We start from the raw sequence: 56253 nt of genomic DNA, 5'->3' as shown, positions 1-56253 counted from the left end.
AAGCAAGCTGTTGAGCATGTACAGGTCCGAAAAGGTGGTCCGTGTAAAGCGAACGGGGTTGCGCAGGCGGGACGTGTTAAGAACGCGTTGCCGCCGGCAAGTTCCCCAAGAATCCATCCGACCGGCAGATCCGTCGCGACCGGCGTCCCGTTATGGGTCGCCGAAACGAAATCGGGAGCGCCGTGCGCCCCCGATCGGATCGAGCCTGGTCTTTGGCCACACCCATTCTAGCGTGGGGGGCGAGCTGAACGGTATCAAGGGGGATGTGCGCCGTTCGAATGTGGGACTTTGCCCAATTCCACGGTTTCGCAGTTAACCCCTTGGCGCTCCCGGCCCGTCGCGGCGCGGCGCGGCGGGCGTTCGACGGGCCTGCGAGCCAGTGGCCCGCAGGCAGGCCCCACTCAGCCCCGCAACGGCGACTGCTGGTTGAGGAACTTGACCGGATTGACCACCCGGCCGCTTTCCCAGACCTCGAAATGCACGTGCGCGCCGGTGGAGCGGCCGCTGGAGCCGGCCTTGGCGATCTCCTGGCCCGCGCGGACCAGCTCGCCGACCTTCATCAGCAGGCGCGAGTTGTGCGCGTAACGGGTCACGTAGCCGTTGCCGTGATCGATCTCGACCACGTTGCCGTAGCCCGAGCGCACGCCGGAATAGCTGACCACGCCGTCGGCCACGGCCAGCACCGGGTCGCCGACGTCGGCTTCGAAGTCGATGCCCTTGTGGAACGCGGCGCCGCCGTTGAACGGATCGGCGCGGCCGCCGAAGCCGGAGGTGATGTAGCTGTTGGCGATCGGCGCGCGCGAGGGCACCGCGTTCATGTCGATCTGACGGTTGAACAGCAGCGCTTCGAGCACCGAGAGCTGTTCGCCGGAGGCCTTGAACTGGCTCGCCAGCTGGTCCATGCCGGCGTTGAGCTCGGGCTTGGCCATGTCGCGGACCGGGCCGGCGCCACCGACGCCGACCGGCTTGTTGAAATCGAACTCGCCGTCCTGCAGCTGACCGATGCGGGTCAGGCGCTCGCCCAGGGCGTTGAGGCGGTTGGCCTCGGCCTGCAGCTCGCCCATGCGCGCGGCCAGGGCGTTGATCTCGCGCTGCGCGTCGCGGCGGGTGGCGGCGATCTGGCCCTGCTGTTGCGCCAGTTCGGCGCGTAGCATGCGGTTGTCGGCGATGCCGGCGCCGGCACCGACGCATACGCCGGTACCGAGCAGCAGCGCCATGACGAGCGCGGGACGGCGGGAGCCGATCCGGCCGCACTGCTGGAAGAAACCGTCCAGCCTGGCGCGCGTGTTGTTTACGATGGATTGATAGGTCATGTGTCCGATGTCTGATTACAAGCCCAAAAGGCCGCCGTCGCGCGGCCCTTCCACGCCCCGCATCGCAATGGATGCGCTGGCGGGAGCGGACCCCGCTGTCGGCAACCCGGGCGGTTCCATCGTCCGTCGCGCCTTGTGGCTCGACGAACTGGACCGTCGGTTACGCCCCTACCTTCCGCCTTCGATCGCCGCGCATGCGCGGCTGGCCAACTTCGAACGCGGCAGGCTCGTGTACGTCGTCGATGCTCCGGTGTGGCGGGCCAAACTGCGGCTCGCGGCTCCGGAACTGCTCGACGCAGCCCGATCCATCGGGCTGGATGCGGCCGAACTCGTCGTCAAGACGACGGTCCCGAACCCGGTGGCAGCACCGGTACGGAAGGCCAAACCCATGTCGGCCGCGACGCAAACAGCGCTGCAGGCCGCGCTGGCGTCGTTGAACAAGCCCGATCCTTCGGGTCCCAACGATGCCAGCTGACGCTCGGGCGGTTCGCGCTTCAGGAGGGCGAACCGGCGGGGGTCCGAGTGCCGGGTCGGGGAATCCTACTGGCCGAGCCCCCTGGGTTTGTTAAGCGTTCGGTAGCGTTCCAGAAAAGTTTCGTTAAAAAAAAGTTAAGGCGTCACGCTGCATTCACGAGTGTGATCCAGTTAACGTTCCTGACTTTTCTGGGCCGGCGTCACAGGATGCCGGGGGTTCCGCATTCAGCCGGAGGCGTCCGGCGCGGAAGGCGCACCCGCTGAGCCGGGGTGCTGGGCGATAGGCAAGCGCGCTCGCGGCGCCGGTTCGAAGCGGCCGCCGCGGTATCGGTCAGGCGGTCACCGGCTCGCCGTAAGCGACCGGCGTCGGCTCGGCGTCGCTGTAGCTCACCAGCTCCCAGGCCGAACGCTCGGCCAGCAGCGCGCGCACCAGCTTGTTGTTGAGCGCGTGGCCGGACTTGTGGCCCTCGTAGGCGCCGATGATGGCGTGGCCGGCCAGATACAGGTCGCCGACGGCGTCTAGGATCTTGTGGCGCACGAACTCATCGGCGTAGCGCAGACCGTCGTCGTTGAGCACGCGGAATTCGTCGAGCACGATCGCGTTGTCCATCGAGCCGCCCAGGCCGAGGTTGCGTTCGCGCATGTATTCCAGATCGCGCATGAAACCGAAGGTGCGGGCGCGGCTGACTTCGCGGATGTAGTTCTCGGTGGAGAACTGCACCTCGGCGCGCGATTGCGAGGCCGGGATCGCCGGGTGGTCGAAGACCACGGTGAAACCCAGGCGGAAGCCTTCGAACGGCTCGAAACGCGCGACCTTGTCGCCTTCGCGCACTTCCACCGGATGCTTGATCCGGATGAAACGCTTGGGCGCGTCCTGCTCGGCGATGCCGGCGGACTGCAGCAGGAATACGAACGGACCGGCCGAGCCGTCCATGATCGGCACTTCCGGCGCGGACAGTTCGACATAGCAATTGTCGATGCCCAGGCCGGCCATCGCCGAGAGCAGATGCTCGACCGTCATGACCTTGCCGGCGCCGTAGGTCAGGCCGGTGCACAAGGTGGTCTCGGTGACCAGATCGGCGCGCGCGGGCATTTCCACCACCGGGTCCAGATCGACGCGGCGGAACACGATGCCGGTATCCACCGGGGCCGGACGCAGGGTGAGAAAAACCTTCTCGCCGCTGTGCAGGCCCACGCCGGTGGCGCGGATCACATTCTTGAGGGTGCGCTGACGCAGCATGGTCGTGGGGACTTCCGCGAAATTCTTGTTGGGACTGAAGCTGGCTGTCCGGCCGGGCGGCCGCGTGGGCCTGCGGGGACGGAATAGCTAATGGGGACACACACGAAACCGCGCAAGATTAGCACGCGGATAGCTGAACCTGAACGAAAAGGACACAGTGTCCCGCTGTTGTCAACAGCCCTGTTCAAACTGACCGGTCGGCCCGCCCTCGCGGGGTCGGGCCGACCGGCCCAAACGCTCCGGCGCATTGGCGCCGGGGCAAGGTGCCCTGGGGACCGGGGACGAGTCCGGTCCGGGGGGGGGGGGAGCAGGAGTGAGCGTGGAGAAGTGAGGAGTGAGCGAAAGCCGTTCGCTCTTCTCGCTCCTCTGCGCTCGCTTCTGGTCCTCAGTCCGCCTGGCGGCGCAGGAACGCCGGGATGTCCAGGTAGCTGTTGTCGCTGCCGAAGTCCGCCACGGCGGGACCGGTCGGTTCCTGACGCGAAGTGTTGCCGCGCAGGCTGCCGCCGAAGCTCGGCATCGGCGCGTGGCCGACGTCGTCCATGGCGCCGAATTCCGGCTGGCCGGTGGTCGCGTTGCGCACCAGTTGGATCGGCGCGCGCTGCGATTCGCGGTCGTAACCCTGGCCGCGCACCGACTGCTTGGCGGCGACGCGGTTGAGGCCGGTGGCGACCACGGTGACCTTGACCTCGTCCTGCATGTCCGGGTCGAGCACGGTGCCGATGACCACGGTCGCGTCTTCGGAAGCGAAGTTCTCGATGGTGCGGCCGACTTCGTCGAACTCGGCCATGGTGAAGTCCGGACCGGCGGTGATGTTGACCAGGATGCCGTTGGCGCCGGCCAGGTTGACGTCGTCGAGCAGCGGGTTCTGGATCGCCGACTCGGCCGCGGCCTGAGCGCGATCGTCGCCGCGCGCGGCGCCGGTGCCCATCATCGCCAGACCCATTTCGCTCATCACCGTGCGCACGTCGGCGAAGTCGACGTTGATCAGACCCGGACGCACGATCAGATCGGCGATGCCCTGGACCGCGCCGAGCAGCACGTCGTTAGCCGCGCGGAAGGCCTGGATCATGGTCGCGTTGCGGCCGAGCACGGTGATCAGCTTCTCGTTGGGGATGGTGATCAGCGAATCGCAGTGGTGCGACAGCTCCTCGATGCCCTTGAGCGCGACCTGCATGCGGCGGCGGCCCTCGAACGGGAACGGCTTGGTGACCACGGCGACGGTCAGGATGCCCATCTCCTTGGCCAACTGCGCGACCACCGGCGCAGCGCCGGTGCCGGTGCCGCCGCCCATGCCGGCGGTGATGAAGACCATGTCGGCGCCGGTCAGCGCGTCCATGATGCGCTCGCGATCTTCCAGCGCCGCCTGACGGCCGACTTCCGGATTCGCGCCCGCGCCCAGGCCCTTGGTGACATTGCTGCCGAGCTGCAGTTGCAGCTTGGCGCCGCAGTTCTTGATCGCCTGCGCGTCGGTGTTGGCGGTGATGAATTCCACGCCGTCGACGTTGCCGCTGACCATGTGCGCCACGGCGTTGCCGCCGCCGCCGCCCACGCCGACGACCTTGATCACCGCGTTCGGGGCCATTTTTTCAACCAATTCGAAATGTGCCATGTTCTCGTCCTCTTAGTTTTATGTGTTGCTAGTTATCGGCTGGGGGATGTATGCCAGTACGCTCGCCACTTGCCCGCTTGCCGGCCATGGCGCCCTCGCCTCGGCCGTGAGACTGCGATACCGCGGCGTCAGAACTCGCCGCGATACCAGTTCTTGATCTTGTTGAAGAAGCTGCCGGCGCGGCCGGTGGAGATCACCGGACGGCGCGGGTTTTCGATCTGGCTGCCCATCAGCAGCAGACCCACGCCGGTGGCGTGGACCGGGTTGCCGACCACTTCGCCCAAGCCGGTGACGTGCTGGGGAATGCCCACGCGCACCGGCATCTGCAGCATTTCCTCGGCCAGTTCGACCACGCCTTCCATCTTGGCCGCGCCGCCGGTCAGGACCATGCCGGCGCGGACGTGATGCTCAAAGCCCGAGCGGCGAAGCTCGGCCTGGATCATTTCGAAGATTTCCTCGTAGCGCGCCTGCACCGCCTGCGCCAGCGAGTGGCGCGGCATCCGCCGCGGCGGACGGTCGCCGACGCTGGGCACCTGGATCGATTCTTCGGCGGTCGCCATCTGCGCCAGCGCGCAGGCGTAACGCACTTTGATCTGCTCGGCTTCGGGCGTCGGCGTGCGCAGCATGTGCGCGATGTCCTCGGTGACCTTGTCGCCGGCGATCGGCAACGAGGCGCTGTGGGCGATCGCGCCCTGCACGAACACCGCGATGTCGGTGGTGCCGGCGCCGATGTCGACCAGCACCACGCCGAGCTCGCGCTCGTCGTTGGTCAGCACTGCGTTGCTGGAGGCCAGCACGCCCAGGATCAGGTCGTCGACCTGCAAGCCGCAGCGCTGCACGCACTTGCTGATGTTGGCCGCGGCCGATTGCGCGCACACCACCAGGTGCGCGTGCACTTCCAGGCGCACGCCGGTCATGCCGACCGGGTTGCGGATGCCTTCCTGCGAATCGTCGAGCACGTAGTCGCGCGGAATCGCGTGCAGGATCTTCTGGTCGGCCGGGATCGCCACCGCCTTGGCCGCTTCCAGCACCCGGTCCAGATCGCCGTAGGTCACCTCGCCGTCGCGGATCGGGGCGATGCCTTGCGAGTTGCGGCACTGGATGTGGTTGCCGGAGATCGAGGCGTAGACCGAGCGGATCTCGCAACCGGCCATCAGCTCGGCTTCCTCGATCGCGCGCTGGATCGACTGCACCGTGGACTCGATGTCGATGACCACGCCGCGCTTGAGCCCGCGCGACTCGTGCGAGCCGATGCCGATCACTTCGATGGGATTGCCAGGCGAATACTCGCCCACCAGCGCCACCACTTTGGAGGTGCCGACGTCGAGGCCTACGATCAGCGACTTGTCGCCTTTGCGATTCATGACTGTCCTTGCTGCTGCTTCGGTGCCGCCGCCGGCGCCTGCACGGGCGCCCACGACAGCGAAAAACCATTGGTGTAACGAAGATCCGCGCGCGCCAACACCTGCACGCGCTGCGCCATCAACTGCGGCAACAGCTTGACGAAACGGCTCAAGCGGCTGCGTTCCTGGCTGCGGCCGACCACGATCTGGGCGCCGTTGCCCAGGCCCAGGGTCCAGCTGCCGCGCTGATCGACTTCGATCTGCTTGACGTCCAGGCCGATCGGCGCGAACAACTCGCGCGACTCGTTGTACAGCGCGACCACATCGGCCACCCGCGCGTCGGGACCGGCGAAATGCGGCAGGTTGTCCGGCACCTGGATGTTGCTGATCGGGAACAGCCGGCCTTGTTCGGACAGCAGCTGATCCTTGCCCCAGCGCGCGAACGGCTTGTGTTCGATCACGCTGACTTCCAGCACGTCGGGCCAGCGCTTGCGCACTTCGGCGTGCTCGACCCACGGCAGCCTGGCCACCGCGTCCTGCGCCTTGGGCAGGTCGACCGCGAAGAAGCCGCGCTGCGCGTACGGCAGCAGGGTCTTGCGCAACGCGGTCGCATCGACCCGCTCGAACTCACCGGTCACGCGCAGGCGCTTGAGCGGCCATTGGTTCGCGCCGATCCAGCCGTTGAGCACGGCCACCACCGGCAGCGCGACCAAGGCCAGCGCCAGCAACCAACCGATCAGTCGCAGCAGGGCGTTCACGCCGCCGCACCTCCTTGCACGACCGTGGCTTCGAGCACGCGCCAGCACAGCTCGTCGTACTCGATGCCGAGTTGACGCGCGCCCTTGGGCACCAGCGAGTGGCTGGTCATGCCCGGCGCGGTGTTGACCTCGATCAGGTACAACTGGCCGTCGTTGCGGTCGCGCATGAAATCGACCCGGCCCCAGCCCTTGCAACCGGCGGCGACGAAGGCTTCCATCGCCAGCCGGCGGATTTCGTCTTCGGCCGCGCCTTCCAGGCCCGGGCACAGGTATTGGGTGTCTTCGGCGATGTACTTGGCGTGATAGTCGTACCACTCGCCCTTGGGCACGATCCGGATCGACGGCAGCGCGGTGTAGCCCTCGCCGTTGATCAGCACGGCCACGGTGAGCTCGTCGCCGATCACCATCTGCTCCATCAGCATCTCGCCGGGGTAACGCGCGGCCAGCGCGACCGCTTCGTCGATGTCGGCGTCCTTGAGCACGCGCGACACGCCGACGCTGGAGCCTTCGCTGGACGGCTTGATGATCACCGGCAAGCCGATTTCCTGGGCCGCGGCGTGCACGTCGTCGCCCTTGGCGATGCGCTTGTACTTCGGCGTCGGCAGGCCGGCGCCGAGCCAGACCTGCTTGGTCCGGATCTTGTCCATCGCCAAGGCCGAACCGAGCACGTCCGAACCGGTGTACGGCACGCCGAGCGCTTCCAGCAGGCCTTGCAGCACGCCGTCTTCGCCGCTGCCGCCGTGCAGGATGTTGAACACCCGATCCACCGCGCCGGCGCGAATGCGTTCGATCAACGCCGCGATGCCGTCGACCGCGAACGCGTCCACGCCGCGCGAACGCAGCGCGTCGAGCACGCCGGCGCCGGAATTCAGCGAGACCTCGCGCTCCGAGCTGGTGCCGCCCATCAGAACGGCGACGCGGCCGAACACGGCCGGATCGGTGACGCGGAGCGGTGCGAACTGCGGACTCACTTCGATTCTCCCTGGAAACCCTGAGTGGCGAGCTGCTGCGCAGCGGCGCCGATATCGCCGGCGCCCATCAGCAACAGCAGGTCGCCGTCGTTCAACACGTCCGGCAGGACGCCGGCCAGATCGCCCGCGCCGCTGACCACCACCGGGTCGATGCGGCCGCGCGCGCGGATCGCGCGCGCCAGCGACTTGGCGTCGGCGCCGGCGATCGGCGCTTCGCCGGCCGGATAGACCTCGGTCAGCACCAACGCGTCCACCGACGACAACACCGCGGCGAAGTCGTCGAACAGATCGCGGGTGCGGCTGTAGCGATGCGGTTGGAACGCGACCACCAGACGCTTGTCCGGCCAACCGCCGCGGGCGGCGGCGAACACCGCTTCGAGCTCCTTCGGGTGATGGCCGTAATCGTCGACCAACTGCACCGTCGCGCCCTTCTCGGTCTTGACCTGGGCGAGCAGGTTGAAGCGCCGGCCGATGCCCTCGAACTTCTCCAGCGCGCGCGCGATCGCAGCGGGCTGCACGCCCAACTGCCACGCCACCGAGGCGGCGGCCAGCGCGTTGAGCACGTTATGGCGGCCCGGCAGCGCCAGGGTCACCGCGGTGCGGGTCGCATCGGGCAGGCACAGGGTGAAATGCATCGCGCCGCCGGTCTGGCTGACGTCTTCGGCGCGCACGTCGGCGGTTTCGTCGAAGCCGTAGGTCATCACATGCCGCGGCGTTTCGGCCGCGAGCTTGGCGACGTTGGCGTCGTCGATGCACAGCACCGCCAGGCCGTAGAACGGCAGCCGGTGCAGGAATTCCTCGAACGCGGCCTGGACCTTGGCGAAATCGCCGCCGTAGTTTTCCAGGTGATCGGCGTCGATGTTGGTGACGATGGCGATCTGCGGATTCAGGCGCAGGAAGCTGCCGTCGCTTTCGTCGGCCTCGGCCACCAGCCATTGGCCGCCGCCCAGACCGGCGTTGGCGCCGGCCGCGAGCAACTTGCCGCCGATCACGAAGGTCGGGTCGATGCCGCCTTCGGCCAGCACGCTGGCGGTCAGCGAGGTGGTGGTGGTCTTGCCGTGGGTGCCGGCCACCGCGATGCCGCGGCGGAAGCGCATCAGCTCGGCCAGCATTTCCGCGCGCGGCACCACCGGAATGCGCTGCGCGCGCGCTTCCATCAGCTCGGGGTTGTCGCGCTTGATCGCGCTGGACACCACCACGCAATCGGCGCCGAGCACGTTGGCCGCGGCGTGGCCGCGGTGGACGTTGGCGCCCATCGCGGCCAGACGGCGGGTCACCGCGTTGTCGGCCATGTCCGAACCGGACACCTGATAGCCCAGCGTGCACATGACCTCGGCGATGCCGCTCATGCCGGTGCCGCCGATGCCGACGAAGTGCACGCGCGGGAACGCCTTGGCCAGGTCGCCGGTGTGCTGCAGGCGGCGGCGCAATGCCGTGCTCATGCCGGCTCCTTCATGTTCGACTGCTCCAATACGATCTGGGCGACGCGGTCGGCCGCGTCGGGTTTGGCGATGGCGCGCGCGGCTTCGCCCATCTGCAGCAGCACGCCGCGCTCGGCCAGGATTTCGATGGTCGCCGACAGACGCGCGCCGAGGTCTTCGCCGGCCTGCGGCAGCAGCTGCGCCGCGCCGCGATCGACCAGATAGCGCGCGTTCTTGGTTTGGTGGTCGTCGACCGCCTGCGGGAACGGCACCAGCACGCTGCCCACGCCGGCCGCGCACAGCTCGGCCAGGGTCAGCGCGCCGGCGCGGCAGACCACCAGGTCGGCCCAACCGTAAGCGGCCGACATATCGGCGATGAAAGGCTCGACCGAAGCGATGACGTTGGCTTTCTTGTAAGCCTCCTGCGCGTCGGCCAACAGCTTCTCGCCGCACTGATGCCGCACTTCGCACGGCACCCGCCCACGCAAACCGGCGATGGCTTCCGGCACCGCGCTGTTGAGCGCGCGCGCGCCCTGGCTGCCGCCCAGCACCAGCAGACGCAGCGGCCCGCTGCGGTCGGCGAAGCGCTGCGCGGGCGCGGCGATCGCGGCGATTTCCGCACGCACCGGGTTGCCCACCACTTCTTCGGCCACGTTGGTGAAGGTGTCCGGGAACCCGGTCAGCACGCGGCGGGCGAAACGCGACAGCACCCGGTTGGTCATGCCCGGCGCGCGGTTTTGTTCGTGCACGATCAGCGGCACGCCGGCCAGACGCGCGGCGATGCCGCCCGGACCGGCCGCGTAGCCGCCGAAGCTGATCACCGCACGCGGCTGGCGCTGGCGCAACACGCGCTGGGCCGCGCGCACCGAGGCGATCACCCGGAACGGCGCGCGGATCAACGTGGCCACGCCCTTGCCGCGCACGCCGCTGATCGCGATGGTGTCGATGTCGATACCGTGTTGCGGCACCAGCCGGGTTTCCATGCCGCCGGCCGCGCCCAGCCAGGTGACCGGCACGCCGCGCTCGCGCAGCGCCTTGGCCACGGCCAGGCCCGGGAAGATATGCCCGCCGGTGCCGCCGGCCAGGATCATCACCGGACGCTGGCTGGAACGAAGATCGTTCATGCCGACCTCCCCAGCGAAGGCTCGACCCGCTCGCGCAAGCGGCTGGTGCCGCGCGCGCTGGCGCTGGCCGCGGACGGAATCGGATTGCTGGTGGCCGGCGCGCCGCCCGGCGCCTGCGCCGCTTCGCCGCGCAGACGCGCGACCTGGCGCTGAGCGCGGTCGAGTTCGTACGACACCCGCAGCAACACGCCGAGCGCGGCGCAGCTCATCAGCACGCTGGAGCCGCCGTAGGAAATCATCGGCAAGGTCAGGCCCTTGGTCGGCAACAGGCCCAGGTTCACGCCGATCGAGACGAAGCTCTGCAAGCCCATCCACAGGGCGATGCCGAACGCCACGTAGCCGGAGAAATGCCGGCGCATCTCCACGCACTTCAGGCCGATCCACAGCGCCCGCCCGGACAGCAGCATGTACATGCCGACCACCGCGCACACGCCGACAAAGCCGAATTCTTCCGCGATCACCGCCATGATGAAGTCGGTGTGCGCTTCGGGCAGGTACGACAGCTTCTGCACCGAGGCGCCCAGGCCGACGCCGATCCATTCGCCGCGACCGACCGCCATCAAGGCGTTGGTCAGCTGATAACCGGTGCCGAACGGATCGACCCAGGGATTGAGGAAGGAGGTCAGACGCACGACGCGGTAAGGCTCGGCGATGGCGATGATCGCCAGCACCGGCAGACCGATCAGCACCGGCCCGAACATCCGCGGCATGTTCACCCCGCCCAGCACCAGCATGCCGGCGGTGATCGCCAGCAGCAGCGAGGACGAACCGAAGTCCGGCTGCATCAACAACAGCCCGACCAGCACGATGGCCACGCCGATCGGCTTGAGCATCGCGCCCCAGGTCGCGGAAATGTCTTCGCTGAAGCGCTTGAGGTAGCTCGCCAGCCAGATGATGTAGAGCAGTTTGACCGCTTCGACCGCCTGGAAACTGGCCGGGCCGAGGTTGATCCAGCGCTTGGCGCCGTTGACCTGTTTGCCGATCACCGGCACGAACACCATCAGCAGCAACACCACGCACACCAGCAGCAACCACTGGTTGTGCTGTTCGATGGTCTTGAGCTCGGTGCGCATCAGCCAGAAGCCGAGCGCCAGACCGATGCTGAGGAAGATCAGGTGGCGGGTCAGGAAGTAGAACGGGTCCACCGCGTGGGTCGCGGCCACGCCCAGCGAGGCCGAGCCGACCATGATCACGCCGGTGCACGCCAATGCCGCGGACACGAGCAACAGCCACGGGTCGTAGCGACCGTGGATGGCGTCGAGCCGGGTTGCCTGGCGTGCGGAGTTTTCCATCAGCGGACCTTGAGCGTGGCCAGACCGACCAGAACCAGCACGACCGAGATGATCCAGAAGCGCACGATCACCCGCGGCTCGGGCCAGCCCTTGAGTTCGAAGTGGTGATGGATCGGCGCCATCCGGAACACGCGCTTGCCGGTCAGCTTGAACGACGCGACCTGGATCATCACCGACAGGGTTTCGATCACGAACACGCCGCCCATGATCACCAGCACCAGCTCCTGGCGCACGATGATGGCGATGGTGCCGAGCACCGCGCCCAGCGCCAGCGCGCCGATGTCGCCCATGAACACCATCGCCGGATAGGTGTTGAACCACAGAAAGCCCAGGCCGGCGCCGGCGATCGCCGCGCAGATGATCACCAGTTCGCCCGCGCCCGGCACCTGCGGGATCTGCAGGTACTTGGAGAATTCGGCGTGACCGGAAGCGTAGGCGAACACGCCCAGCGCGCAGGCCACCAGCACGGTCGGCATGATCGCCAGACCGTCGAGGCCGTCGGTCAGGTTCACCGCGTTGGAGAAACCCACGATCCAGAAGTACGCGACCACGATCAAGCCGGCGCCGAGCGGAATGGCGATGGCCTTGATCAGCGGCACATAGAAGGTAGTGCTGGCGACCACCGCCGGATCGGCGGTGAAGTACAGGAAGGCGCCGGCGGCCAGACCGAAGATCGACTGCAGCAGGTACTTCCAGCGCGACTTCAGCCCGTTGGGGTCGCGGCGCACGATCTTGATCCAGTCGTCGTACCAACCGATCGCGCCGAAGCACAGCATCACGCCCAGCACCAGCCACACGTACCTGTTGCGCAGGTCGCCCCACAGCAGCACCGAGGCCAGCACCGTCATCAGGATCAGCGCGCCGCCCATGGTCGGCGTGCCGGCCTTGGAGAAGTGGGTCTGCGGGCCGTCCTGACGGATCGGCTGGCCGCCCTTGTACTGGGCCAGCTTGCGGATCACCGCCGGGCCCCACCACAGCGACAGCGCAAGCGCGGTCAGCGCGCTCAAGATGCCGCGGAAGGTCAGATAGCCGAACAGACCGAACAGGCTCTGCAACTGTTCAAGCCAACGAGTCAGTTCAAGCAACATGCGTGGTCCCCTTCCCCTGTGCGGGTGTGTGCGCGGACAGCAACGCCGTCACGATCTTGTCCATCGCACTGCTGTGCGATCCCTTCACCAACACGCGCACGCCTTCGCGCAGCTCGGCGCTCAGCGCCTGGGCCAGCGAGGCGTGGCTGTCGAACACTTGCGCGCCGTCGCCGAAGGCGTTCGCCGCCGCGGTCGGCAGTTCGCCCAGAGCGAACAGCCGGCGCAGGCCGGCGGCCTTGGCCCGGCGGCCGATGTCGGCGTGCATGGCGATTTCTTCGTCGCCGATTTCGCGCATGGCGCCGAGCACCAGCCAGTTTTCGCCCGCCATCTCGGCCAGCGTGTCGATCGCCGCCGCGGTCGAGCCGGGGTTGGCGTTGTAGCTGTCGTCGATCAGCACCGCGCCGTTGTCCAGGCGGTGGGTGATCAGACGGCCGTCGACCGGCTGGGCGGCGTTGAGGCCGGCGGCGATGGTTTCCAGCGCCACGCCCGCGCCCAGCGCCAGCGACGCCGCGGCGAGCGCGTTGCGCACGTTGTGGCGGCCGACCAGCTTGAGCGCGATCTCGGCCTCGCCCGACGCAGTCGCCAGCACGAACCTAGAACCCTCGGTGCCGACGCGGACGTTCTTCGCCGTCACTTCCGCGCTGGCGTCGATGCCGTAGCGGATGACGGTCCGGCCCGAAGCGCGGTTTTCGAAGTACGGCGCGAACGCATCGTCGGCATTGATCGCGGCCACGCCGTACGACGGCAGCGCGTCGTAGATCGCCGCCTTGGTGTCGGCGATGCCGAGCAGACTGCCCATGCGTTCCAGATGCGCCGGCGCGATGTTGTTGACCACCGAGACTTGCGGGCGCGCGATGCGCACCAGGTAATCGATGTCGCCCGGCTTGCCGGCGCCCATCTCGTACACCGCGAACACGGCGTCTTCCGGCGCGTCCAGCACCGCCAGCGGCAGGCCGATTTCGTTGTTGCGGTTGCCCGGGGTGGAATAGGTGCGGCCCGGCGCGGCCTGTTCCAGGATCGCGGTGGCCAAGGCCTTGACGCTGGTCTTGCCGTTGCTGCCGGTGATCGCGATCACCCGGGTGTCGCGGGCGGACTGCACCGTGGTCGCGATGTCGGCCAGCGCGCGCTCGGTATCGGCGACGATCACCTGGGCGATCGGCGCATCGATCTGGCGCGACACCAGCGCCGCGGCGACCGCGGTATGGGCCAGGCCGGCGACATGGTCGTGGCCGTCGAAACGCTCGCCCTTGAGCGCGACGAACAACGCCGCGCCGCCGACCGGCAGCGCGCGGGTGTCGGTGGCGACCACGTCGATCGCGGCGTCCTCGCCGTGCAGGCGGCCGCCGGTCATGCTCGCGATCTGCGACAGCATCAGGCGCTTCATGCTTTCGCCTCCAATGCCGCCTGCGCGATCAGGGTGTCGTCGAACGGATGCCGCACGCCGTGGATTTCCTGATAAGGCTCGTGGCCCTTGCCGGCCACCAGCACGATGTCGTCGGGACCGGCTTCGGCGATCGCCTGTTCGATCGCCGCGCGGCGGTCGCGCTGCACGATCGCCCGCTGCGGCGCGCGCAAGCCTTCCAGAATGTCGGCGACGATGACGTCGCCGTCTTCGCCGCGCGGGTTGTCGTCGGTGACCACCACCAGGTCGGCGCCGTGTTCGGCGATCGCCGCCATCTGCGGACGCTTGCCGCGGTCGCGCTCGCCGCCGCAGCCGAACACGCAGATCAGCCGCGCGTTGGCATGCGCGCGCAGCGAGGCCAGGGCCTGCTCCAGCGCGTCGGGGGTGTGCGCGTAGTCGATCACCACCAGCGGCGATACGCCGTCGCCGCCGAGGCGGTTCATGCGGCCGTGGATGGGTTCGAGCTGCGACAGGGTCTGGGCGATCTGCGCCGGCTCCTCGCCGAGCGCGTACAGCGCGCCGGCCACCGCCAGCAGGTTGTCGACGTTGAAACGACCGAGCAGCTTGGAAGCGACCTTGTGCGGCTTGCCGGCCACGACCAGATCGAACCCGATGCCGCGGCTGTCGAAGCTCAGCGCCTGCGCGCGCACCACCGCGCCGTCGCGGCCGCGCGAGCTCAGCCCGATCGCGCGCACGCTCTTGGGCAGCTGCGCGATCAGTTCGCGGCCGAATTCGTCGTCGAGGTTGATCGCCGCCGCCTTCAGCCCGTCCCAGCCGAACAACCGCGCCTTGGCCGCGCCGTAGCTGGCCATGTCGCCGTGGTAATCCAGATGGTCGCGGGTGAGGTTGGTGAACACGCCGACATCGAAATGCACGCCGGCCACCCGGCCCTGATCGAGCGCGTGCGAGCTGACTTCCATCGCGATCGCCTGCGCGCCCGCGTCGTGCATGTCGGCCAGCAATTCATGCAGTTGCAGCACCAGCGGCGTGGTGAAACCGGTCGGAACGATTTCGCCGTACAAACCGGCGCCGAGCGTGCCGACCGTGCCGCAGCGGATGCCGCGCGCGGCCCAGGCCTGCGCGATCAGCTGCACGGTCGAGGTCTTGCCGTTGGTGCCGGTGACGCCGACCACGGTCATCGCCGCGGTGGCGCGGCCGTGGAAAGCATCGCCCATCTCGCCCAGGCGCGAACGCAGCCCCGGCACGGCGATGGCGTCGGCCGGTGCGGGCAAATCTTCCGGAGCCGGCGGCTCGAACAGGATCGCGGCCGCGCCCTGCGCGCGCGCCTGTTCGACGAACTTGAGCCCGTGCGCGCCGAACCCGGCGATCGCCACGAACGCGTTGCCCGGACGCACCGCACGGCTGTCCATCACCAGTCCCGAGATGCGCAGATCGCCGGGGATGCCGGCGATGTCGGGCAGCAGTTCGGCCAAGGGCATCAGGCGGCTCATCGGGCGCCTCCCTGGGCCAGGGTGCTGGCGGCGATCGGTGGCGGCGATGCGGCGGTGCGCGCGGCCGCGGGCACGACCGGCCCGCTCGGCTTGCCGCCGTTCTGCTTGAGCCGCTTGGCTTCGGCGGCGGCCTGCACCGCCAGCCAGGTTTCGATGTCGTCCGGGGCCACGTCCATCAAGCGCAGCGCGCCGTCCATGACGTTGCGGAACACCGGGCCGGACACCGAACCGCCGTAGTAACCCTTCTTGCTCGGATCGGGTTCGCTGACCACCACCACCATCGAAAAGCGCGGCTTCTGCACCGGCACCACGCCGGCGAACAGCGACACGTACTTCTTCGAGTAGCCGCCGGTGCCGCTGAACTTGCGCGTGGTGCCGGTCTTGCCGGCGACGTGATAGCCCAGGATCGCCGCCTGCTTGGCGGTGCCGCCCGGCTCGGTCACGGTCTGCATCATGCGCATGATTTCGCCGGCCACGGCCGGGTCGAGCACCTGGTGCCCTTCGTTGCGCTGGCCTTTGACGAAGGTCGGCTGGATCAACTTGCCGCCGTTGGCCATCGCCGCATACGCCATCGCGATCTGCATCGGCGTGGCCGACAGACCGTAGCCGTAGGACATGGTGGCCTTGGTGGTGCCGCTCCAACGCTGCGGCGAAGCCACCAGACCCGACGACTCGCCCGGGAAGCCGCTGCCCGGCTTGCTGCCGTAGCCGAAATTGCGGATGAACTGATAGTAGTAGTCGTTCTTCAACGGCAGCGCGAGCTTGGCCGCGCCGATGTTGGAGCTCTTGGTGATCACGCCGGTGACCGTCAACACGCCGTTGTTGTGGGTGTCGGTGATCCGGTAACGGCCATTGGGCATCCAGCCCGGCGAGGTGTTCACCAGGGTGTTCGGGGTGACCGTGCCGGCGTTGAGCGCGGCGGCCACGGTGATCGGCTTCATCGTCGAACCCGGCTCGACCACGTCGGTGATGGCGCGGTTGCGATGGGTGTCGCGGTTGCCGGCGCCGAGCAGATTGGGGTTGTAGGTGGGCAGGTTGGCCATCGCCAGCACTTCGCCGGTTTCGATGTCCAACACCACCGCCGAGGCGCTGCTGGCGCCGGTGTCGACCAGGGCGCGGCGCAGTTCGCGATAGGTCAGGTACTGGATGCGGCGGTCCAGGGTCAGGGTGATGTCCTTGCCCGGTTCGGCCGAATGCACCAGATCGACGTTTTCGACGATGCGGCCGGCGCCGTCGCGGATCACCCGCTTGGTTCCGGGCTTGCCGCGCAGCTCGTGGTCGAACGCCAGTTCCAGGCCTTCCTGGCCGCGGTCGTCGATGTTGGTGAAGCCCAACACGTGCGCCATCGCCTCGCCCTGCGGGTAGAAGCGGCGGAACTCACGCTGCGAGAACACGCCCGGCACCTTGTGGGCCAGGATCTTGCGCGCCTCGTCCGGATTGATCCGGCGCTTGAGGTACATGAATTCCTTGCCCGAACGCTGCGAGAGCTTGCGCGCCAGTTCGTCCGGCGCCACGCCCAGGGCCTTGGCCAGATCCGGCAGGCGCTCGGGATTCTTGGCCAGTTCCTTGGGGTTGCCCCAGATCGATTCGACCGGCGTGGACACCGCCAGCGGCTCGCCGTTGCGGTCGGTGATCATGCCGCGCGAGGTCGGGATCGGAATCTCGCGCAGCGAGCGCGCATCGCCCTGCTGGCGATAGAAATCGTTGCTGATGACCTGCAGGTCCAGCGCCCGGCCGATCAGCGCCAGCGAGCACAGGCCCAGCGCGCCGCCGACCAGGATCAGGCGGTTGCGCAGATTGAACTGAGCGCCGCGGCCGCGCGGCTTGTTGCCCGAGCGCGCGCGTTCCTCGCGAAAACGCGCGAAACCCTCGCCGAGGTTCTCGACCAGACGGTCCAGGCCGCCGCCGCGGTTGCCGCGTTCACCCAGCACCCGATCCAGCGGACCGCTGCGGCCGGCGCGCTTGTTCTTGCGCCCGCTCATGGACGGATCACCACGGTTTCGGCGCCTTCGGGGAACTTCATCCCGATGCGCTCGCGCGCGACCTGGTCGATGCGGTTGCTCTCCGCCCAGGTCGCCTGTTCCAGCTGCAGCCGGCCGAACTCGATATTGAGCTCGTCGCGCTCGCGCTGGAGTTTATTGAGCTGCACGAACAACTGGCGGTGCTCGTGGCGCGCGAACACCACCAACAACGCGGACACCACGTTAGCGACGATCAGCAGCGCGAGCAGCAGACGCATCATGCGGCCACCCCCAGCTTCTCGGCCACTCGCAACACCGCGCTGCGCGCGCGCGGGTTGTCGGCGGTTTCCTCGAACTCGGCCTTCTGCGCGCCGCCGATGGCGAGCAGGTTGGCGGTGAATTCGACCTCCACCGGCATCCGCCGGTTGGCCGGCGGCGCCTTGCTGTGGCGCAGGATGAATTGCTTGACGATGCGGTCTTCCAGCGAATGGAAGCTGATCACCGCCAGCCGGCCGCCGGGCTTGAGCCGCGCCAGCGCGGCGTCCAGGCCCAGCTCCAGATCGGCCAGTTCGCGGTTGATGAAGATGCGGATGGCCTGGAAGCTGCGGGTGGCCGGATGGATTTTCTGGTCGCCGCGCGGCATCACCTGGGCGATCAGGTCGGCGAGTTGGGCGGTGCGGGTCAACGGGCGCCCGTCGCGGGGCGCCTTGAGCGCGCGCGCGATCTTGCGGCTTTGCCGTTCCTCGCCATACGTCCACAACACGTCCGCGATCTCCTTCTCGCTCGCCGTCGCTAACCACTGCGCCGCGCTGACCCCGCTGTCGGGATCCATGCGCATGTCCAACGGGCCGTCCTTGCCGAAGCTGAAGCCGCGCTCGGCGACATCCAGCTGCGGCGAAGACACGCCCAGATCCAACAACACGCCGTCCAGTCCGCCGGCGGCTGCTTGCCACTGGCCCATGTCGGCGAAGCTGCCGCGATAGATGGATACGCGCGGATCGCCGCCGAACTCGCGTTCGGCCACGGCGATCGCCTCGGGATCCTTGTCCATCACCAACAGCCGTCCTCCGGCCTGCAATTGCGAGAGCACGCCGCGGGCGTGCCCGCCGCGTCCGAACGTACCGTCCAGATAGGCGCCGTTCCCGTGCACCCGCAGGCCTTCGAGCACCTGCCGGTACATCACGGGAAGGTGGCCGGATCGCGCGTGCGTGCGTTCCATGCCACCGTCCGTCATAGCTGCAGGTCGAGCAGCTCGTCGCTCAGATCGTCGTCGGAAATCGTCTGACGGATCTGCGCGTGATGCGCCTGCTCGCTCCAAAGTTCGAATTTGTCGCCCATGCCCAGCAACACGGCTTTCTTCTCGATGCCGACCGCGGCGCGGTGGCTGGCCGGCACGGTGATGCGGCCGTTGCCGTCGAGCTCGACGAACGCCGCCGCGCCGACCAGCTTGAGCTGCATGTTGCGATTGACCTGCTTGACCTTGGGCAGCTTGTTGACCTGGTCGCGGACGCGTTCCCAGATCGACAGCGGGTACAGGTACAGCGAGCCGGACTCGAACGGGTTGTAGGTGATGACCAGGCGGTTGTCGCACTCGCGCGCGACCAGGTCGCGGTAAGCGGTAGGTACCGCCAGCCGTCCCTTGTCGTCGATCGTGATGGCGGTTTCGCCTTGGAACATTGCGCACCTTTGCGGCTCCCGTCTCTACCGGACGGGTCACCTCAGTTCGTTCGCCCGACTTGGGCGGAGCCTCCGAAAACCACTAAAACCCAGGTTTTCCCTCGGATGTCCACCTTAGCAGGGCCCACAGGGTTGTCAACAACTTTCCGGGGCAAATTTCGCTAGGCGCATCAATGGCTTGCAACGAACTTCAGAGTCTTATTCAAGACTTATCCACTAGCCTTTGTTTCGTCTCATATTTTGAGACTCTGAACGTCACAAAGTGACCCGAGGGCGAACTGGATCACAGTTAGTCCGGCCATGCTGCGCAGCAGCATGGGATCAGGATCGACGCAGATGATCGATTTTACCGACGCGATCTCCGGCAGCTATCGCTTTGGACACATCGCGTCCACTGGGCCGGTGCCTGGTGGAGTCCGACATGCGGTTCACACGGCAAGGCCTAGCGTGGCCCCACCTTTCTCCTGGAACCGCCCATGCCCGCCCCCGTCCTGCGCGCCGGCCGACTCGCCCTGCCCCTGGCCCTGATCGCCGCCCTCGCCGCCGGCTGCACCCGCGAGGACACCGCCAGGGCGCCGCTGACCGCCGCGGCCGCCGACGCGACCATCCTCAAACGCCTGCAGGCCGAACAGGCCCAGCAGGACCGCCACCTGCAGACCTTCGACGAACTCGATTTCGTCCATTACAGCGGCCAGCAGTGGGACGATTTCCATAAGAGCCACGCCCAGAACATCGTCGTCCACTACCCCGACGGACGCACCACCACCGGGCTGGACGCGCATATCGCCGAACTCAAGCCGCAGTTCGTGTTCGCGCCGGATACCAAGATCAAGGTGCACCCGATCAAGATCGCCCAGGGCAACCTGACCGCGGTCAGCGGCGTGCTGGAGGGCACCTTCAGCCAGCCGATGCCGCTGGGCGACGGCAAGACCCTGGCCCCGACCCAGAAGCCGTTCAAGCTCGACATGGTCACCATCGGGCGGTGGGAGAACGGGGTGATGGTTGAGGAGTGGTTGTATTGGGACAACCAGGCTTTCATGAAGCAGATTGGGGCGGTGCAGTGACGTTGCGCCGTCGGAAGCTGGTGGCGGGTTTGTGCTCCCAATAAGTCGCGCAGGCAAAAGCCGCTCGAATCTCGCGATCGGGCTCGAAGCAAAGCAAGGTCAAAATGGATTCCGGCTTTCGCCGGAATGACGGCGACGGGGTTCCGGCTTTCGCCGGAATGACGGTGGTGGGGTTCGGCGCGATCTGGCTTGGCCCTCACCCAACCCTCTCCCGCAAGCGGGAGAGGGCTAAGGCGAAAGCGGAAGCCTCCAACCAAACCGCGCACCTTCGATACGAGAGCCCCCTTTAGTAAAGGGGGCGCCCCGAAGGGGCGGGGTTTTGGGTGTAAACGAGTTGGGGCCCAAAGTTTGCATCGCAAACTTTGGGGCTTCTTAGGCGAATGCCTAAGAAGCACGAAGCGGGCCTATAAGCCGGGTTCTGTCGTGGACAGTCATTCCTCTAGGCGCAACGTCACCGTTACGCTCAAGCAACCTACCCGGAGACATCGCGGGCCGCGACATTGTCTCCCTATTTGGTCTTGCTCCCGGTGGGGTTTGCCGTGCCGGTCCGTTGCCGGACTCGCGGTGCGCTCTTACCGCACCGTTTCACCCTTACCACGCATTCCCGAAGGAACCGTTCGGCGGTCTGCTCTCTGTTGCACTTTCCGTCGGCTCGCGCCGCCCAGGCGTTACCTGGCACCGTGCCCTGTGGAGCCCGGACTTTCCTCGGCACCGGATCTTGCGATCCGATGACGCGACTGCCTGGCCTGCTCCGCGCCGGCATTGTCGCACGCGCGGCGCGCAAACGGCCGCGGCACGGTTAAATTGGACCCAAACGCGCGCCGACACGGCAAGGAGCCGGCGACCATGCACAGCGACGACCCCGAAGACCAGTACCCGCTGTACCCGCGCGGCATGCTCCGCCGCGCCGGCCTGCTCGAGGCCGAAAGCCTCTCCGCGCGCCTGCCCGACTGGACCGAGGAAGATTTGCAGCGCGCGTTCTGGCCGGCCTTCGGCTCGATCCATCGGACCGAGGCCGACGTCGATATCGAACGCCACCTGGGCATCGACGGCGGCGAGCGCGTCGTGCGGGTCAACGGCCAGCCGATCTTCGTCTCCGAAGACCGCTGGATGTTCGAGGTGGTGGCCGGTCCCGAACTGCTGGATCAACTGGTCGCGGCGATGCAGCCGCTACGCGCGCAAGCATCCCAGGGCTGACCCCGCCGCGATCATTCGCCGCTGCCGTACAAGGCCTTGCGCGGCGCCCCGCTCAACTCCGCCGCCAGTTTCGCCGCGGTCGAGGGCGGCAAATGTTCGCTGAGCTTGGCGTAGATGCGCTTGCCTTCGATCACCCGGGCGTCGGCATCCTCGCCGGCGCCTTCGACGATCACCACGAACTCGCCCTTGCGCTGATTCGGATCGGCCTTGACCTGCGCGGCCAGCTCGGCCAGCGAACCGTCGAGCACGGTTTCGAACAGCTTGGTCAGCTCGCGCGCGATCACCGCGCCGCGCTGTTCGCCGAACGCGGCGATCATGTCGTCGAGGGTTTCTTCGATCCGGTGCGCCGACTCGTAGAACAACAAGGTCCGCGGCTCAGCCGCCAGCCCGGTCAGCCGCTCGCGCCGCGCCGAAGTCTTGGCCGGCAAAAACCCTTCGAAACTGAACCGGTCCGAGGCCACCCCGGCGACACTGAGCGCAGCGATCGCGGCGCAAGCGCCCGGCACCGGCGAGACCCGGATGCCGGCGGCGCGCGCGGCGCGCACCAACCGATAACCGGGATCGCTGACCAAGGGCGTGCCCGCATCGGACACCAAGGCCAGCGACTCCCCGCCCTGCAGCCGCGCCACCAATTGCGCCGCCTGCTGTTCCTCGTTGTGCTGATGCAGCGCCAACAGCGGCCGCTCCGAGCCGAAATGGGCCAGCAACTGGCGAGTGTGGCGGGTGTCCTCGGCGCAGATCGCCGCGACCGTGCGCAGGGTCTCCAGTGCGCGCGGGCTGAGGTCGCCGAGGTTGCCGATCGGGGTGGCGACGATATGTAAGGTGCCGGGAGTCTGCATGCTGCTCTACTGAATGAAGGGGCCGCTACGGCGCGGTGGATGAGGCCTGTCGACCGAGACCGGCCGGAACCGCGCATACAGCGCCCGCCCCCACCTCCTGTCGCCGGAGCCGCTGCTGAAGCGGCGGCGCCGGGATTGACTCACCGCCACTCATGGCCGGGTAGAATCCTAACCGGTCCCATAGGAACGCCGCTGCGCGGCGAATGCAAGCCGATGACTTCTAAGCAAAACCGGCCGGCAAGGCTCGCAACGACATGGCTCGCTACTGCAGGGATGCTCAGCGTTTTGGTCGCCACCGCCGTCCTCGGCGGCTGCACCGGCGTACAGACCCGTCCGGTCGCGGCGACCAGCACGTCCAACCCGATCGTCGCCCAGGCCAGCCATCTGGCCCGCACCCACGCCGAGCTGACCGGCGCCGAACGCAGCGCCAACGAGCAGCAGATCGAGCGCCTGCTGGCCCAGCTCGACGACGCCACCCTCAGCCACGAAGCCAACGCCTTGGTCGCCGGCGACCCGCTGTACAACTTCGTCGGCCGCGCGCTGATGAAGCGCGGTCTGCCGCTGCCGCGTCCGTTCGACCGCAGCTCGGACTGGCGCTTCAACGCCGGCCAGCGCCCGCCGGCCGAAGCCGACGGTTATCGCCCGCCGATGAAGCTGGCGGTGCTGCTGCCGTCCACCGGCGCGACCGCGGTCGCCGCGGCCTCGGTGCGCGACGGTTTGAACGCCGCTTACTACGGCGAAACCCGGCGCCGTCCGGACATGTTCTTCTACGACACCGCCGGCACCGCCGGCGGCGCGGTGGCCGCGTACGACAAGGCGGTCGCCGACGGCAACGATTTCGTGATCGGCCCGCTCGGCCGCGATGAAGTCAGCGCGGTGTTCGCCAAGGGCGCCCTGCCGGTGCCGGTGCTCGCGCTCAATCGCGGCAATGTCGCCCCGCCCAACGGCAACGTCAGCTTCTCGCTGACCCCGGAAGACGAAGGCCTGGCCGCGGCCGATTACCTGCTCGATCGCAAAGCCAAGCGCGTGCTCGCCATCGACGGCGGCGACGACAGCCAGCGCCGCGCGATCGCCGCGCTCAAGGAACGCCTGGCCGCGCGCGGCGCGGTGCTGACCGACAGCATCGGCGAAGGCACCGCCGATCTCGGCCCGTTCGTGGCCAAGGAAGGCGGCGTCGACGCGGTGTTCCTGGCGGTCAAGGGCAGCTCGGCGCGCACCCTGATTCCCAAGCTCGCGCTGGCCGGCCTGTCCGACAAGCCGCGGGTGGCGACTTCGCAATTGCTCTCGGGCACCGGCAAGCCGGAACAGGATCGTGTCCTCGACGGCATCGCCTTCCCGTCCGAATCCTGGACCAGCGGCGGCATCCGCGGCCTGTCGCCGGCGGTCGGCGTCGCCCAGCAGTTGCCGACCGCGCGCGGTCCCGGCGCGCGCCTGTTCGCCTTCGGTTACGACGCCTGGCAGCTCAGCGCGTACCTGGAGCGTCTGGCCACGCGTCCGGACGCCTACATCGCCGGCGCCACCGGCGTGCTGCGCATCGACGGCGGCGGCACCGTGCTGCGCACGCCGGCGTGGTCGACCTTCAGCAGCGGCGTCGCGGTGCCGCTGGCGGATGCCTCGCGCAATTGATCCCCGCACGGCCGCGCCGGACCGGCGCGGCCGCGGCGCCGCGGTCGAAGCCGCCGCGCGCGCCTATCTGCTCGAACGCGGCCTGCGCGCGGTCGCCGCTAACGCCCACTACCGTTTCGGCGAACTCGATCTGGTGATGCTCGACGGCGCCACCGTGGCGTTCGTGGAAGTGCGTTACCGCCGCGACGACCGTTTCGGCGGTGGCGCGGCGTCGGTGGATGCGCGCAAGCGGCGCAAGCTGGTGATGGCCGCGCAGGCGTTTTTGCTTGCCCATCCGGTTTATGCCGACAGCCCGTGCCGCTTCGACGTGATCGAAGCCGATGGCGATCCGGCGCGGCCGGACTTGAACTGGCTGCGCGATGCGTTTCGCGCCGACGATATCTGACAAGCCGCCTGTAGGAGCTGCGCGAACTGCGACCGCGGAACTGGCTTGCGTCGTCGCTGTGGATTCGCGGTCGCAGCTTGCGCAGCTCCTACAGGGGGAAATCGGGGGAGCGTCGGGGCGGGTGGGAGTGAGCGGTCTTGGCCGTGCGGCGATACCATGAGCCCACTATGCGCACCGTCATGACCCACGCCGTGGTTCCGCTCGCCCTGGGTTGGGCGCTCGGTTCGCGCACGATTCCGCCGCGGCTGTTGTTGGCCGGCGCGCTGGCGGCGGTATTGCCGGACGCCGACGTGGTCGCGTTCAAGCTCGGCATCGCCTACGCCGACGATTTCGGCCACCGCGGCGCCAGCCATTCCTTCGCCTTCGCCGGCTTGCTCGCGGTGTTCGGCGCGCTGATCTCGCATTGGTTCCGCGCGCCGCCGTGGCGCGTGGCGCTGTGGCTGTTCCTGTGCGCGGCCTCGCATCCGCTGCTGGACGCGTTGACCGACGGCGGGCTCGGAGTGGCGCTGTACTGGCCGTGGTCGGATGCGCGCATCTTCGCGCCGTGGCGGCCGATCGAAGTCTCGCCGATCGGCGCGCGGTTCTTCAGCGCGCGCGGCTTGGAGGTGCTGTGGTCGGAAGCGCGCTGGATCGTCGCGCCGGCGCTGGCCTTGGGCGCGCTCGGCGCAGGCATACGCGCATCGATGCGGCGTTCGGAACCGGCACGATGAGCGCTGTCGCCGCTACCGGATTGCCGCCCGCATTGCACGAAGAACTCGCGCAACTGCTCGGCGACTCATGGCTGACCGATCCCGGCGAACGCCTGTCCTACGCTTACGACAACTCGCGCCGGCAGGCGCTGCCCGACGCGGTCGCGCTGCCGCGCACGCGCGAGCAAGCGCAGGCCCTGGTGCGCGCATGCCGGCGCCATCGCGTGCCGCTGGTCGCGCGCGGCCGCGGCACCAACACCACCGGCGCGTCGGTGCCGATCGCCGGCGGTGTGGTGGTCTCGTTCGAACGCATGAACCGCATCGTCGAAATCCGCCCGGGCGACCGTTGCGCGGTCGTCGAACCGGGCGTGCTCAACGGCGATCTGCAACAGGCCTTGAAGCCGCACGGGCTGTTCTGGCCGCCCGATCCCACCAGCGCCGCGTTCAGCACCGTCGGCGGCAATCTGGCCTGCAACGCCGGCGGCCCGCGCGCGGTGAAATACGGCGCCAGCCGCGACAACGTGCTGGCGCTGACCGCGATCACCGGCACGGGCGAGCTCATCGTCTGCGGCACCGCCACCACCAAGGGCTCGACCGGTTACGACCTGCACCGCTTGCTGGTCGGCAGCGAAGGCACTTTGGCTTTGATCGTTGAAGCCAGTCTGCGGCTGACGCCGTCGGCGCCGGCGCGCGCCGCGCTGCGCGCGACCTATCGCGATGTGTCGGCCGCGGCGCAGGCGGTGGCGCGGTTGATGGCGCAAGCGGTCACGCCATCGATGCTGGAATTCATGGACGGCCACGCCGTGCGCCTGGCCCGCGATGTCGGCGGCGCGGATCTGCCGCACGATGCCGGCGCGTTGTTGATGATCGAAGCCGACGGCGATGCGCACACCTTGGCGCATGCGATCGAGGCCTTGAAGCGCGCGGCTTCCGGCGACGGCTTGATCTCGCTGGACGATGCCGCCGACGAAGCCGCGCGGGAAAAACTCTGGGCCGCGCGCAAGGCGCTGTCGCCGTCGCTGCGCACATTGGCGCCGGGCAAGATCAACGAAGACGTGGTGGTGCCGGTTTCGCGCATCCCGGAATTGGTCGACGGCGTGCAGGCGCTGTCGCGCGAATTCGGCCTGCCGATCGTGTGCTTCGGCCACGCCGGCAACGGCAACCTGCACGTCAACCTGCTGTATGAGCCGGCCGACGCGTCGCAGAGCGAACGCGCGCACAACGCGATGGGGCGGGTGTTCGAGCTGGCGCTGGCGTTGGGCGGCACCTTGTCGGGCGAGCACGGCATCGGCTTGGCCAAGCGCGATTTCATGCCGCAGGCGGTCGGTGCGCAGACGTTGGCGGTGATGCGGCAGCTCAAGCGGGTGTTCGATCCGGATGGGATTCTTAATCCGGGGAAGTTGTTGCCGGACGAATAGCTTCGCCGGCAAGCGGCTTGAGTCGGGCCCAAGAGAGCAAGATCAAAATGGATTCCGGCTTTCGCCGGAATGACGGATCGGGAGTTGCGCGGTTTTGTTGGTGGCGCTGGAGGCGAGCGGCTTACAACATCCGCACGCCCGGCAAGCCGCGGAAGTGCGCCGACACCTCGCCCGCGCTGAGTTCGGCATGCCCCGGCCGTCCCGGCAGGCCGATCGGGCCGGAGCCGCCAGAATCGCCATAACGCCCGTCGCGTCCGGAATGCGCGCCGCCGCCACCGTCGCCCTGGCTGCCACCGCTGCCGCCGCTGCCGCCCGGACCGGGCGCGCCGCCGGAGACGTCGAAACGCAGCAGTTGCGCCAACTCGGGATAGCGGCGGTCGTAGATCAATTCGATCTCGCCGCCGTCGCCGCCGACTCCGCCCGGCCCGCCGTAACCGCCATCGCCGCCGTCGCCGCCATGACCGCCGTAACCGGGGCGATCCTTGTCGCCTTCGCCGCGTCCGCCGTCGCCACCGCTGCCGCCGCTGCCGCCGGATCCGCCGACGCCACCGATGCCGCCGGCCGCGACCAAGGTCAGCGGCCGATCCGCCGGCGCCAGCACGAAGTCCTGAAAATCGCCGAACACGCGCACCGCAAGCAGCTTCGGATACTGGCTGGTGCTGACGTAAGTCGCATACATCTGCAAACGCGGCCCGCCGAAACCGGGACCGCCCGGCGCGCCGTCGCCGCCGCGGCGGCCGTGATCGCCGCTTTCGCCGTCGAAGCCGCTGCGCCCGTCGCTGCCGCGGTAACCGCTGCTGCCGTCGCCGCCGCGTTGTCCCGGCCCGCCCGCGGTGCCTACGCTGAGGATGCAGCGGTAGTCGGCCGGGTAATGCCGCGACTGGACCAACTGCGCGCGCGGATGCAGCAACTGCGTGCCGATCGCGAAACCGCTGTCGACCGTCGCCAGCACATCGGGATTGGGCCGGAACCAGCCCAGCTCGTCGAACCCGCCCTGCGCGCTGGTGAAAGCGAAGTTGCGGAAATCCAGCATGCCGTTGCGGCGCGTGCCGTTGCCGCCGCTCCAGGTTTCGTACACGCCCGGCGCCGGTTGCCGCGGCAACTGCGCGGTGACCGTCACGTGCATCTGCACCGGCTGACGCGGGCAGATCGTGGTCACGCCCGGGCCGATGTCGGTCTGCATCGCGCTGACCGTGGCCTCTTGCAGATGCACGGTGTTGATGCCGGCGATCGAGCGCACCGCGCCGCAGCCGCTTAGGCTCAGCGCGAGGGCGGCGAGGCCGATCCCGGTCCAGACGCGCGAGGGCCGCGGAGAGAGGGACATCGACGCGGCAGCGCGCATGGGAAACCGGGGCAGGAGGAAGTGGCGCTCAGACTCGCATCGCCGCAATGAAAGCGGTCTGAACTTTTTTATGTCTTTGCCCCAACTGATGGCATAGCCGCGCATCGGTCCGAAGCGGCGGTTCAGGCGGCCGGGTTCCGCGCGACGGCGCGCGTGCCGGACCGAACCGATGCGCTCAGCCGAAGTGCTGATAACCCTTGCGCGACGGCGTCCACGCCGAGCCGTCGGCCAGGCGCACCCGCACCGCCGGCGCGCCGTGCGCGTGCAGCGCCTGGACCTGTCCGATCACCACCGCCGGGGTTTGCGCCCGGCTCAAGGCGTGCTCGATCGTGGCGCGCTGCCGCGCCGGCGCGGTAAAGCACAGTTCGTAATCGTCGCCGCCGCTCAATTGCAAAGTCCGGCGCGAATCGCCCGCGCAGGCCGCGGCCAACGCCACCGAGACCGGCAACGCGTCCGCATCGATCTGCGCGGCGACGCCGGAGGCCGCGCAGATATGCCCAAGATCGGCGAGCAAACCGTCGGACACGTCGATGCCGGCGCGCGCCAAACCGCGCAGGCTGCGTCCGGCCGCGACCCGCGGGGTCGGACGGTGCAGGCGTTCGAACAAGCGCGCGGCGTCGCTGGACGGATCGCCGCCGATGCGGTTCACGGGATGGTCGCTGTACGGCGCCACCCCGGCCAAGGCCAAGGCCGCGGCGGCATCGCCGAGCGTGCCGGTGACCCAGATGTCGTCGTCGACCTGGGCCGCGTCGCGACGCAAGGCCCAGCCGGGTTCGACGAACCCCATCGCAGTCACGCACACCGACAACGGGCCGCGGGTGGTGTCGCCGCCGACCAGGGCCACGCCGTGTTGCGCGGCCAATTCGAGAAAACCATCGAGAAAGCCGTCGACGAAGCCCGGCAAGCTCGCGCGGTCTTGCGCCGGCAACGACAGCGACAAGGTGCACCAGGCCGGTTCGGCGCCCATCGCGGCCAGATCCGACAGGTTCACCGCCAGCGCCTTCCAGCCGATATCGGCCGCGCCGGCGTCGTCGCCGAAGTGCACGCCCAGGTTGAGGGTGTCGGTGGCGACCACCAGTTGCCGGCCGGCCGGCGCCTGCAGCAGCGCGGCATCGTCGCCGATGCCCAGCACCACGTCCTCGCGCGTCGCCGCGCGTGCGCGGATGCGGGCGATCAGGTCGAATTCGGCGTGCATGGCGGGGGGGCAGGAGTGAGCGCAGAGGAGTGAGGAGTGAGTAAGAGCGGTGGAGCGGCAAGCTGGTTGCTTTTACTCGCTCCTCACTCCTCTGCGCTCACTCCTCTGATCCAGCGCCTTACTTCCGCTTGGCCGCTGCCGCGAACTCGACCGCGCGCCATTGCGCGGCGGCGTGATCGAGCACGCCGTTGACGTAGGTGTGGCCGTGCTCGGCGCCGAAACGCTTGACCGACTCGATCGCCTCGTTGATGACCACGCGGTACGGCACGTCGGGGCGATGGCGCAGCTCGTAAGCGGCGATGCGCAGCGCCGCGCGTTCGATCGCGTCGACTTGTTCGATCTCGCGGTCCAGGAACGGGGTCAGCGCCTGGTCGATATCGTCCTGATGCCGGTCCACGCCGCGCACCAAGTCTTCGAAATAGGTCAGATCGGCGACTTCCTTGGCCTGTTCGTGGGCGAACTGGGCGATCACCTCGTCGGCCTTGGTGCCCGACATCTGCCACGCGTACACCGCTTGCAGCGCACGGCGGCGGGCGCGCGAGCGCGCTACCGGGTCGATCCCATCCGGACGGCGGCGATTGTTCATTGCAGTTGCTCCAGCAGGTGACTCATTTCCAATGCGGCCAGCGCCGCTTCCTCGCCCTTGTTGCCGTGGCTGCCGCCGGCGCGGTTTTCCGCGTCCTCGTGGCGTTCCACCGCGAGCACGCCGTTGGCGATCGGCAGGCCGTGATCCAGCGATACCCGCATCAGGCCGTCGGAGCAGCCGTCGGCGACTTGTTCGTAATGGCGGGTGTCGCCGCGCACCACGCACCCCAGCGCGACCACCGCGGCGTGCTTGCCGGCCACGGCCAGGTGGCGGGCGATCACCGGCAGTTCCCAGGCGCCGGGAACCCGGATCACGTCGATGGCGTCCTCGGCGACGCCGTGTTCGGCGAAGGTCTTGCGCGCGCCGGCCACCAGGGTGTCGGTGATGCGCGGGTTCCAGCGGCTGGCGATGATGGCGTAGCGCGCGCCCTGGGGGCTGCGCAGGTCGCCTTCGAAATGGGGCATGTCGGGGTCCGCTGTACTGAGGGGGCTGGGCGAAAGGGGGCTAGTTTAACGGGTGCAGGCTGCGGGTGCCGTTCGGGTGGGCCGCGGGCCGGCCTGGAAGCGTTGCTTGGCCGGCTGTTTTGGTTCGCCATGCCGGCGCTGCCCCATGGCCGTCATTCCCGCGAAGGCGGGCTCCGCTTTACTTCGGCGGAGCCGAACATCCAGGGCCTTTCGTGCGAGAACGTTTGAAGTCGCTGGATTCCCGCGTTCGCGGGAATGACGACCTGGAGAGATGACGCTGAAGGCTCTGGATTCCCGCCTTCGCGGGAATGACGTTCTGGCGGGATGGCGCTGAAGACTGTTGGCTCTGGATTCCCGCCTTCGCGGGAATGACGGTAATGGGATGACGCGGCAAGACATGTCCGTTTGCTTGCTGGACGACCGAACCCGGCCGGCGACTATCGCCGTCGGGTTCGGCCCTGCGGACTGAGCGGCACTCAACCCAGCGTGGCGATATCCACGTACTCGACCACTTCCAGCCCGAACCCGGCCAGGCCGATCTGCTTGCGCGGGGTGCCCAGCACCCGCAGCTTGCCCAGGCCTAGGTCGGCCAGGATCTGGCCGCCGGCGCCGTTGCGCCGCCATTCGGCCAAGGCGTGGCCGCGCGAGGACGCTCCGCTCGGCGCGAGGCTGTCGTGCGCGTCGACCTGGGCCTCGTGCGCGGCGGGCTGCTCGCGCACCCGCGCCAGCAGCGTATCGGCGTCGGCGTGATCGGCCAGCAGCACCAGCGCGCCGCGGCCTTCGCGCGCGATCGCCGCGAGCACGTCGCCGACCGCCGGGCCGAAGTCGGCGCGGCGCCAATGCAGGGCGTCGGCCAACGGGTTCTGCACGTGCACCCGCACCAGGGTCGGCGCCTGCGCGTCGGCCTGGCCGCGGACCAGGGCGAAATGCACCGAATGGGTCAGCCGGTCGCGGTAGCTCAGCAACTGGAACGGGCCGTGCTCGGTTTCGATCTCGCGCGCGTCGACCCGTTCGACGGTGTGCTCGGTCGCCAGCCGGTAACGGATCAGTTCCTCGATCGAGCCGATCTTCAGACCGTGCTCGGCCGCGAACGCTTCCAACTGCGGGCGCCGCGCCATGCTGCCGTCGGCGTTGAGCACCTCGACCAAGACCCCGGCCGGCTCCAGGCCCGCCAGCATCGCCAGATCGCTCGCCGCCTCGGTATGGCCGGCGCGGCCGAGCACGCCGCCGGGCTGCGACATCAGCGGGAAGATGTGGCCGGGCTGGGCCAGATCGGTGGGCTTGGCGTCGGGCCGCACCGCGGTGCGCACGGTGTGGGCGCGATCGTAGGCGGAGATGCCGGTGGTGACGCCTTCGGCCGCTTCGATGCTGACGGTGAAGTTGGTGTGGTACGAGGAGGTGTTGTCGCGCACCATCGGCCCCAGGCCGAGCTGCAGGCAACGCTCGCGCATCAGCGACAGGCACACCAGGCCGCGCGCGTGGGTGACCATGAAGTTGATGTCGGCCGGGCGCACCAGTTCGGCGGCCATGATCAGATCGCCTTCGTTCTCGCGATCTTCGTCGTCGACGATCACCACCATGCGGCCGGCGCGGATTTCCTCGAGCAGTTCGGGGACGCTGGCGAAATTCATGCCGCGCCTCCGGTCTGGCGCTCGCCGAGCAGGCGTTCGACGTAACGGGCGACCAGGTCGATCTCCAGATTGACCGGAGAACCCACGCCGGTGGCGCTGAACGCGGTGTTCTCCACGGTGTGCGGAATCAGCGCGACCTCGAAACCTTCGCTGTCGGCCTCGTTGACCGTCAGGCTGACGCCGTCGACGCAGATCGAGCCCTTCTTGGCGATGTAGCGCAGCAGCGGCTGCGGCGCGCGGAAGCGCCAGCGCTGCGCGCGCGCATCCTGATGCACCGACACCACCGCGCCGACGCCGTCGACGTGGCCGCTGACCATGTGCCCGCCGAGGCGGTCGCTGGGCCGCATCGCCCGCTCCAGATTGACCTTGGCGTTCGGCTGGAGCGCGCCGAGGGTGGTCAGCGACAGGGTTTCGGTGGAGACGTCGGCGCAGAACCAATCGGCGCCGAACTCGATCACGGTCAGGCAGGCGCCGTTGACCGCGATGCTTTCGCCCAGCTTGGGCTCGGAGAAATCCAGGCTGCCGATGGCGATGCGCAGACGCACGTCGCCGCCGATGTCCTGCTTGTCGGCCAGCGTGCCGACGCCTTCGATGATGCCGGTGAACATCAGCGCACCTCCACGCGGAGGACGCTCGGGCGCAGGCCCGCGGCGGTGTTGCGATCGAACTGGGTCATGAAACGTTTCCCGCAAAATAGTGAGCGAAAAACGCCTCAAGGCATGGAAGACAACGCACGACGCGCGGCCGGGGCCGCGGGATCGTCTCGCCCGCGCGGATGCGCGGGCTCGTGCGTAGCCGTCTTCTTTCATCCGGACTGTGACCGTCGGCTCCGGCATCGGACCGGATCTGCTGACCCCCCGGGGCTGGCGCGGCCGTGTGTCCGGCCGGCATCCCGGGGCGCTCGCGGGCTCGCGCGTTGCCGCGCCTACCGCCGGTGGGGAGTTTCGCCCCGCCCTGAAGACGTTACCTGTGGTGTGCCGGCGAACCGGCGCGGGAAGTTTAGCACCCGGGGGTGGAGGGGCTGGTTCCGAACTGGGCGGGTTGGGGGCGATGGTGCGTTCTGCTGGGGGGGGGCGGGCGGGGATTGGGGGCTTTGGGCTTTGGGCTTTGGGCTTTGGGCTTTGGGCTTTGGGCTTTGGGCCCAGGCGCCGGGCGCCAAACGCCGGAAACGACGTACTTACCTACCGTCATTCCCGCGAACGCGGGAATCCAGGGCCTTTCGTGCGAGAACGCTTGAAGTCGCTGGATTCCCGCGTTCGCGGGAATGACGGACTGGAAAGATGACGCTGAAGTCTCTGGATTCCCGCCTTCGCGGGAATGACGAGCAAAAAGCGGCGACAAGGCTCCGCTCCTTACTCTCTGCTTCTTATTCCCCGCACCCTATTCCCAAACCCCAATCAACCATCCGCAGGCGGCTTGCGCCGCAAATGCAAATGCAACGGCCACTGGATCGCACGCACGTCCTCGGCCATGCCCCAGGCGCGCGATAAGGACGCGCGGTTGACCGCGACCGGGTCTTCGCTGGTGGCGATCTTGCAGCGCTCAGTCGCCGACAGACTGTTCAGATACCCAAGAAACCGCCCCAGGCCCCACTCCGCTTCCAGCCACAGCGGCGCGGTCGGCAGCGCCGCGAACGGCCATTGATAGCCGGCATAGCCGTCGCGGATTTCGCCGTTCTCGCGCTGCCAGTAGCCGTCGATCTGGGCGCGGAACCCGGCCACGGCCTCGCTCATGCCCTCCGGCGCCAGAAAATCGCCATAAGCCCACACCGCCAACACCCCGCCCGGCGCGAGCACGCGTTCGCACTCGGCGAAGAAGCGCTCGCGCTCGAACCAATGCAGGGCCTGCGCCACCGCCACCAGTTGCACGCTGCCATCGGCCAGTTCGCTGCGCTCGCCCGGCGCGATGGACAAACTCACCCTGCCCTCGCCGCGCAACGCCGCGTCGCGCGCCCAGTGCTGCTCGATCTGCTGAACGCTGGGATCGCTGGCGTGCACGTAGGCGAAATGCGCGGCCAGTCCGCGCGTGGCCTGGCCGCTGCCGCAACCGGGTTCCCAGACCTGCGCATCCGCCGGGACGTAGCGGGCGATCTGCTCGAACAAGGCGTCCGGGTACTCGGGGCGCGCGGCGGCGTAGGCGCCGGCGATCGCGGAGAAGTGGTCCTTGAACGCGTTCTGGTTCATGGGGTGCCTCGGCGGTCGGTGGGGAGCGTCAAGATCAAAATGGATTCCGGCTTTCGCCGGAATGACGGGCGGGGGCTTTGGCTGGAATGACGGGTGAGGGCTTTGGCCGGAATGACGGTTGCGAGCCTTCGTTGGAATGACGGTTGAGGCGCCGCTCGGCTTTGTCGGCGGGAGTTACTTGTTCCTCGCTACGTTCACGCCTCGCCCCGGGGCCGCAGCAACACCCGCGTGTCCCCGCCGAGCCGGCGCAGGTCGACCAGATCCAGATGCAGTTTGCTGGTCATCGCTTCGATGCCCAGACCATCGAACATCGGCCGCGCGTTCTCGCCGAGCAACACCGGCGCGACGTACAGCAGCACTTCGTCGACCAGTTGCTGATTCAGGAACGCGCCCGCCAAAGTCGCGCCGGCTTCGAGCTGGATCTCGTTGACCCCGCGCTCGGCCAGCAAGGCCAGCACCGCGCGCAGATCGATCCGGCCGTCGAGCATCGGCACCGCGGCGCGTTGAGCGGCGAAGTCGCGCGGCGGCTTGGCGTCGGGCGCGTGCAGGTACAAGGTCGGCGCATCGCCCTCGCGCACGCGGCCGCGCGCCACCGTGGCCAGGCCGGGGTCCAGCACCACCCGCAACGGCGCGACGAACTCGGTGTCGTCGCCCAGGCGCACGGTCAAGGAAGGATCGTCGGCCAGCACCGTGCCCGCGCCGGTCACGATCGCGCCGCTGCGCGCGCGCCAATGCTGCACGTCCAGACGCGAAGCCTCGCCGCTGATCCATTTGGATTCGCCGTTGGCCAGCGCGCTGCGTCCGTCCAGGCTGGTCGCCAGCTTGACCCGCACCCACGGCCGGCCGCGCTCGATCCGCGACAGAAAGCCGCGATTGAGCGCGCGCGCCTGCGCTTGCATCAGTCCGCTCTCGACCGCGATGCCGGCCGCGAGCAGCTTGGCGAAACCGGCGCCGTCGACTTGTGCGAACGGGTCGCGCATCGCCGCGACCACGCGCGCGACGCCGGCCTGGATCAAGGCATCGCTGCACGGCCCGGTGCGGCCGGTGTGCGCGCACGGCTCCAAGGTCACGTACGCGGTCGCGCCGCGCGCGCGTTCGCCGGCCGCGCGCAAGGCATGCACCTCGGCATGCGGCTCGCCCGCGCGCACGTGCCAGCCTTCGCCGACGACGTCATCGCCGTGGGCGATCACGCAACCCACCATCGGGTTGGGCTTGGTGGTGTAGGCGCCCTTCTCGGCCAAGCGCAAGGCGTTGGCCATGTGGGCGTGATCGGTGGCGTTGAAATTCGTGGTCATGGCGCGCGCTCAGTGAAGTGACTCGCCGCCAGTTTGGCATCGGCGAGCGTCGTGCGAGCCGCGGCAGCCGCTGGACCCCACGCGCAGTCGCTCAGCGACGGCGCGAACAAGCCGAATCGGCAGGATCGCCGCGCTCGGTTCATCGCAATCCCCGACGGCGCTCAATGACGAACATAACGGCCGCCGAAATCCGACGACTTCAAGTCGCCATGGTCGAGCTTCAAGGTCATGTCCCCCAACGCCGACGGCTTCAGCCCCACCGTGTCCATGCTCACCACGAACATACGGCCTTTGCTCTCATCGACCTCGATGGTTTCGGCGGGTCGATCGGCATGCGCCCGATCGATGCTGAAGGCCACTCGCTGCAACCGCGTACCCGCGCGATACGGCGCGTACGGCGTTTGCCCGGCGATGATCTCGCGGCGCTCGGTCTGGCCATCGGAGTAGACGAAATCCACCCGCAACGGCGGCGGCGGGTAGTCGGAATTGGAATAGACCATGATGATCCCGTAACCGGGCCGCTCCACGTCCGCGGGCTTCTCGCGCAAGCAGCGATCGCGGTTGAAGGCGGGTTCACGCAAGCGCGGCATCTCGCGTCCGAGCGTCGCGTACAACTGGCCCACGTCCTTGTTCCGCTCCAGATAGTCGAGCACCGCGCTATCGGCAGTGGCCGCCATCGTGCCGGCGAAACTCGGCTCCGCGCGCGCCGCGGCGCCGGCTTGCGCCGCGCCCACCATGCGCGCCGCGATCGCCGTGCCGATGGCGATTTCGGCCTCCGCGCGTGCGCGTTCCAACTCGACCGTCGCCGCCGGCAAGGCCGCTTCGGCATCGGCTTTGCGCGCAGCGTTCCTGTCGGCCTGAGCCACGACCCAAGCGGCCGCGTTGCTGGCGCCGGCCTGGACCAGGCCTTCGTCGTAAGTCTTCACGAACGCACACGCCGCATGGATGAGCTCGGTGCGATGAGCCGCCTCGGATTCCTTCAACGCTTTCTTCGCGCCCTTCTGCCAGGGCATGGTGTTGTCGAGAGCGAACAGCGGCTTGCCGGCACGGCTCGGCTCGCTGGTCAGGGCCACGCCATCGGCGCTGGCGGTCCAGCGGCCGCTGGCGGCCTGCTTGCGCCCGGCATGAAGAAAGTCCAGCTCGAAACTACCGTCGGCTCGCAAGCGCAATTCCGATTGCGCCTGCGAATCTTGCAGGACGTAACGGCCCGCCAGCGACGCATCGGCCTTATCTGCGGCGGCATTGCCCGCGTGCGCCCACGCCGGCGACAGCGCCGCCACCAGCATCGCCAATCTGTGCAGCTTGCACATGCGCGAACTCCTTTCGACGCGTAGGGGCACCGAGCGCCGCGGCGGCGCTCAGCGCTTCTTTTTATCCAGGCGCGGCTCGTCGTCGCCGAGCAGGGTCAGCTGGCCGTCGCCGGGAATGTCGCGTTCCAGGCGGTCGAGTTCCTCGCGGAAATCGGCCACGTCCTCGAACGAGCGATACACCGAGGCGAAGCGCACGTAGCCGACGTGATCGAGCTTGCGCAGCTCGGCCATGACGAACTCGCCGACCCGGCGCGAGGCCAGCTCGCGCTCGGCGGTCATCCGCAGCTGATGCACCACCGCGCGCACCGCCGCTTCGATCTGTTCTTCCGAGACCGGCCGCTTCTGCAGCGCGCGGTCGAAACCCGCGCGCAGCTTGCGCGCGTCGAACGCCTCGCGGCGGCCGTCGCCCTTGATGATCACCGGCAACTTCAGCTCGATGGTTTCCAGGGTGCTGAAACGCTCGCCGCAGGCCTCGCACACGCGGCGCCGCCGGATGGTGGCGCCGTCGTCGGACACCCGCGAGTCGATCACGCGGGTGTCGTGGTGCTGGCAGAAAGGACAATGCATCAGACTGGGAAATAGCGAAGAGGAGTGAGCGAAAACAGCGCCGCGCGCCTGCCGCCACTCTCCCAGGAAGCCCGGAGAGGAGCAAGGTCCGACTTTACGGCTTCCACTCGCTCCTCACTCCTCATCGCTCGTTCCTCAGCTTTCAGCCGTACACCGGGAACTGCGCGCACTGCTTGGTCACGTTCTCGCGCACCCCGGCGATGACCTTGTCATCCTTCGGGTTGTCGAGCACGTCGCAGATCCACTCGGCCAGGGCCACGCAGTCGGGTTCCTTGTAGCCGCGGGTGGTGACGGCCGGGGTGCCGATGCGCAGGCCCGAGGTCACGAACGGCTTCTGCGGGTCGTTGGGCACCGCGTTCTTGTTGACGGTGATGTGGGCGCGGCCGAGCGCGGCTTCCGCGTCCTTGCCGGTGATGCCCTTGCCGATCATGTCGACCAGCATCAGGTGGTTCTGGGTACCGCCGGAGACGATCTTGTAGCCGCGGGCGATGATGGTCTTGGCCATCGCCTGGGCGTTCTTGATCACCTGGGCCTGGTATTCCTTGAACTCCGGGTCCAGCGCCTCCTTGAACGCCACCGCCTTGGCCGCGATCACGTGCATCAGCGGACCGCCCTGGATGCCCGGGAACACGATGCTCTGCAGCTTCTTCTGCATTTCGTCGAAATCCACCGCGCCGGCGCCGGTGTCGACCGCGCCTTCCCAGCGCTTGGCCACGATGATGCCGCCGCGCGGGCCGCGCAGGGTCTTGTGGGTGGTCGAGGTGACGACGTGGGCGTGCGGCACCGGGGTCGGGTAGACGCCGGCGGCGATCAGGCCGGCGACGTGGGCCATGTCGACGAACAGGTAGGCGCCGACCTTGTCGGCGATGGCGCGGAAACGCGCCCAGTCCACGACCTGCGAATAGGCCGAGAAACCGCCGACGATCATCTTCGGCTTGTGCTCCAGCGCCAGCCGCTCGACTTCGTCGTAATCGATCAGGCCCTGATCGTTGACGCCGTACTGCACCGCGTTGAACAGCTTGCCGCTGGCGTTGACCTTGGCGCCGTGGGTGAGGTGGCCGCCGTGGGCCAGGCTCATGCCCAGGATGGTGTCGCCGGGATTGAGCAGGGCGAAATACACCGCCTGGTTGGCCTGCGAGCCCGAATGCGGCTGCACGTTGGCGTAGTCGGCGCCGAACAGTTGCTTGACCCGGTCGAGCGCCAGTTGCTCGGCGACGTCGACGTATTCGCAGCCGCCGTAGTAGCGCTTGCCCGGGTAGCCTTCGGCGTACTTGTTGGTCAGCACGCTGCCCTGGGCCTCCAGCACGCGCGGGCTGGCGTAGTTTTCCGAAGCGATCAGCTCGACGTGGTCTTCCTGGCGGCGGGCCTCATCGGCGATGGCCTGGGCAAGTTCGTCGTCGAATCCGGCAATACGGGTGTGGCTGGGGAACATTCGCGGCCTCGGGGAAAGAGCGGACGGGAGGGGAGGAGGAACGTCGCATCAGGCCGGCCCGGCCGGGCCACGCAGGCGGAGGCAAGGCACAAAACCGTTAACCTGCGGGTGGCTTGACGCAAGACTTGAAATGTTAGCCTAGGGGCGTATGGCGGCCAACCGCCAAGACGGGGCTGCCGTCGCCGCCCGACCCGGCGGACAATGACCGCCGCTCCTTCCCCAGGGCCCGCCCCCACCGGCCGGTCCGGCCGCCAGGCTCACGGCGGCCCCCACCGACAGCTTCAGCTTGATCTTGGATATTTCGACCATGAAATGGGTCTTCGTCTTCCTGTTCCTCGCCAGCGCGGTCTATGTGCATTTCCGCGGGCGCGTACGCCACCGGCTGGGCCGGCAATTGCTCGACCACTCGACCTTCATGGCGCCGATCAACGTGCTGATGTACGCCTGCTCGCGGGTGCCGACCACGGCCTTCCTCAGCCCGGACCAGCATTTCCCCGAGCTCGAGCCGCTGCGCGCGCGCTGGCGCGAGATCCGCGCCGAGGCCCTGCACCTGCGCGAAATGCAGCAGATCAAGGCCGCCGACCAGTACAACGACGTCGGCTTCAACTCGTTCTTCCGCCGCGGCTGGAAGCGCTTCTACCTGAAGTGGTACGACGACGCCCACCCCTCGGCGGCCGAGCTGTGCCCGGTCACCACCCAGCTGTTGCGCGAAGTGCCCAGCGTCAAGGCGGCGATGTTCACCGAGCTGCCCCCGGGCAGCGAACTGCGCCCGCACCGCGACCCCTACGCCGGCTCGCTGCGCCTGCACCTGGGCCTGGACACGCCCAACGACGACGCCTGCTTCATCGACGTCGACGGCCAGCGCTACAGCTGGCGCGACGGCGAATGGACCATGTTCGACGAAACCTACATCCACTGGGCCCAGAACGGCTCGCAGCAGAACCGGATCATCCTGTTCTGCGACATCGAGCGGCCGATGCGCTGGGGCTGGGCGCGCGGGCTGAACCGCTTCATCGCCAAGCGCCTGATCGCCGCGGGCGCCTCGCCCAACAACGAGGGCGACAAGACCGGCGCGATCAACAAGATCTTCCGCTACTTCTACGTGCTGCGGCTCAAGTCCAAGGCGCTGAAGGAGCGCAGCAAGGGGACGTACTACTTCTTCAAGTACGCGGCGGTGGCGGCGGTGGTGGCGTTTATCGTTTGGCTCTAAGGGTCGCTTCGCGGCTTGATTCGCGCGTTTTTTGCCCCCGCACGACGGCGCCGCCTCCCCAAGCCGTCATTCCCGCGAACGCTGGAATCCAGGGCCTTCCGTGCGAGAGCGCTTGAAGTCTGAGCTCGCATTCGCGCCCGTGCGGATTGGACGCAAGGCGCCGAAGTCGCTGGATTCCCGCCTGCGCGGGAATGACGGACTGGCGGGATGGCGTTGACCGACCCGCCGTCGTTCCCGCGAAGGCGGGAACCCAGGGCCCCACCTGAACACCGCGCCGAAGCCTCCGCTCCGCCCGCGCGGCGGCGATAACGGGCCCCGCACGCCCCCCTACCGGCGCCGCCGCAAGCCGCCCCGCCCCGGCGCGCCGCAAAATTAACCATTCCCCCAGACCCCACGCTGGAACCCGTCACCCGGCTGCGGGATAATCGGGGATTCGCACTGCCCCCCGCCCCGCCTGCGGCCATTCCCGGCCCGGCTCGGCGCGTCTTGGCTTCGGAGTCCGCATGCAATACATCTACACCATGAACGGCGTCAGCAAGACCGTGCCGCCGAAGCGTCAGATCATCAAGGACATTTCGCTGTCGTTCTTCCCGGGCGCCAAGATCGGCCTGCTCGGCCTCAACGGCGCCGGCAAGTCGACCGTGCTCAAGATCATGGCCGGCGTGGACCAGGACTTCACCGGCGAAGCGCGCCCGGCGACCGGCATCAAGGTCGGTTACCTGGCCCAGGAGCCGCAGTTGGATCCGACCCACACCGTGCGTCAGGCGGTGGAAGTCGGCCTGGGCGAGATCATCAACGCCCAGGCCGCGCTGGACGCGGTCTACGCCGCTTACGCCGAAGACGGCGCCGATTTCGACAAGCTCGCCGCCGAACAGCAGCGCCTGGAATCGATCCTCGCCGCCGGCGACTCGCACACCCTGGAAAACCAGCTGGAAGTCGCCGCCGACGCGCTGCGCCTGCCGCCGTGGGAGGCCATCGTCGGCAACCTGTCGGGCGGCGAGAAGCGCCGCGTCGCGCTGTGCCAGCTGCTGCTGCAGAAGCCCGACATGCTGCTGCTCGACGAACCGACCAACCACCTCGACGCCGAATCGGTCGAATGGCTGGAACAGTTCCTGGCCCGCTACACCGGCACCGTGGTCGCGGTCACCCACGATCGCTACTTCCTCGACAACGCCGCCGAGTGGATTCTCGAACTCGACCGCGGCCGCGGCATTCCGTGGAAGGGCAACTACACCGACTGGCTGGTGCAGAAGGACGAGCGCCTGAAGCAGGAAGAGAACCAGGAAAAGTCGCGCCAGAAGGCGATCCAGAAGGAACTCGAGTGGGCCCGCAGCAACGCCAAGGGCGGCCGCAGCAAGGGCAAGGCGCGTCTGGCCCGGATCGAGGAACTGCAGGCGGTCGATTACCAGAAGCGCCAGGAAACCAACGAGATCTTCATTCCGCCGGGCGAGCGCCTGGGCAATAAGGTCATCGAGTTCAAGAACGTCAGCAAGAAGTTCGGCGACCGCCTGCTGATCGAAGACCTCAGCTTCGCGGTTCCGCCGGGCGCGATCGTCGGCATCATCGGCCCCAACGGCGCCGGCAAGTCGACCCTGTTCAAGATGATCATCGGCAAGGAACTGCCGGATGCGGGCAGCATCGAAACCGGCCCGACCGTCAAGCTGGCCTATGTCGATCAGAGCCGCGACGCGCTGACCGGCAACCACAACGTCTTCCAGGAAGTGTCCGGCGGTCTGGACATCCTCAACATCAACGGCATCGAGATCCAGTCGCGCGCCTACATCGGCCGCTTCAACTTCAAGGGCCAGGACCAGCAGAAGATGGTCGGCACCCTGTCGGGCGGCGAACGCGGCCGTCTGCACATGGCCAAGACCCTGCTGCAGGGCGGCAACGTGCTGCTGCTCGACGAACCGTCCAACGACCTGGACATCGAAACCCTGCGCGCGCTCGAAGACGCCCTGCTCGAATTCCCGGGCAACACCTTCGTGATCTCGCACGATCGCTGGTTCCTGGACCGCATCGCGACCCACATCCTGGCTTTCGAAGGCGACTCGCACGTCGAATTCTTCCAGGGCAACTACCGCGAGTACGAAGAAGACAAGAAGCGCCGCATGGGCGAGGAAGGCGCCAAGCCGCACCGCCTGCGCTTCAAGGCGCTGAAGTAACCGACACGGCGAACGGCCTTGGCGCCGTACGCCGGGTCCACCGGCCGCGTCAGCGCGGCCGGCTTCACCCCGCTTGGACGCGGCAGCGGACATCGTTGCCGTCACACCGAGGATTCAACGCATGCGCCTGCTCATCGCCATCTTCCTGCCGTTCCTGGTGTTCTTCACCATCGGCCGCCCGCTGGCCGGCATCGTCTGCCTGATCCTGCAGATCACCCTGATCGGCTGGCTGCCCGCGGCGATCTGGGCGGTCTACGCCTTGAGCCAGTACAACACCGACGTGAAGATCCGCAAGGCGCTGGGCGAGCGCGGTTCGCTCTGACGCCGGTTGTGGGCGGATACGGGAGGAGATCGTGGCGACGACACGCGTACATCCAACGGACCAGTGGGTGAGCCAAGTCGATTTCAACGGACTGCTGAAGGGCGACCTGTTGCCGCTACTCGCCGACGGCGATACGGCGACCGATGTGAGCGGCCGCAAGCTGACACTCGTACACGGGCTCGCTCTCACCGTGTTCGATCACGACGCAGACGATAACGGCAAGCCCGATCGCTTGTTCGCCACCGGCACCGTCGTGACTCGCCCGGAGAATTTCGCTCATGGATGCCGTTGGTATTTGCACATCGACCGGAACGGCATCCGGCATGAGTCCGATCTGAGCGCCGATTGACCGGCACTCGCTGTCTGCCGCCGACGTTCATCGCGTCGATCCACTGACCAAGGCTTCCATCCCCCGAGGAACCCGCATGACCGTCCTGCACGCATTCGAACTCGAAGGTCTGCGCCGCGCCGGCTCGCTGGTGGCGTCGATCCTGACCACCATGCGCGAAGCCGCCGTGCCCGGCGCGGTGTCGCGCGATCTGGACGCGATCGGCGCGGCGCTGCTGCGCGAGGCCGGCGCGCGCTCGGCGCCGCAGCTGACCTACGACTTCCCTGGCGCGACCTGCATCAGCATCAACCAAGTCGCCGCGCACGGCATTCCCGACGGGACCGTGCTGCGCGAGGGCGATCTGGTCAACATCGACGTTTCGGCGGAGCTGGACGGTTACTTCGCCGACACCGGCGGCAGCTTCGTGATCGGCGCGCCCAATCCGACCCAGCAGAAGCTGCTCGACGCGACCCTGGAAGCGCGCGACGCGGCGATCGCGCAATTGCGCGCCGGCAACCTGATCAACAGCATCGGCCGCACCGTCGAGGGCGTCGCCGCCCGGCACGGCCTGCGGGTGATCCGCAATCTCGGCAGCCACGGCGTCGGCCGCGCGCTGCACGAGGCGCCGGGCAACATCCCCGGTTATTACGATCCGCGCGACACCCGGCGTCTGCACGCGGGCATGGTCATCACCATCGAGCCGTTTTTGGCCACCCATTGCACTCAGACCGACGAGGGCGAGGACGGTTGGGCGATGCGCTGCCGGCGCGGTTTCGCTGCGCAGTTCGAACATACCGTTGTGGTTACTTCGGGTGAGCCGATTGTGGTGACCTGACGCGCATCCCACCCTACCCGTCATTCCGGCGAAAGCCGGAATCCATTTTGACTTTGCTTCTGCGCTCCGCGTTACGGGTAAAAGCAGAATCAAAATGGATTCCGGCTTTCGCCGGAATGACGGGGTGGGGAGTTCGAAGCTGTCTGCTGCATCGCTCCCTTGCTTTCCCCGCCCCACTGCTTTCCCGCTCCACCGCTTTCCCCGCTCCGCGCCCCACCCACCGCCCCGCCAAGGATCCCCCAATGAGCTTCATGCAGACCCTGCGCAACCGCTGGCAACAGGCCGACACCTTGGTCTGCGTGGGCCTGGATCCGGAGCCGGCGAAGTTCCCGGCCAAATTCACCGGCGACAGCGACGCGGTGTTCGCGTTCAACCGCGACATCGTCGACGCGACCGCGGACTACGCCTGCGCGTTCAAGCCGCAGATCGCCCACTTCGCCGCGTTGCGCGCCGAAGACGCGCTGACCCGCTTGATCTCGCACATCCACGCCCGTCACCCCGGCATCCCGGTGATCCTGGACAGCAAGCGCGGCGACATCGGCAGCACCGCGCAGCATTACGTCAGCGAGGCCTTCGAACGCCACGGCGCCGACGCGGTCACCGTCAATCCGTACATGGGCCGCGACTCGGTGCAGCCGTTCCTGGATCGCGCCGACCGTGGCGTGGTGGTGCTGTGCCGCACCTCCAATCCCGGCGCGGGCGATCTGCAGGACCTGTCGGTCGACGGCCGCCCGCTGTACCAGCGCGTGGCCGAAAAGGTCGCGCACGAGTGGAACGGCCACGGCAACTGCGCGCTGGTGGTCGGCGCGACCTGGCCGGAGCAATTGCGCGAAGTGCGCGCGATCGTCGGCGACGTGCCGTTCCTGGTGCCCGGCGTGGGCGCGCAAGGCGGCGACGTCGAAGCGGTGGTCGGCAATGCCAAGACCGGCGACGGCACCGGCCTGCTGGTCAGCAGCTCGCGCGCGATCCTGTACGCCTCGCAGGGCGAGGATTACGCCGAGGCCGCGGCTACGGCGGCGAAAACCCTGCGCGACCAGATCAATCGCTATCGCTGAGCGCGCCCCGCGTGAGCCGCGTTTCGTTCCTGCACATGGACAACCACGAGGTCGCCGCGTCGCTGCGCGCATTGCTCGAACAAGGCGAAATCGAATCGATCCGCGAAGGCTTCATGCCCGAAGCCGATCTGTTCTTCTGCCACTGGCGCGGAAAACGCTTCAACGCGAAGTTCGATCTGACCTATGGCCCGGATCTGTATTTCCTCGATCCGTGCACGGCGGAAGAACGAGCCGAACTGGAACGCTTGATCGCTTCCACCGAAGCCTGATCGGAGCCGTCGAGCGTTCGCCGCCGACGGCGAATCAGTCCGCCAGCACTTGCAGGCCGCCGTCGCGAAATACGTACAAATCCCGCGACAAGTTGTAAGCCGAGGTTTGCGCGATTTCCTCGGCGATCTCGCGCAAGGATTGCAGACTCTCGCGATCCTCGCTCCCGCACACCAGCAGTTCATCGCGCGCGGCGATCGCGAACACCGGCTCGCCGCGCACCTGCACGCCCTCGCGCCAGCGATCGAACAACAACACCATGCTGGCGTCGTAGTTGCGGTCCAGCCGCGCGGCGTAGCGGCCGCCGTCGCCGCGCAGCTGCAATTCGGGCAGGAACCGGGTCAGATTGCGCAGCGCCAACTCGCGCAATTCCGGGCCGTCCAGGCCGCGCCGCTGGGCTTGCTCGGGCGACAGGAAACTCATCGAATCGGGCTTGTCCTCGACATAGGTCAGCACCAGATCGCCGGCCAGGGGCTCGACGATGAACGCGATGCCGGCGCCGTTGCCGATCGAACGCGCCTGCTGCAGCGCGACCTCGTGCCAGCCGCGGGTCTTGAGCACCGGCAGAATCGCGGTATTGGCGTGTTCTTCGCTGGCGCCGCCGGCGGCGAACCGGCGCAGCGATTCGCGCGCGGCCGCCACTTGATCGGCGAACACCTGTTCCAGCGATTCCGGCGCGTCCAGGTAGCGCTGATAGCTGTTGCCGAGAAAGTTGGTGGCGCGAAAGCCGTCGTCGAGCGACCAATCGATCCGCGTATCCGAGGCCAGCGCGCCGTGAGCCACGCTCAATCGCGCCTGCGGCCAAGCCTGACGCAACGCCGCCGCGTAACGGTCGGCGAAGGCGTGCAGGTCCATCGGATGGGTCAGGCCCGGGGTCTCGCGCTTGCCGCCGAACAGCTTGCTGAAGAACGACATGACCCACTCCCTGTGGTCGGCGCGCGCGCCCGATCGGCCGACTATACGGGCGGTCTTGTGAAGCGGCGTGCCCGCGATCGTCACACATCGCGACCGCGGGTTAGGCTAAAGCCATGGACGATTTCACAAATCCCGCACGCCGCCGGCTGCTGCTGGCCACCGCTTCCGCGCTCGGCCTGAGCGCCCTGCCCGCGTTCGCCTCACCCGCGCCGCCGGCCACGCCGGCCAAGCCGGGCTCGCGGACCCGCTTGATCCTGCTCGGCACCGCCGGCGGCCCGACGCCCAAGGCCTTGCGCGCGGCGCCGGCCAGCGCGGTAGTGGTCGACGGCGCGATCTACGTGGTCGACTGCGGCAACGGCGTGGCCCGGCAAATGGCCTTAGCCGGGTTGTCGCTGGGCGCGATCGATAGCGTCTTCGTCACCCATCATCACTCCGACCACAACGCCGACTACGGCAACCTGTTGTGGCTGGCCTGGGCCGCCGATCTGCGCCATCCGGTCGACACCTGGGGGCCGCCGCCGCTCAAGCGCATGACCCGGCAGTTCCTGCGCCTCAACGACACCGACATCCGCACCCGCATCGCCGACGAAGGCCGCCCCGATCTCGCCGCGCTGATCCGCCCGCACGAACTGCGCCGCGGCGGCGAGGTGATGCGCGACGAACGCGTGCTGGTGACCGCGGCGGTGGTCGATCACCCGCCGATGCGGCCGGCGTTCGCGTACCGGTTCGACACGCCCGACCGCTCGATCGTGTTTTCCGGCGACACCCGGCCGAGCCCGGCGCTGATCGAACTGGCGCGTGGGGCCGACGTGCTGGTGCACGAAGTGATGTACTTGCCCGCGCTGGAGAAACTCATCGCCAGCGAAGCGCAGGCGGCGCGGCTGCGCCAGCATTTGCTCGACAGCCACACCACCACCGAGCAGGTCGGCCGTCTGGCCAGCGAGGCCGGGGTCAAGACCTTGGTGCTCAATCACTTCGTGCCGGGCGGCGATGCGGCGTTGACCGATCAGGTGTGGCGCGATGCGGTGTCGCCTTATTTCAAGGGCGAGTTGGTGATCGGGCGGGATTTGATGGAACTGTAGAAAGCCGAAACCCTCTCCACCGTCATTCCGGCGAAACCGAAATCCCCCCGCCGTCATTCAGGCGAAAGCAGAAATCCCCCCGCCGTCATTCCGGCGAAAGCCGGAACCCATTTTGACGTTGCTGTTGCTGTCAGGATTGCGAGCAAGAGCAAGATCAAAATGGATTCCGGCTTTCGCCGGAATGACAGTGGGGAAGTCGCGTCGAAATGGATGGTACGGGCAGCGGGAATCGCTATCGAATCACCGCAGCGCCGCCCGCAACGCCGCGATCGGAAACCGCAACCAGATCGCCGCGAACACCCCCGCGCGCACCAACGCACCACGCCGCGGCGCTTCGAACTTGCTGAAATAACGCCACAAGCCGCGATGCTTGTTCCATTCGACGAAGAACGGCCGCGAGCGGCTGGATACGCCGCGCACATGCACCACCCGCACGCCGTTGGCGACGGCGACGGTACCGCCGGCCTCGCGCACGCGCCGGCACAGGTCCAGGTCTTCGGCGTGCAGACGGTAGCCTTCGTCGAAACCGCCGATGCGTTCGAACAACGCGCGCGGCATCAGCATCAACGCGCCCGAAGTCGCTTCGACCACTTGCAGTGCTTGCGTATCGTCGGGCGCCACCGCCATCTTCGGCGCGGCCCACGGACGCAGGATGCCGGCCAGCATCGCGCCGAAATCCGGATCGCGGCGACGCACCGCGGCATCGCGTTCGCCTTGTTCGTTGACCAGATCGGCGCTGACCAGGGCCTGCCCCAGCGGCGCGGCCAAGGCGTGCAGGCGCGACAGCGTGTCGGTTTCGACCATGCAGTCGGGATTGACGAACGCCAGCCAATCATCGCTGTCCGGCGCCGGCGGCAGATCGGCCGCGCCCTGATTGCAGCCGACCGAGAACCCGGGGTTGTCCGGGTTGGCGATGAAATGCATGCGCGGATCCAGCGAAGCGTGGCGCTGGACGATCTCCAGGGTGCCGTCGTCGGATTGGTTGTCGACCACGCGGATCGCGGCGACGCCGTCGCATTCGCGCAAGCGGGTCAGGCATTCGTCGATGGTGGCGGCGCTGCGGTAGCTGACCACCACGGCTTTGAACGCCGGGCCCGAAGCAGCCGGCCGCGTCGACGGGTCAGAGGAAGAGATCACGTTGCAGGTCCGGTGGGCCGACGCGTTCCAGTCGTTCGGCGAGTTGTTGGCGCAGATCGCGCAGGGGGTCTTGCATGAGGAAGTTGGCCAGACGCGCATGCCAGTCGGGCCAGCGCGCGGCCAGCGCGTCCATGTCGCCGTCGCTGGGCCGGCCCTCGCCGCCGCGGGCGACGAAGGCGGTATCGCACAGCACGTTGCGCCAGCCCAGCCCGGACAGGCGCAGCGACAGGTCGGTCAGCGCGGCGTACCAGGAGCCGTAACTGGACGCGTCCAGGCCGCCGGCGCGGCGGCGCGCGCTGCCGCGCAACAACACCGCGTGGCCGATCGCGGCCGGCAGTTCGGGCAGCGAGGCCGGCATCTGCGCCAGCGCCCGCGCCAGCCGTTCGGCATCGCTGACATCGGGCACCGGCGCGATTTCGCCGATCCGCGGCCACGCCGCGGCTTCGCCGGCGTTGCACCAGGGCGTGGCCGAGGCGATCGCGCCGTCGGCGGCGAAGCAGGCCTGCAGCCGCGACAGCCAGCCCGGCGCCGGCACCGCGTCGGCGGCGAGCACGGCCACGTCGGCGTCGCCGCAGGCGGCCAGCACCTGGTCCAGGTGGGCGACCTCGCCGATGGCGCGTTGGCGGCGGCTGTAATCGGCCTTGAGCGCGGTGCGCTGCAGCCAGTGTTCGATGATCGCGTAACCGCGCGGCCCGGCCTGGGCGTCGTCGGCCAGCCAGACCCGCGCGCCCGGCGGCGTGCACAGCTCCAGCGCGGCCAGACAGGCGTCCAAGGCGTCGTCGTCGACGCCGACCGGCACCACGATGATCGGCAGCTCGCTCATGGCACCGCGCCGAAAGCGCCGCACGCGCGCGCGGACGGCGGCACGGGACGGCGGAACCAGGGCGGGTGCGGGCGTTCGGGCATCTGCGCGTTCGTAAGGGATGCGCATAGTGTGCGCGATCGGGGCTCGGCGCGGGTGATGGCGGTGTCAGCGGGCGTTGGCGCGGCGGCGTGGCGGCCGATGCGCGGGCACGACCGAACGCAATCGCCGGGCGCAAACCGCCCCCGCAAAAACAAACGGGGCCGGCATGGCCGGCCCCGCTGTCTGGTCGCGGCCGCGGCCGCGCTTACTTCTTTTTCTTCGGTTCCAGCGGTTCCATCGCGCGGAACCGACGGCTGTATTCGTCGGTAAGATCGCGCGATTCCTGCGGATTGCGCACCAACGTCGGCGTCAGCAGGATGATGGTCTCGCGGCGCACGGTCGAGGAATTCTGTTTGCCGAACAATCCGCCGAGCACCGGAATACGGCTCAGCCCCGGCATACCGCGCGAGCCGCGGTCGGTCTGATCCGCGATCAAGCCCGCCAACAGCACGGTTTCGCCGCTTTGCACCGCCGCCTCGGTCTTGAGCTTCTTGGTGTTGATGGTGACGTTGGTGTTGCCGGTGCTGAGCGGTTTACCCGCGGAGCTGACTTCCTGGACGATGTCCATGAACACCATGCCGTCGCGGCTCACCCTCGGGCGTACCTTGAGGATCACGCCGGTGTCCAGGTACTGCACCTGACTGTAGGTGTTGTTGTTGGCCGAACCGGGATTGATCGAAACCGATTCGATCGGGATCTTGGTGCCGACGTTCAACGAGCCCTCGGCGTTGTTGCGCACCAACAACGACGGCGTTTGCAGCACATGCACGTCGGTGACCGCGTCCAGCGCCGACAGCACCGCCGCGGCGTTGTTCTTGATCAACGACCAGGAAAGCCCGTCGCCGCTCTTGCCGCCGATGCTGCCGGCGATCGTGCTCCACTTCGGCGGCACCGCCGGATTGGTGCGGCGGTTGAGATCGCCGAAGCCGTTGTCGATGGTGGAGCGCTCCAGGAACCACTGCACGCCGTATTCCAGGCCGCTGTTGAGTTCGACCTCGGCCACCTGCGCCTCGATGTGCACCTGCATCGGCATCACGTCGAGCTTCTCGATCACGTTGCGGATCGACCTCCACGCCTGCGGGCTGGAACGCACCAGAATCGAGTTGGTCTCCTCCACCGCGGCCACGCCGACCTTGGCGCCGTCGACTTCCAGCGTCACCGCGCCGTTGCCGGATTGGCGCGAGCCCAGCGAAGCGCCGCTGCCCAAGCCGCTGCCGCTGCCGCTGGAGCCCGAGCCGCTGTCGCTCTTGCCGATGTCGGCGCTGGAGCTGCCGCTGTCGTTGTCGCGTATTTCTGTCGATTCCAGCCCCGGCATCAGCGAAGGCGCGCCTTCGCCGCCGCCCGAGCCGCCGCCGCGGCCGCCGCCGAACACTTCCGACAGACGATCGGCCAGATCCTTGGCCTTGATGTACTTCAGCTCCTGCGTATACAGCTGCACGTTGTCGCCGGCGCTGTCGATCCGGTCGAGCCAGTCCTTGATGTCGTCCAGATAGTCGGCCTGCGGGGTGATCACCATCACCGCGTTGGCGCCTTCCAGCGGCATGAAGCGGAACATGCCCGAGACCGGCGACTTGCTCTGTTCGCCGAACACTTTTTCCAGATCGGCCACGACCTTGGTCGCCTTGCCCGATTGCAGCGGGAACACGCCGACCGACATGCCCGACAACCAATCGACGTCGAACACTTCGATGGTGCGCAGGTAGTTGTCGAGCTCCTGGCGGGTGCCGCCGACGGTGACCACGTTGCGCGAGTTGTCGACGTTGACGATCGCGTTGGGCCGCGCGTACGGCTTGAGGATCTTCTCCATCTCGGTGGCCGAGATGAACTTTAGCGGCACCGTGCGCAATTCGAAGCCGCGCGCGCTGTCGGCCGAGCCGGTGCGCGGGGCGACGTTGCCGGCCAGCGCCTGATCGGCCGGCACGATGTTGTAGCGGCCACCGGTGTAGACCAGGCGCGCGTTGTTCCAGCTCAGCACCATTTCCAGCAGGTTCAAGGCCTCCGCGGCGCTGACCTGCTTGGGCGTGGCCAAGGTCACGGTGCCCTGCACGCCCGGCGCGATCACGTAGTTCTGGCCGAGCATGTCGCCGAGGATGGCCTTGACCACCGCATGCACCGACTCGCCTTCGAAATTGAACGAGGCCGTGCCGGTGGTGACCGGCAACCCCGGCGGCGGCTTGACCGCGGCGCTGCGGTTGATGGTCTGGCCGGTGCCGCGGCGGATCTGCGCCTGCGGGCCGTCCTCATCGACCTTGCCTTCCAGCGGCTGCTGTTCGACGCCGTTGTGGACCAAACGCACGCCGGCCTGTTCGGTCTGCGCGCCCTTCATCGACTTCGGGTCGCCGCCGCGGTGGATCTGCGGCGACATCACGCTGGCGCACGAGGCCAACTGCGTGGCGATGATCGCCGCGGCGAGTGCTTGGGTGGCGTACTGCTGAGAACGTAGCTTCATGCGTTCACTCTACGGCGTGTTGGCCGGGGGTTGAGCGGCTTGCTGCTGCCGCAGTTGGGCGCGACGCGCTTCGATCCGCTTGCGGATGGCTTCCATCTGCGCCTGCTCGGTCAGCGGCGCGGATGCTTCGGTGCTGGCCGGTTGCGGCGGCGCAACCGGCTGCGGCGGCGGAACCGCGGCGGCCGGCGGCGGCCGGCTGGGCTGCGGCGAGGGTCCGCCCGAAATCGGACGCCCGACCGGCTGCGGCGCGGGCACGCCGGGCTGCGGCGAGGTCATCGCGGTCGGCGGCTCGCCGCCCTGGCCGTTGTAGACGCGCAGGTCGAGCTCGCGCCGGCCTTCGGGCCCTTCGAACACGGCGCGGCGCGGTTCCAGCGAAGTCAGGCGCCAGGCCGGATGCGATTCGGGCACTTCGCCGAGCTTGACCCGCACCGACTCGCTGCCGTCGGCCGGCTGCAGGAACGCCATCGACAGCTGCGGAGTGATCAGCACGCTGGTCAGCAGGTAATCGAACGCCGCCGCCTGATTCTCGCCCTCGCCCTTGCCCTGCATGAAGAACGGCTTGGGCCGGCGGTCGTCGACGAACAACGGGCGCGCGGCGATCTCGCTGTATTGGCTGAGCGGGCCGAGCGTGTCCGGCGGGCTCTTGCGCACCTGCGGCAGCGGTTTGACCAGGCTGGCGTCTTCCGGCAACGGGTCGACGTTGCGGCCCATGCCGGCCAATGCCAGCACCCAGGTCAGCAGCGCCCAACCGGCCGCGGTGGCCAGCAGCCAGGTGCGCGGACTGGCGTCGTCAAGGCGCATTGGCACCTCCGGCGGCGGCGTTGTTGGCGTTGTTGGAATTCGGCGCGGCGGCCGGGGCCGGGGCCGGACGCAGGTAGCCGTACAGATCGAAGCTCACGTCCAGGCCGCCGTCGTTGGCCGGACCGGCGGTGCCGGGCACGAAATAACCGCGGGTGGACAACAGATTGAGGTTGCCGACGAACAAGCGCGGCGAACCGCTTTCCAGCGAGTGCAGCACCGCCGAGGTTTCCGGCGCGCCGCAGCGCAGACGCACCTGCACCACCACCCGCGCGTAGCGGTCGCGGCGCGGTTCGGCCAACGGCGAGCGATTGACGATGCCGCAGCTGCGGTTGCCGGGGCTGGCTTGCAGCACTACGGTTTCCAGGCGCTGGACCAGACCGGCGGTGGCCAGTTCGGCGGTGGTCTCGGGCAGGAAGCCGGGACGGCTTTCCTGCATCCGCCGCACCTGTTCCAGCCGCTGTTTGATCTGCGGGGCCTGCTTGAGCTCCATGCGCTGGCGCAGCTCGCGCTCTTGCAGGCCGTGCAGGGTTTCGCCGGCCTCCATCATCGGCACGGTCCACCACGGGTGGATCAGCACCGCATAAGCGATGCCGAGCGCGGCCAGCAGCAGGCCCAGGGCCAGCCAGCGGTCGCGGTCGGCGGTCAGGGCGCGCAGGCGATTGCCGGTGGAATTAGGGGCCACGCGCGGCCTCCCCGTTCTGCGGCTTGGGCGGACCGATTTCGGCGGTGAGGGTGAAACGGTCGCGGCTGGTCGCCGGGTCCGGCTGGACCGCGCCGGTCAACGCCGGCGAGCGCCACAGCTTGGTGCCCTGCAACTTGCCGATCAGCGAGGAGGCTTCGCGGCTGAGTCCGATCATCAACAGGCTTTCGTCCTCGATCGCGAGTTTTTCCAAGTACGTGCTGTCGGGCAGGCGCCGGCTGAGTTCGTCGATGATTTCCACCGTGCTCGGGCGCGCGGCGCGGGTGCGGTCGAGGAAGGCCTGGCCTTCGATCAGGTCGACCATCTGCTGGCGCTGGGTCGCGGCCAGACGGGCGCCGTTGGCGTTCTTGGCGATGGTCTGCTGCAGGTCCTTGATCGCCTCGGCGCGGTTTTCCAGCACCTGCCACATCGCCGCGGCCAGGGCGAAGATCGCCACCGCGGCCAGGGCCAGATTCCAGAACCGGAACGGATCGCTGCGGGTGCGCCGCTGCGAGGGCGGCAGCAGGTTCACGCCCAGCGGCGTGCCGTCGTTGCCGGAGACTTCGATGCCGGCCAGGGTCGAGGCCAGCGGGCCGATCGCGGCCAGTTGCGGGTCCAGCGCTTGCCGCGGCACCGCGACCAGTTCGGCGTCGAGCTGGCCGTCGCTGTCGCGGCGTCCGATCACCCGCGCGTCGAACGCGACCGCGTCGGCGGTGAATGGGGTTTGCCGGTCGATTTCGAAACCGACCACGTCGCGCAAGCGATCGGCCGCGGCCGCCGGCAAGGTCAGACGCCGGCGCAGACTCGCGGCCGGCGGCAACAACAGCCAGCGCGGCAAATCCGCAATCCGCGGCGGCAGCAACGGCGCCAGCGGATCGGCGGGCGCGGCGTCGCCGGCGGCGTTGAAGCCGGCCAGACCGGGCAGCACCGCCAGATCGCGCACTTCTTGCCCCTGCTGCAAGCGCAGATGGACCTGATCGCCGTCGACCTGCAGCAACAAGCGGCCGCGATCCACGCCCAGCGCCTGGCGCGCGCGCAGCGGCAGCCAGGACGCCAGCGTGCGTCCCCACCATGAGAAAAAGCCGCCCGCCCCCGGTGCAAGCCGCGCGCTCAGACTTCTCAACCGGTTGTTGCCCAACCGGCCTTCGGCAACTTGCGAGTTCATCGTGATGAAGCTCCCTCCTCCCAACGTAGCGGGGTGTATGGCAATCCTGGGACCGCCCCCCCTCCCGCTCGCACGACCACCCGCAACACCGATTCGCGGCCATCCGCTAGCCGTGCACGGCTGTCGATACTATAGGTGCCGCTGCGTTCGCCGACGAGACCGCCGACCCCGCCATCGCCTCCGGCACCCGGCAATTGTGACCCCGGCTGGTTTCTTTCGCGCTGCTGCACCAACTGGTTTCCGTTCAACCCCATAGCATCGAGCACTTCCTTGGACGCGAAGGCCTGTTCGGGCCGAGTGCGTCCGCTATAAACCGTGACGTGCGGCGCGATACGTTCATACAGCGGCGGGGTGAAGCCCAGTACCTGTTCCAGTTCGGCCACGCTTTCGAACTCCGCATCCTTGGCGCCGTAAGGCCGGCCGGCCGAGGCGTAGTCGGCATCCTCGGCGCCGCCGGCGGGCTGGGTCAGCGTGTCGGCGTCGCGCCAGTCGATGATCGCCGCGGCCAGTCGCGCCGCTTCGGATTGCTCCAGCTTGCCCGCGCCCTGCAGCAGCGCGGTCAGCAAGGGCGCATCGGCCTGGTTGAGGTCGATCTTGCCGTTTTCGTCGACGATCTTGATCTCCAACTGCGCATCGGCGTAGCGCCAACGATGCGGGCGCCCGTCGGGCTGCCACTGCAGTTTCTGATCGGTCATCGCCACCCGGGTCAGGGAATACTCCATGCCCGCGCGCGCGGCGTTCTGCGCCACCAGGCCGCGCACCATTACCCGGCCCTGCATGTTTTCGGTGCGCGCGGTCAGAGAGAAGGCGCCGATCAACGCGGTCAACAAGGCGATTACCCACAAAACCAACAGAAGCGCCGCACCGCGCGTTCTGTTAGAAACGACAAACAGCCCATCGCCCCCCACTCCCCGCACGACCGCTCCCTGTCCCGCATACCGACGCCCGCGCGCTCCGCGCGTTCGCCCAACATCGGCCCGAACCATGACCTTATCCATCACAGCTCCGGCACGAAGCCGCCGCCGGAGGCGCTGGCCAACGGCAAGGAGACCACCAGCGGCGGCCAGGCGCGGCCGTCGCGATCGGTCATGGTGACTTCGACGAACAACGGCAACTGATCCGGCGTGGGCCAACGCTCCTGCCATTCACCCAGTTCGCCGCGTTGCGGATCGACCGAGCGATAACGGAAGCGCGCCGACTTCAGCCCTTCCACCAACAACTCCGGCGGCCGCTGGCGTTCGTCCTTGATGGTCTCGCCGGCCAGCACCATCGACAGTTGCAGCACCATCCGCGCCTGGTCGCCGTCGCTCTGGATCGAGAACTCGTGCAGATACGGGCCGCCCTGGCCCAGGTAGTCGGGCAAGTCGGCGACGAAACGCAGGCGGTCGGGTTCGCCGACGAAGCGCTGCGGCACCGCGGTGCTTTGATCGAAGGCGAACGGGATCGGCCGGGTCGCGGCGATGCGCTTGCGCAGGAAGCCTTCGACCGCGCGTTCGCGTTCGCTGCGCTGGGCCAAGGATTCGCCGCGCGAGGCGGTCTTGGTGGCCGCGGTCAACGTGGCGAACGCCAGGGCCAAGCCGGCGACCAGCAACACCATCGCCAGCAAGATTTCGATCAGGGTGAAGCCGCGAGCGGAACGCCCGCCTGCGCCGCTGCGGCGTACGCGCCGGCTCACAGCGACACCTCATTGGAGGCGTTGCTGCTGCGCAAGGTACGCAGGAACAAGCGCCGGCCCGGGCCGCCGTCGCCCCATTCCACCGCCAGTTGCACTTCGAACAGGCGCATCGCGTTGGGATCGATCGGCTGGTTGGAGGCCGGCAGCGAATCGCGCCACTGGGCCACGCCCAGGGTCCAGCGATAACGCCCGTTTTCGAAATCGCCGCTGCGCTGACCCGGCTTGAGCGGCTGACCGACCCCGACCTGATCCATCAGCGATTGCGCATACAACGCCGCGCGCCCGGCATCGCTGGACCAACGCACTTGCCGGGCCGCGCCCGACAAGGTGCCCAGCAGCAGGGTCAGCGCCATCGCCAGCAAGGCGAAGGCGACGATCACTTCGAGCAAGGTATAGCCGCGCTGGCGCGCCAACGCGGCGCGCGGCAAGCCGAGCCGTGCGTGGCGCGCGCGCGACGCGCTCATCGCGGCGCCTCGCCGCGCTTGAGTTTGACTTCGCCGGTCAACCAGGCGACGTCGACGTTCCATGCCGCCTGCTTGGCGCTGAGCTTGACCCGGCCGCCGGTGGAGGCGCCGTCGGCGAAGAACTGGATCGCGCCTTCGCCGCGGCGCGGCTGCACTTCGCGCGCGCCGGTGAAGACGATGCCGATCGATTTGGGGATCTCGCCGCTGCGCCCGTTCGGCGCGGTCCAGGTGCGGGCGCTGGGATCGATGGTGAATTTCTGCGCGCGGCCGGTGGCGATGGCCTGGCTGCGGGTGTAGCGCAATTGCGCGGCGATTTCCTTCGAGGCCGTGCGTAACTGCATGCCGGCGACGCCGCCGCTCATGGCGGCCATGGTCAGCACGCCGATCGCGGCGATCAACACGATCACGATCAGCAACTCCAGCAACGACACGCCGCGCTGCGCGTGCGCACGC

At 68.3% G+C, this 56253-nt stretch carries 55 protein-coding genes, 1 other RNA gene and 1 riboswitch (1 of these 57 only partly in view); of the genes, 15 read left to right on the top strand and 41 right to left on the bottom strand.

The genetic code is table 11. The features are described 5' to 3' along the window. Window positions 1-18: the start of a preprotein translocase subunit SecA gene (gene secA, locus V7787_RS20905; protein ID WP_336089481.1), read on the bottom strand. 2703 nt of this gene lie to the left of the window's left edge; only the first 18 of its 2721 coding nucleotides appear in the window; its start codon is at window positions 16-18; its stop codon lies beyond the left edge, outside the window. A 383-nt stretch (window positions 19-401) separates the two neighbouring features. Beyond that, window positions 402-1313, bottom strand: a complete 912-nt coding sequence (locus V7787_RS20900; protein ID WP_336089480.1) for a M23 family metallopeptidase — start codon at window positions 1311-1313, stop codon at window positions 402-404. A 7-nt stretch (window positions 1314-1320) separates the two neighbouring features. Between V7787_RS20900 and V7787_RS20895 the strand changes: the two genes are divergently transcribed. Beyond that, window positions 1321-1788: a DUF721 domain-containing protein gene (locus V7787_RS20895; RefSeq protein ID WP_336089479.1), complete on the top strand. Its 468-nt coding sequence runs from the start codon at window positions 1321-1323 to the stop codon at window positions 1786-1788. Between the two features lie 330 nt (window positions 1789-2118). On the opposite strand, the gene lpxC is transcribed toward V7787_RS20895, so the two are convergent. From lpxC to mraZ, 15 genes are all read right to left on the bottom strand, one after another. Continuing rightward, on the bottom strand, window positions 2119-3027 hold the full coding sequence (gene lpxC / locus V7787_RS20890) for a UDP-3-O-acyl-N-acetylglucosamine deacetylase (RefSeq protein WP_336089477.1): 909 nt from the start codon (window positions 3025-3027) through the stop codon (window positions 2119-2121). Window positions 3028-3412: 385 nt separating this feature from the next. Then, window positions 3413-4636: a cell division protein FtsZ gene (ftsZ, locus tag V7787_RS20885; RefSeq protein WP_442965327.1), complete on the bottom strand. Its 1224-nt coding sequence runs from the start codon at window positions 4634-4636 to the stop codon at window positions 3413-3415. 128 nt (window positions 4637-4764) lie between these two features. Beyond that, the gene (gene ftsA / locus V7787_RS20880) at window positions 4765-6000 is read right to left on the bottom strand and encodes a cell division protein FtsA (protein ID WP_336089476.1); all 1236 of its coding nucleotides are present in this window, start codon (window positions 5998-6000) and stop codon (window positions 4765-4767) included. Further along, window positions 5997-6737, bottom strand: coding sequence for a cell division protein FtsQ/DivIB (locus V7787_RS20875; RefSeq protein ID WP_336089474.1), 741 nt, complete (start codon window positions 6735-6737; stop codon window positions 5997-5999). The genes ftsA and V7787_RS20875 overlap by 4 nt, the downstream gene beginning before the upstream one ends. Continuing rightward, the gene (locus V7787_RS20870; protein WP_336089473.1) at window positions 6734-7708 is read right to left on the bottom strand and encodes a D-alanine--D-alanine ligase; all 975 of its coding nucleotides are present in this window, start codon (window positions 7706-7708) and stop codon (window positions 6734-6736) included. Before V7787_RS20870 ends, V7787_RS20875 begins: the two co-directional genes overlap by 4 nt. Then, window positions 7705-9150 carry a UDP-N-acetylmuramate--L-alanine ligase gene (murC, locus tag V7787_RS20865; RefSeq protein WP_336089472.1) on the bottom strand — a complete coding sequence of 482 codons (1446 nt, stop codon included), beginning with the start codon at window positions 9148-9150 and terminating at the stop codon, window positions 7705-7707. Before murC ends, V7787_RS20870 begins: the two co-directional genes overlap by 4 nt. Then, window positions 9147-10253, bottom strand: a complete 1107-nt coding sequence (gene murG, locus V7787_RS20860; protein WP_336089470.1) for an undecaprenyldiphospho-muramoylpentapeptide beta-N-acetylglucosaminyltransferase — start codon at window positions 10251-10253, stop codon at window positions 9147-9149. Before murG ends, murC begins: the two co-directional genes overlap by 4 nt. Further along, window positions 10250-11545, bottom strand: a complete 1296-nt coding sequence (gene ftsW / locus V7787_RS20855) for a putative lipid II flippase FtsW (protein ID WP_336089468.1) — start codon at window positions 11543-11545, stop codon at window positions 10250-10252. Before ftsW ends, murG begins: the two co-directional genes overlap by 4 nt. Then, complete coding sequence (gene mraY / locus V7787_RS20850; protein ID WP_336089466.1) at window positions 11545-12633, bottom strand: phospho-N-acetylmuramoyl-pentapeptide-transferase; 1089 nt, start codon at window positions 12631-12633, stop codon at window positions 11545-11547. The genes ftsW and mraY overlap by 1 nt, the downstream gene beginning before the upstream one ends. Next, complete coding sequence (locus tag V7787_RS20845) at window positions 12623-14017, bottom strand: UDP-N-acetylmuramoyl-tripeptide--D-alanyl-D-alanine ligase (RefSeq protein WP_336089465.1); 1395 nt, start codon at window positions 14015-14017, stop codon at window positions 12623-12625. The genes mraY and V7787_RS20845 overlap by 11 nt, the downstream gene beginning before the upstream one ends. Beyond that, the gene (locus V7787_RS20840; protein ID WP_336089464.1) at window positions 14014-15486 is read right to left on the bottom strand and encodes a UDP-N-acetylmuramoyl-L-alanyl-D-glutamate--2,6-diaminopimelate ligase; all 1473 of its coding nucleotides are present in this window, start codon (window positions 15484-15486) and stop codon (window positions 14014-14016) included. The genes V7787_RS20845 and V7787_RS20840 overlap by 4 nt, the downstream gene beginning before the upstream one ends. Then, window positions 15483-17468 carry a peptidoglycan D,D-transpeptidase FtsI family protein gene (locus V7787_RS20835; RefSeq protein WP_336089463.1) on the bottom strand — a complete coding sequence of 662 codons (1986 nt, stop codon included), beginning with the start codon at window positions 17466-17468 and terminating at the stop codon, window positions 15483-15485. Before V7787_RS20835 ends, V7787_RS20840 begins: the two co-directional genes overlap by 4 nt. After that, on the bottom strand, window positions 17465-17728 hold the full coding sequence (ftsL, locus tag V7787_RS20830) for a cell division protein FtsL (protein ID WP_031371593.1): 264 nt from the start codon (window positions 17726-17728) through the stop codon (window positions 17465-17467). Before ftsL ends, V7787_RS20835 begins: the two co-directional genes overlap by 4 nt. After that, complete coding sequence (gene rsmH, locus V7787_RS20825) at window positions 17725-18666, bottom strand: 16S rRNA (cytosine(1402)-N(4))-methyltransferase RsmH (RefSeq protein ID WP_336089462.1); 942 nt, start codon at window positions 18664-18666, stop codon at window positions 17725-17727. The genes ftsL and rsmH overlap by 4 nt, the downstream gene beginning before the upstream one ends. Before the next feature lie 11 nt (window positions 18667-18677). Continuing rightward, window positions 18678-19124 carry a division/cell wall cluster transcriptional repressor MraZ gene (mraZ, locus tag V7787_RS20820; protein ID WP_036104630.1) on the bottom strand — a complete coding sequence of 149 codons (447 nt, stop codon included), beginning with the start codon at window positions 19122-19124 and terminating at the stop codon, window positions 18678-18680. A 476-nt stretch (window positions 19125-19600) separates the two neighbouring features. Here mraZ and V7787_RS20815 point away from each other — a divergent pair, with 476 nt between their 5' ends. Further along, window positions 19601-20188, top strand: coding sequence for an ester cyclase (locus V7787_RS20815; RefSeq protein WP_336089461.1), 588 nt, complete (start codon window positions 19601-19603; stop codon window positions 20186-20188). Between the two features lie 391 nt (window positions 20189-20579). On the opposite strand, the gene rnpB is transcribed toward V7787_RS20815, so the two are convergent. Then, window positions 20580-20941, bottom strand: an RNA gene (rnpB, locus tag V7787_RS20810) — RNase P RNA component class A. Between the two features lie 93 nt (window positions 20942-21034). Between rnpB and V7787_RS20805 the strand changes: the two genes are divergently transcribed. Further along, window positions 21035-21385, top strand: coding sequence for a hypothetical protein (locus tag V7787_RS20805; RefSeq protein ID WP_336089459.1), 351 nt, complete (start codon window positions 21035-21037; stop codon window positions 21383-21385). Between the two features lie 11 nt (window positions 21386-21396). Here V7787_RS20805 and rsmI read toward each other — a convergent pair whose 3' ends face one another. Next, the gene (gene rsmI, locus V7787_RS20800; protein ID WP_336089458.1) at window positions 21397-22224 is read right to left on the bottom strand and encodes a 16S rRNA (cytidine(1402)-2'-O)-methyltransferase; all 828 of its coding nucleotides are present in this window, start codon (window positions 22222-22224) and stop codon (window positions 21397-21399) included. A 273-nt stretch (window positions 22225-22497) separates the two neighbouring features. Here rsmI and V7787_RS20795 point away from each other — a divergent pair, with 273 nt between their 5' ends. The 4 genes from V7787_RS20795 (at window position 22498) to V7787_RS20780 (ending at window position 26342) form a co-directional block, all read left to right on the top strand. Further along, entirely contained in the window at window positions 22498-23850 is a 1353-nt protein-coding gene (locus V7787_RS20795) for a penicillin-binding protein activator (RefSeq protein WP_336089456.1), read from the top strand. Continuing rightward, window positions 23834-24235: a YraN family protein gene (locus V7787_RS20790; protein ID WP_336089455.1), complete on the top strand. Its 402-nt coding sequence runs from the start codon at window positions 23834-23836 to the stop codon at window positions 24233-24235. The genes V7787_RS20795 and V7787_RS20790 overlap by 17 nt, the downstream gene beginning before the upstream one ends. A gap of 167 nt (window positions 24236-24402) precedes the next feature. Further along, window positions 24403-24945: a metal-dependent hydrolase gene (locus tag V7787_RS20785; RefSeq protein ID WP_336089454.1), complete on the top strand. Its 543-nt coding sequence runs from the start codon at window positions 24403-24405 to the stop codon at window positions 24943-24945. Then, window positions 24942-26342: an FAD-binding oxidoreductase gene (locus tag V7787_RS20780; RefSeq protein ID WP_336089453.1), complete on the top strand. Its 1401-nt coding sequence runs from the start codon at window positions 24942-24944 to the stop codon at window positions 26340-26342. Before V7787_RS20785 ends, V7787_RS20780 begins: the two co-directional genes overlap by 4 nt. A gap of 121 nt (window positions 26343-26463) precedes the next feature. Here the strand turns inward: V7787_RS20780 and V7787_RS20775 are convergent, their stop codons facing one another. The 11 genes from V7787_RS20775 to glyA all read right to left on the bottom strand — a co-directional run bounded on the left by V7787_RS20775 (window position 26464) and on the right by glyA (window position 38347). Then, window positions 26464-27666 carry a hypothetical protein gene (locus V7787_RS20775; protein WP_336089452.1) on the bottom strand — a complete coding sequence of 401 codons (1203 nt, stop codon included), beginning with the start codon at window positions 27664-27666 and terminating at the stop codon, window positions 26464-26466. Window positions 27667-27859: 193 nt separating this feature from the next. Continuing rightward, entirely contained in the window at window positions 27860-28879 is a 1020-nt protein-coding gene (gene thiL, locus V7787_RS20770) for a thiamine-phosphate kinase (protein ID WP_336089451.1), read from the bottom strand. Window positions 28880-28997: 118 nt separating this feature from the next. Further along, window positions 28998-29465: a transcription antitermination factor NusB gene (gene nusB / locus V7787_RS20765; protein ID WP_336089450.1), complete on the bottom strand. Its 468-nt coding sequence runs from the start codon at window positions 29463-29465 to the stop codon at window positions 28998-29000. Then, window positions 29462-29929 carry a 6,7-dimethyl-8-ribityllumazine synthase gene (gene ribH, locus V7787_RS20760; RefSeq protein ID WP_336089449.1) on the bottom strand — a complete coding sequence of 156 codons (468 nt, stop codon included), beginning with the start codon at window positions 29927-29929 and terminating at the stop codon, window positions 29462-29464. The genes nusB and ribH overlap by 4 nt, the downstream gene beginning before the upstream one ends. Before the next feature lie 476 nt (window positions 29930-30405). Further along, window positions 30406-31560 (bottom strand): 3,4-dihydroxy-2-butanone-4-phosphate synthase, encoded by a 1155-nt coding sequence (gene ribB, locus V7787_RS20755; protein WP_336089448.1) that lies wholly within the window; start codon window positions 31558-31560, stop codon window positions 30406-30408. After that, a complete protein-coding gene (locus tag V7787_RS20750; protein ID WP_336089447.1) occupies window positions 31557-32168 on the bottom strand; it encodes a riboflavin synthase in 612 nt (203 codons plus the stop codon). Before V7787_RS20750 ends, ribB begins: the two co-directional genes overlap by 4 nt. A 185-nt stretch (window positions 32169-32353) precedes the next feature. Next, a riboswitch (FMN riboswitch) is annotated at window positions 32354-32526 on the bottom strand. A gap of 431 nt (window positions 32527-32957) precedes the next feature. Then, window positions 32958-33743 carry a class I SAM-dependent methyltransferase gene (locus V7787_RS20745; RefSeq protein ID WP_336089446.1) on the bottom strand — a complete coding sequence of 262 codons (786 nt, stop codon included), beginning with the start codon at window positions 33741-33743 and terminating at the stop codon, window positions 32958-32960. Between the two features lie 194 nt (window positions 33744-33937). Next, window positions 33938-35038 (bottom strand): bifunctional diaminohydroxyphosphoribosylaminopyrimidine deaminase/5-amino-6-(5-phosphoribosylamino)uracil reductase RibD, encoded by a 1101-nt coding sequence (gene ribD / locus V7787_RS20740; protein ID WP_336089445.1) that lies wholly within the window; start codon window positions 35036-35038, stop codon window positions 33938-33940. 161 nt (window positions 35039-35199) lie between these two features. Continuing rightward, window positions 35200-36348, bottom strand: coding sequence for a hypothetical protein (locus V7787_RS20735; RefSeq protein ID WP_336089444.1), 1149 nt, complete (start codon window positions 36346-36348; stop codon window positions 35200-35202). Between the two features lie 48 nt (window positions 36349-36396). Further along, window positions 36397-36915 (bottom strand): transcriptional regulator NrdR, encoded by a 519-nt coding sequence (gene nrdR, locus V7787_RS20730; protein ID WP_336089443.1) that lies wholly within the window; start codon window positions 36913-36915, stop codon window positions 36397-36399. A 142-nt stretch (window positions 36916-37057) separates the two neighbouring features. After that, window positions 37058-38347, bottom strand: a complete 1290-nt coding sequence (glyA, locus tag V7787_RS20725; RefSeq protein ID WP_336089442.1) for a serine hydroxymethyltransferase — start codon at window positions 38345-38347, stop codon at window positions 37058-37060. Between the two features lie 307 nt (window positions 38348-38654). Here glyA and lpxO point away from each other — a divergent pair, with 307 nt between their 5' ends. The 7 genes from lpxO to V7787_RS20690 all read left to right on the top strand — a co-directional run bounded on the left by lpxO (window position 38655) and on the right by V7787_RS20690 (window position 44531). Further along, complete coding sequence (gene lpxO, locus V7787_RS20720; RefSeq protein WP_336089441.1) at window positions 38655-39557, top strand: lipid A hydroxylase LpxO; 903 nt, start codon at window positions 38655-38657, stop codon at window positions 39555-39557. 503 nt (window positions 39558-40060) lie between these two features. Beyond that, window positions 40061-41722, top strand: coding sequence for an energy-dependent translational throttle protein EttA (gene ettA, locus V7787_RS20715; RefSeq protein ID WP_336089440.1), 1662 nt, complete (start codon window positions 40061-40063; stop codon window positions 41720-41722). 121 nt (window positions 41723-41843) lie between these two features. Further along, window positions 41844-42044, top strand: coding sequence for a YqaE/Pmp3 family membrane protein (locus V7787_RS20710; RefSeq protein ID WP_336089439.1), 201 nt, complete (start codon window positions 41844-41846; stop codon window positions 42042-42044). A 67-nt stretch (window positions 42045-42111) separates the two neighbouring features. Further along, window positions 42112-42393: a hypothetical protein gene (locus V7787_RS20705; RefSeq protein WP_336089438.1), complete on the top strand. Its 282-nt coding sequence runs from the start codon at window positions 42112-42114 to the stop codon at window positions 42391-42393. A gap of 76 nt (window positions 42394-42469) precedes the next feature. Continuing rightward, window positions 42470-43207 (top strand): type I methionyl aminopeptidase, encoded by a 738-nt coding sequence (map, locus tag V7787_RS20700; protein WP_336089437.1) that lies wholly within the window; start codon window positions 42470-42472, stop codon window positions 43205-43207. Window positions 43208-43449: 242 nt separating this feature from the next. Further along, on the top strand, window positions 43450-44262 hold the full coding sequence (gene pyrF / locus V7787_RS20695; RefSeq protein WP_336089436.1) for an orotidine-5'-phosphate decarboxylase: 813 nt from the start codon (window positions 43450-43452) through the stop codon (window positions 44260-44262). Between the two features lie 11 nt (window positions 44263-44273). After that, on the top strand, window positions 44274-44531 hold the full coding sequence (locus tag V7787_RS20690; RefSeq protein ID WP_336089435.1) for a hypothetical protein: 258 nt from the start codon (window positions 44274-44276) through the stop codon (window positions 44529-44531). 34 nt (window positions 44532-44565) lie between these two features. On the opposite strand, the gene V7787_RS20685 is transcribed toward V7787_RS20690, so the two are convergent. Next, window positions 44566-45444 (bottom strand): hypothetical protein, encoded by an 879-nt coding sequence (locus tag V7787_RS20685; RefSeq protein WP_336089434.1) that lies wholly within the window; start codon window positions 45442-45444, stop codon window positions 44566-44568. A gap of 113 nt (window positions 45445-45557) precedes the next feature. On the opposite strand from V7787_RS20685, the gene V7787_RS20680 reads away from it, so the two are divergent. Next, the gene (locus tag V7787_RS20680) at window positions 45558-46526 is read left to right on the top strand and encodes an MBL fold metallo-hydrolase (protein WP_336089433.1); all 969 of its coding nucleotides are present in this window, start codon (window positions 45558-45560) and stop codon (window positions 46524-46526) included. 240 nt (window positions 46527-46766) lie between these two features. Here the strand turns inward: V7787_RS20680 and V7787_RS20675 are convergent, their stop codons facing one another. The 10 genes from V7787_RS20675 to xpsH form a co-directional block, all read right to left on the bottom strand. Continuing rightward, the gene (locus V7787_RS20675; protein WP_336089432.1) at window positions 46767-47663 is read right to left on the bottom strand and encodes a glycosyltransferase family 2 protein; all 897 of its coding nucleotides are present in this window, start codon (window positions 47661-47663) and stop codon (window positions 46767-46769) included. After that, the gene (locus tag V7787_RS20670; protein WP_336089431.1) at window positions 47647-48486 is read right to left on the bottom strand and encodes a glycosyltransferase; all 840 of its coding nucleotides are present in this window, start codon (window positions 48484-48486) and stop codon (window positions 47647-47649) included. Before V7787_RS20670 ends, V7787_RS20675 begins: the two co-directional genes overlap by 17 nt. Before the next feature lie 286 nt (window positions 48487-48772). After that, window positions 48773-51016 carry a type II secretion system secretin GspD gene (gene gspD, locus V7787_RS20665; RefSeq protein WP_336089430.1) on the bottom strand — a complete coding sequence of 748 codons (2244 nt, stop codon included), beginning with the start codon at window positions 51014-51016 and terminating at the stop codon, window positions 48773-48775. Between the two features lie 9 nt (window positions 51017-51025). Next, window positions 51026-51817 carry a hypothetical protein gene (locus V7787_RS20660; RefSeq protein WP_336089429.1) on the bottom strand — a complete coding sequence of 264 codons (792 nt, stop codon included), beginning with the start codon at window positions 51815-51817 and terminating at the stop codon, window positions 51026-51028. Then, window positions 51807-52499, bottom strand: coding sequence for a type II secretion system protein GspM (gene gspM / locus V7787_RS20655; protein WP_336089427.1), 693 nt, complete (start codon window positions 52497-52499; stop codon window positions 51807-51809). The genes V7787_RS20660 and gspM overlap by 11 nt, the downstream gene beginning before the upstream one ends. Continuing rightward, a complete protein-coding gene (locus V7787_RS20650) occupies window positions 52489-53661 on the bottom strand; it encodes a PilN domain-containing protein (protein WP_336089426.1) in 1173 nt (390 codons plus the stop codon). Before V7787_RS20650 ends, gspM begins: the two co-directional genes overlap by 11 nt. Further along, window positions 53658-54659 (bottom strand): general secretion pathway protein GspK, encoded by a 1002-nt coding sequence (locus V7787_RS20645; protein WP_336089425.1) that lies wholly within the window; start codon window positions 54657-54659, stop codon window positions 53658-53660. The genes V7787_RS20650 and V7787_RS20645 overlap by 4 nt, the downstream gene beginning before the upstream one ends. Then, a complete protein-coding gene (locus V7787_RS20640) occupies window positions 54659-55336 on the bottom strand; it encodes a prepilin-type N-terminal cleavage/methylation domain-containing protein (protein WP_336089423.1) in 678 nt (225 codons plus the stop codon). The genes V7787_RS20645 and V7787_RS20640 overlap by 1 nt, the downstream gene beginning before the upstream one ends. Beyond that, a complete protein-coding gene (gene xpsI / locus V7787_RS20635; protein WP_336089422.1) occupies window positions 55333-55800 on the bottom strand; it encodes a type II secretion system protein XpsI in 468 nt (155 codons plus the stop codon). The genes V7787_RS20640 and xpsI overlap by 4 nt, the downstream gene beginning before the upstream one ends. Continuing rightward, window positions 55797-56253, bottom strand: a 457-nt coding sequence (gene xpsH, locus V7787_RS20630; protein WP_336089421.1) for a type II secretion system protein XpsH, incomplete at its 5' end; no start/stop codon positions are given. The genes xpsH and xpsI, both read right to left, overlap by 4 nt.

The organism is Pseudomonas sp. CGJS7 (assembly GCF_036961695.1).
The sequence above is the reverse complement of the archived record's forward strand: the minus strand, read 5'-3'. Positions and strand labels throughout refer to the sequence as shown.

Coding starts and splice junctions, on each gene's coding strand:
- V7787_RS20790 (WP_336089455.1), top strand. CDS start 23,834: ATGCCTCGCGCAATTGATCCCCGCACGGCCGCGCCGGACCGGCGCGGC.
- V7787_RS20785 (WP_336089454.1), top strand. CDS start 24,403: ATGCGCACCGTCATGACCCACGCCGTGGTTCCGCTCGCCCTGGGTTGG.
- murC (WP_336089472.1), bottom strand. CDS start 9,150: ATGAGCACGGCATTGCGCCGCCGCCTGCAGCACACCGGCGACCTGGCC.
- nrdR (WP_336089443.1), bottom strand. CDS start 36,915: ATGCATTGTCCTTTCTGCCAGCACCACGACACCCGCGTGATCGACTCG.
- ftsA (WP_336089476.1), bottom strand. CDS start 6,000: ATGAATCGCAAAGGCGACAAGTCGCTGATCGTAGGCCTCGACGTCGGC.
- V7787_RS20895 (WP_336089479.1), top strand. CDS start 1,321: ATGTCTGATTACAAGCCCAAAAGGCCGCCGTCGCGCGGCCCTTCCACG.
- V7787_RS20775 (WP_336089452.1), bottom strand. CDS start 27,666: ATGTCCCTCTCTCCGCGGCCCTCGCGCGTCTGGACCGGGATCGGCCTC.
- rsmI (WP_336089458.1), bottom strand. CDS start 22,224: ATGCAGACTCCCGGCACCTTACATATCGTCGCCACCCCGATCGGCAAC.
- V7787_RS20805 (WP_336089459.1), top strand. CDS start 21,035: ATGCACAGCGACGACCCCGAAGACCAGTACCCGCTGTACCCGCGCGGC.
- V7787_RS20650 (WP_336089426.1), bottom strand. CDS start 53,661: ATGAACTCGCAAGTTGCCGAAGGCCGGTTGGGCAACAACCGGTTGAGA.
- V7787_RS20660 (WP_336089429.1), bottom strand. CDS start 51,817: ATGCGCCTTGACGACGCCAGTCCGCGCACCTGGCTGCTGGCCACCGCG.
- ettA (WP_336089440.1), top strand. CDS start 40,061: ATGCAATACATCTACACCATGAACGGCGTCAGCAAGACCGTGCCGCCG.
- V7787_RS20645 (WP_336089425.1), bottom strand. CDS start 54,659: ATGGATAAGGTCATGGTTCGGGCCGATGTTGGGCGAACGCGCGGAGCG.
- rsmH (WP_336089462.1), bottom strand. CDS start 18,666: ATGGAACGCACGCACGCGCGATCCGGCCACCTTCCCGTGATGTACCGG.
- V7787_RS20685 (WP_336089434.1), bottom strand. CDS start 45,444: ATGTCGTTCTTCAGCAAGCTGTTCGGCGGCAAGCGCGAGACCCCGGGC.
- nusB (WP_336089450.1), bottom strand. CDS start 29,465: ATGAACAATCGCCGCCGTCCGGATGGGATCGACCCGGTAGCGCGCTCG.
- lpxC (WP_336089477.1), bottom strand. CDS start 3,027: ATGCTGCGTCAGCGCACCCTCAAGAATGTGATCCGCGCCACCGGCGTG.
- V7787_RS20845 (WP_336089465.1), bottom strand. CDS start 14,017: ATGAAGCGCCTGATGCTGTCGCAGATCGCGAGCATGACCGGCGGCCGC.
- gspD (WP_336089430.1), bottom strand. CDS start 51,016: ATGAAGCTACGTTCTCAGCAGTACGCCACCCAAGCACTCGCCGCGGCG.
- ftsL (WP_031371593.1), bottom strand. CDS start 17,728: ATGATGCGTCTGCTGCTCGCGCTGCTGATCGTCGCTAACGTGGTGTCC.
- thiL (WP_336089451.1), bottom strand. CDS start 28,879: ATGCACGCCGAATTCGACCTGATCGCCCGCATCCGCGCACGCGCGGCG.
- glyA (WP_336089442.1), bottom strand. CDS start 38,347: ATGTTCCCCAGCCACACCCGTATTGCCGGATTCGACGACGAACTTGCC.
- V7787_RS20680 (WP_336089433.1), top strand. CDS start 45,558: ATGGACGATTTCACAAATCCCGCACGCCGCCGGCTGCTGCTGGCCACC.
- ribD (WP_336089445.1), bottom strand. CDS start 35,038: ATGACCACGAATTTCAACGCCACCGATCACGCCCACATGGCCAACGCC.
- ribH (WP_336089449.1), bottom strand. CDS start 29,929: ATGCCCCATTTCGAAGGCGACCTGCGCAGCCCCCAGGGCGCGCGCTAC.
- pyrF (WP_336089436.1), top strand. CDS start 43,450: ATGAGCTTCATGCAGACCCTGCGCAACCGCTGGCAACAGGCCGACACC.
- V7787_RS20745 (WP_336089446.1), bottom strand. CDS start 33,743: ATGAACCAGAACGCGTTCAAGGACCACTTCTCCGCGATCGCCGGCGCC.
- V7787_RS20670 (WP_336089431.1), bottom strand. CDS start 48,486: ATGAGCGAGCTGCCGATCATCGTGGTGCCGGTCGGCGTCGACGACGAC.
- map (WP_336089437.1), top strand. CDS start 42,470: ATGACCGTCCTGCACGCATTCGAACTCGAAGGTCTGCGCCGCGCCGGC.
- mraZ (WP_036104630.1), bottom strand. CDS start 19,124: ATGTTCCAAGGCGAAACCGCCATCACGATCGACGACAAGGGACGGCTG.
- V7787_RS20750 (WP_336089447.1), bottom strand. CDS start 32,168: ATGTTCACCGGCATCATCGAAGGCGTCGGCACGCTGGCCGACAAGCAG.
- ftsZ (WP_442965327.1), bottom strand. CDS start 4,636: ATGGCACATTTCGAATTGGTTGAAAAAATGGCCCCGAACGCGGTGATC.
- V7787_RS20780 (WP_336089453.1), top strand. CDS start 24,942: ATGAGCGCTGTCGCCGCTACCGGATTGCCGCCCGCATTGCACGAAGAA.
- lpxO (WP_336089441.1), top strand. CDS start 38,655: ATGAAATGGGTCTTCGTCTTCCTGTTCCTCGCCAGCGCGGTCTATGTG.
- V7787_RS20710 (WP_336089439.1), top strand. CDS start 41,844: ATGCGCCTGCTCATCGCCATCTTCCTGCCGTTCCTGGTGTTCTTCACC.
- ftsW (WP_336089468.1), bottom strand. CDS start 11,545: ATGGAAAACTCCGCACGCCAGGCAACCCGGCTCGACGCCATCCACGGT.
- mraY (WP_336089466.1), bottom strand. CDS start 12,633: ATGTTGCTTGAACTGACTCGTTGGCTTGAACAGTTGCAGAGCCTGTTC.
- V7787_RS20900 (WP_336089480.1), bottom strand. CDS start 1,313: ATGACCTATCAATCCATCGTAAACAACACGCGCGCCAGGCTGGACGGT.
- ribB (WP_336089448.1), bottom strand. CDS start 31,560: ATGAATTTCGCCAGCGTCCCCGAACTGCTCGAGGAAATCCGCGCCGGC.
- V7787_RS20815 (WP_336089461.1), top strand. CDS start 19,601: ATGCCCGCCCCCGTCCTGCGCGCCGGCCGACTCGCCCTGCCCCTGGCC.
- V7787_RS20735 (WP_336089444.1), bottom strand. CDS start 36,348: ATGTGCAAGCTGCACAGATTGGCGATGCTGGTGGCGGCGCTGTCGCCG.
- V7787_RS20835 (WP_336089463.1), bottom strand. CDS start 17,468: ATGAGCGGGCGCAAGAACAAGCGCGCCGGCCGCAGCGGTCCGCTGGAT.
- V7787_RS20795 (WP_336089456.1), top strand. CDS start 22,498: ATGCTCAGCGTTTTGGTCGCCACCGCCGTCCTCGGCGGCTGCACCGGC.
- murG (WP_336089470.1), bottom strand. CDS start 10,253: ATGAACGATCTTCGTTCCAGCCAGCGTCCGGTGATGATCCTGGCCGGC.
- V7787_RS20840 (WP_336089464.1), bottom strand. CDS start 15,486: ATGAGCCGCCTGATGCCCTTGGCCGAACTGCTGCCCGACATCGCCGGC.
- xpsI (WP_336089422.1), bottom strand. CDS start 55,800: ATGAGCGCGTCGCGCGCGCGCCACGCACGGCTCGGCTTGCCGCGCGCC.